Below are 57,671 nucleotides of genomic sequence, written 5' to 3'. Positions count from 1 at the left end.
CGACCGGGGCGGCGGCGCGCGACGCCCACCTCGTCGCCCTGGTGTGCCTGACCGCGTTCCTGCTCAACATCCCGCTGTCGCTCATCGCCCGCGTCCAGTACGCGTATCAGCAGGTGGCGGCCAGCAATGTCTGGCAGGCGACGGCGAGCGCACTCTCCCTCCCACTCGCGCTCGGCGCGGTGTACGCGAAGCTGCCCCCGATCGCGGTGATCGCCAGCATCGCGATCGGCCCGTTGCTCGTCAACATCGTCAACACGGTGTGGACGTTCGGCTGGCGCCTGCCGCAGCTGAGGCCCCGGCCGAGATACGTCGACGGCCGGGGGGTCCGGGAGCTGTTCGGCCTGGGCGGCCTCTTCTTCCTGGTCACGCTGATCATGGTCCTGGCGGACAACGCCGACCCACTGCTCATCGCACACGTGCTGGGTCTCGCCAGCGTCACCGCGTACGCGGTGCCGGCCCGACTGTTCAACCAGCTCGGCGCGCTCGTGACACTTGTCAACCAACCCTTGTGGCCGATGCACGGTGAGGCCCTGGCGCGTGGCGACCTCGACTGGATCCGCCGAACCGTGCGTCGGATGACGATCGTGTCGACGCTCATCGCCGTCGGGCCGTCGACGATCCTGGTGCTGTTCGGCGAGCAACTCCTCGCCGCCTGGCTGCCGATCTCGATCGGAAACCGGTCACTCCTGCTGGGCCTCGCCTGCTGGTGGATCGTGCTGGCCGCGATCTCGCCCCGGTTCATGGTGCAGAACGCGGCCGGAGTCGTCCGCCCCCAGTTGTGCGGCTATCTGCTGTACCTACCACTGTCGATCGTCGGAAAACTGCTCGGAGTGCACTGGTGGGGAGTGGCCGCGGCGCCCTACGTCGCCGTTGTCGTCTACACCGTGACTGTTGTCCCGGCGGCCATCGTCGGCTACCGGCGGGCGCTGAGAATACGGACCACGTGAGAGAGGTGGACGCACCGATGGTGTTGGACGAGGAATTCCCGCGGGTGCTGGTGGTGAGCCACACGCCCTTCAGCCGGGTCAGCGGCACCGCCATGACCCTGTCGAACCTCTTCTCCGGCTGGCCCAAGGACCGCCTCGCCCAGGTGCACACCGGAAACATTCCGCCGACCACGGAGGTGTGCGAGAACTTCTTCCACTTCCCGCCGCGAGACCACTACCTGCCGATCCAGTACTACGCCATGCGGATGTCGGGCTGGAACGGTCGCACGCCCCTGCAACAGAGCCGGCCGATCGCCGCCGTACACGCCGCGGCGGAGAGCCGTCCCACCATGGCCAAGATCTACGCACAACTGCGCGCGACGGCCGATCTCAGCCCGATCCGCGTTCCCCCGACGCTGATCGAGTGGATGCGCGGTTTCCGGCCGGACGTCGTCTACTCGATGCTCGGCAGCGTGCGGCTGACGAGGATCACGGCGCTCGCGGCGCGTACCTGCGGCGTCCCGGTCGTGCCGCACTTCACCGACGACTGGCCGGCGACCCTGTACGACAACGGTGAGCTGTTCGGCCGGGCCGACCGCTCCGTCCAGGAGACGATCGCGAGGCTCATCCGCCTGGCCCCGCTGGGCATGGTCATCAGTCAGCCGATGGCCCAGGAGTACGCCCGGCGATACGGCGTCCCGTTCAGCCCGTTCGCCAACTGCGTCGACGAGACCTTCTTCGCCCCGCCCCGCGGCGAGGCGGAGCAGCGGGAGACGACCGAGCTGGTCTACGTCGGCGCCCTGCACCTCAACCGCTGGGAGTCGCTGCGCGACATCGGCGCCGCGCTGGAGGGCCTGGCCGCGGCCGGTCTGCCCGTCCGGCTGACCATCCACGCACCGGAGCAGGACCTCACCCGGTACGCGCGCCACTTCGCCCCCCTGGCGCGGGTGCGGCTCGGGCCGTCGCTGAGCAGCGACGAGGTGCCCGCCGCGCTGCACGGCGCGGACGTCCTCGTCCACATCGAGTCCTTCGACGAGGAGATCCGCCGCTACACCCGCTACTCGGTCTCGACGAAGATCCCCCAGTACCTCGCCTCGGGCCGTCCGATCCTCGGCTACGGGCCGGCCGAGGTGGCGTCGATGCACCACATCCAGGAGGCCGACGCGGGCGTGATCATCGGCACCGACGACACCGCGGCGCTGGTCCGGGGCCTGACCGACCTCTGCCGGGACGCGGCCCTGCGGGAGCGGCTCGCCCGCAACGGGACCGCCTTCGCACGGCGGGAGCACGCCAAGGAGAACGTGGCCGCGCGGTTCGCCGCCACGCTGGGCTCGGCGGCGCGCACCGGATCCTCCACGGCCGGGGCCGCCGGCCGCCAACTGACCTAGGAGCGAGTCGAGGTGCTGCGATGAGACGTACCGGATGGGTCGCCTGTGTGGGTCCGTTCCTGTTCCCGTGGGGTGAGGCGGGGTCCCGACGGGTCTACGGCCTGGTGGCGTCGTTGGCCGCCGCCGGCTACGACGTGGTGGTCGCCAGCGGTGGTCCGGAGCCGCTCAGCCGCACGGCGCTGCCGGGCGTCGACGGACCGGGCTCGGTCTCCCACCTCGGTCTCGCGGAGCGGCCGTCGCCGGAGGCGGGGCCGCTGGGCAGTTCGGTGCAGACGCTGGTGCGCTGGGGTCAGCGGACGGCCCGGTGGCTCGACGCCCAGCCGACCAAGCCGTCCCACGTGCTGGTGCACGGCGGCCAGGCCCAGTACATGTTCCACCTCCAGCGCTGGTGTCGCCGGCACCGGGTGCCGCTGATCGTCGACGTCGTCGACTGGTTCAACGGCCGCCACGTCCGCGGCGGCTACCTCGGCCCCCTGCATGTCAGCATGAAGCTGGCCCTGCGCCACTACTACCCGCGGTGCGACGGCATCATCGTGATCAGCTCCTACCTGGAAGACCACTACCGTGGCAGCGGTAGACCCATCCTGCGGGTGCCGCCCACTCTCGACGTCAAGAGCCTGACGCCGGAGGCCCGACAGACCGCGGGCGACTCGCCTCCGCTCACGCTCGCCTACGCGGGCAATCCGCACGGGAACAAGAAGGATCTCCTGGGTACCGTCATCGAGGCGGTGGGCAACGTCCAGCGCGACGGCGCGAGTGTCGAGCTACGCGTCTACGGCCCGACGCGGGACGAGGTGGGCCGCCTCTTCGGCGGTCGGCCGCTGCCGGACGGTGTGCGGTGCCTGGGTCGGCTACCGCAGGCCGAGGTGTCGAACGCCCTCCAGGGCGCGGATTTCACAGTCCTCGTCCGCAGGCCGGAGCGGGCGGCGGACGCGGGCTTCTCGACGAAGTTCTGCGAGAGTCTCGCCAGCGGCACACCGGTGATCGCCAACCTCACCAGCGACCTGGGCAGATATCTGCGCCCCCACCGTGAGGGCCTGGTCTGCCGGGACCACTCGGTCGCCGAGGTCACCGGGGCGTTCCGCGCTGCGGCGGGGCTCAGCCCCGCGCAGCGCAGCGACATGCGCCAGGCCGCGCGCAGCCAGGCGCTCGAATCGTTCGACTACCGGGCGTACGCGGAGCCGCTCGGCAGGTTCTTCCGGCAGTGGGGCTGACGGCCCGCCCGTGCCGGCGGCATCCGCAGCAGGAAGGAACCACCCGGTGGGGTGCTCGGGTGCGCACAGATTCGCCACGGCACCTCGGCGTCCATGCTCGTGACTCAGCGCCGGCCGGAGATCGTCTTCTTCAGGTCCCACACCGCTACGCTGGAGCGGCCAGCGGTGACGAGTAGGCGGCTGTCGGCGCTGAACGCAAGATCGCCGATGGGGTGCATCTCCCGCGGCAGGACGGCGAGGCGGCGTCCCGTGGCCGTCGACCACAGCCGCACCAGGTCGGGACGGTCGTCGTACCGGTTCTGGGTGACAACTGTTCGACCGTCCGGGCTCAGCCGCGCGGTCCCCCCGTCCCCAGGCGCGGCTGGGATGGTGTGGCTTGCGCCCCCGGCGAGATCCCACACCCGGTAGCTGCGGTCGTGGCGGCCGGCGCTGAGAACGGTCCGGCCGTCCAGGCTGATCTCCAGAGCGTCGACCGGACCTTCGTGGCCGGCGAGCGCGCTGACCGCGCCGGTGCCCATGTTTCGCACCATGAGCTGGCCGGACCTGTCGCCGGTGACGACGATGGTCTGGGTGTTGGCGCTCACCGCCACAGTCGAGACGTCAGCGACCTCGTCGGCGACGATGACCGGCGGGGCATCCGGGTGCAGTGGCCACAGCCGTAGGGTGTCGTCGAAGCCAACGGTGGCCAGGGCTCGACCGTCCGGGTCGAATGCCAAGGCCCGCACCGGGGCGCCGGGCAGTGGGCTGACGGTGCCGCTTGCCACATCCAGCAGGCTGCCGTGGCGAGGGCCGTTGGAAAGAGGCCGACATGTCGCGACCCTCGAGCCGTCCCGGCTCAGGGTCAGGCAGAACCCGTCGGACTCGGGCATGGACCAAACCCGGCGCGGACGGTTGGGCGATAGATAGGTTCCGCGAGTCCCGAGGCGGTAGCGGTCCACGGCAAGACGCCCCAGGTCGTCGACATTCGCCGTCGTGATGACAGTGCCGCCTGAACTGATCGCCACTGCCGCAACCTCATAGGCTAGATAGGCTGTCCGCACTGGCCCGATGGACAACTCGATGCGGCTGACCACAGTCAGTGCGAGGGCGATGGCAAGTACCACACCAACGAGGCGCAGTTGCCTGCGGCGGCTGGTGAGGCGCGCCGGTAGTGGCCCAGCCGGTGCTCTGCGCAGTCCGCGCGTCTGCCTCGGCACGTCGGCCGACAGTCGCCAGGTGTCGGCAAGGTAACCCCGTAGCAGGTCGTGGCGGAACTGATAGGCAGGCCCTGCCTGTCGCAGCACACCGGCCGCGTGTGCCTGCTTGAGGAAGCCGGTCAGTCGCCAGGGCAACCGGCACCGGAGCGTGAGCCACAGTCGAGCGAGGGTGTAGGGCAGCCAGGGTGCGCCGGATCCGAACAGGACCAGGACTGCGGAGAGTGCCATGAACACCACCGCGACGCTAATCGTGGCGATGACGGAGGTGCTCTCGATGAGGGTGAGGGCAGCACCGAGGCCGGCCATGGTCGCACCGGCACCGCCCACCGCAACGAGGAGAGTCGTACGGTCACCTCGCAGCAGCGCCTCGGGTGAGGCCGCCGCGTCATGCTGTGCCGGGGTGCCCAGCCATCGCCCAAGCGCGATGGGAATGCCCGCGAGCACGGTAACCAGTAGGCCAACGAAGACCACATACGGCACATCGTCACCGCCGAGCCTGGTCAGTACGGCGGTGCCAATGCCGAGTATCAGCGCGATGCCGAAACCGACAGCGAGGTTCGATGGAAGATCCCGCAGCCGGGGTGCGCTGAGCCGGGGTGCGCTCGCCCGCCCGGCCGCCTGCGCGTTGGCGATTGCCAGCAGCGCGACACCCGCCGCAACCGACGGCACCGTCTTGCGATCAGCTTCTGACAGCAGCGTGCCACTGTCATCCCGGAATTGGGTGACCAGGTCCAGCAGGAGGTTGTTCAGTTCGATCGCGGCCGGTCGGTAGGTCATCTCGGCGCACATCAAGATCAGGCCGACGAGGGCTAGCGGTGGGACAACGACAGTCAGCACGGGGACGGCGATTGCCCTCAGGTCCAGCAACACGCCGGCCACCACCGTCGCGCCCGTGTTCCGCTTCGACGTAGGCGGGGGCACATGCGCGATTCGGGCACCATGAACGCCCAGCACGAGGCCGACGGCGGTCGCGACGAACACTCCTTCCGCGACAGTCTCGCCGGCCATCACCAGCGCTATCGCCATGGGGAACCCCACAAGCACCCCGAAGAGGGCCACGGTCAGCGTGACCAGCGCGGCGCGGGGTACCGCTCGGGCCAACCGCCACCACTCCAGGTTCGGGTCCCGCATCCGGTCCCGGGAGTGATGTGCGAGGAACGCGAGCCAGCGGCTGGCCCGCTCGGCCGCTGGCGGGTCGGGATAGACCGAGGGTAGGAAACCTTCGAGGAGGTGCCGCTCGACAGCCTTCGCTGTCGGTAGCGTGACCAGTTCTTGTGGTTGGGATTGTGGGGCCTGGTAGACGCGGCGAGCGAGGCCGATCATCAGCGGCGTGGAGAGCGCCGTGGCCAGTGGGCCGTCCGGGTCCCGCCGCATTGCCTCCAGTACGGGTTGCCATCGCTGACTGCCGCTCAACTCGCGCTGGGTCAGGTACACCTCGGCATCGACGATCCGTACCGGCTCGACGTCGATCACCGCTGCCAAGGAGAGGGCACCCGCCTCGTCAACCGTGTGTTCGAATTCATCGCTGCGGCAGGTGAGCACCATGCGCAGACCGGTAGCGGCAGCGCGCTCCAGTTCCCGCAGCGCTTGTGGACGGCGCGGGCCGGGCATCTCGTCCAAGCCGTCCAGCACCGGTACTACGAGCCGGTCGGCCAGGAGTGTTGCCAACTCGTCGGACCGCCCCGCCAGTTGCGGGTAGTCGAGCATGATCCGGTTGGTGAGCCACGATTGCAGCGGCTCAACCGGGTCCCATCCGGCTACCGACAGCAGGACCGGCACCGGGCCGTCCGGCCCACTGTCGTCGATCGCGGCCAACGTGTAGAGGATCGCCAGTGTGGTCTTTCCGGCGCCTGGCTCACCCAGAATCACCAGCTGCCGCTGCGGGTGGTCGTGAAAGGCCGCCGCCAACGCCGTGGCCGGCGGTCGGGTGTCGCAAGGGTCCTGCAGGAGCTGACCCTCGATTTCGGTGGCGCTACCGGCGCTGGTAGCTGTCGCCACCTGAACCGCACGGCCGGTCGGGCGCCAACGCAGCCGCAACGGACGGGGCTGATGCAACTGCCGGGCCGCGACCTCCGCTGACCACTGCACGGATACGGCCCGCCGCAGCCGCCGCAGAATCGGCTCCGATGGCTGCGACGGCATGGAAAACCCTCGGCGGACCAGCCAGCCGATCAGCGGGACCGCCATTGCCGCACACGCCAGCAAGAACGAGAGAACCTCGGCCGAATCGCTGGCCTGCCCTGGCTCCTGGTCGCCCAGGAAGGCCACGAGAGCCCAGAGCCCGGCCAGGGCTGCCATCGCCGCCGCCGCCGCAGCGAGCCACCACCCAACCCTCTTCTTGTTACGCACCGATCGCACAGAGTAATCATGGGGTATTGCCGCGACAACCTCGACTACCGTGCGGGACCGAAACAGTCCCCTTTCCGACCATGGTCAGTCAGCGCGTTGGCTGCCGGCCGGCCGCGCGGCGAAGCGCGGTCCCGCAACGGTCGGCCGGCGTTCACCGAAGAGCGACTGCATGACGTGCAGGGCCAGGAGCGTGGCCATCCCCACGATGGATTCCGGCGCCATCCCGAGCTGGTTGTTCGCCGGCACGTAGATGACGAGAATGCACAGCTGCGCGAAGATCAACGACGGGACCACCCGGCGGGACGACGCCGCCGCGCGCCACGAGCCGGCGAAGAGCCACCCGACCAACCCCATGAACAGCGCCGCACCGGGGAAGGTGAGGTCCGAGGCGAGCCAGGGATAGATGGTGGCCCAGTACATCCGCGCCGGCCATCCCGTCTCGTTCTCCGTCCGGTCGGGGAAGCTGGGATGTTCGCTGAGGTCCACGTCGAGGGTCTGCTCGGCGAAGATCGCCGCGGACGGCGCGCTGCCGAGACCACGGGACCACTCGAAGGGCACCTGGAGGTTGTAGGACAACCCGAGGTAGCCGTGCGTCGGATAGCCGATCATCGCGGCGATGCCCTCGGCCATCGTTTTACCCAGGACACGTTCCACCGAGGGGTTCACGTGGACCACGTCACCCGTGGTGCCGAACTCGGCCGCCCGCGTCGCGTGATTGTGGATCATGTAGGTGGCCAGGAGCACGAACGCCCCGACGACGAGCAGGAGCGCCCGACGCCGGCGCGAGTAGGTCCGCGGCCGGTGCCGGACCGACGCCCACGCGATCAACATCCCGGCCGCGAGCATGATGACGACGTCGCCGAGCCCCTTCATCGTGCCGATGAACAGGTAGAACGCGATGTGCGTCGACGTCGCGGCCACGCCGGCGAGGCGCAGCCAGCCGGGCAGAGCGCGCCAGTGCACCACGAGCAACGGTACGAGGGCCACGCTGAGGACGCCGAGGGGAAACAGGGCGGTCATCCACGGGCTCGTGCTGCCGACCCCCTGCTGATAGACGTCGAACTTGTTCACGTAGCCGGTGGCGGGGGCCTGGATGTTCGCCCACACGCTGCTGGGGCCGGTGGCACCGAACTGGCTCAGCCGCGTCAGGCTCACGACGACGTAGTAGACCGCGCTGGCCAGGACCAGTTGACGCACCAGCCGGACGCGGGCGACGGAGTGTGTCGCGGCGGATATCGTGGGCGGACGACGGGCCATCTGCGCCACGTATCCGCCGGCGAACAGCGCCGTCGCCACGAGCACGAAGGCGGAGAGCTGGTAGGGGTTCCTGACGTCGTGGGCAAGTCTCGTCGTCCAGAACACGCCGAACGTGCCGAGCATCCACGCCAGCGCCAGCGCCAACGGCAGCCAGGTGACCGTGTGCCCGGCAGGTGCCGGGCGGGCCACCGGCGGGCGTACGCGCTGCTCGGGTCGCGGTGCGGCGGCCGGGAGCTGCCAGCCGCCGACCGGCGAGCGGTGTCGGCCGTCACTGACTCTGTCGACGGCGGTCACCGAGGACCACTCCCGGCGCAACGGCCGACCCTGGGTGGCCGCGAGTCGACCCGGACGGGATTCCGAGATGGCACTCGCCGGCCCTCCACACTGTTGAGCACCCGCCGACCCGCGGTACGAAGGGCGCGGCACGGCACGCTCCGTCGGCGCGGACGGCGCTCCGCCACGCTGCGGGCCAATCGGTTGGCTGTCAGTAGTCACTGAACGAGCCAACGACCGGGTAGTCACCGGGTGATGGGCGCGCCCCAGTCCAGGGCTGTCGGCCGGGCCGGGGGTGCGGTGGCGCGAGCCCGGACCGGACCGGGCGGGCCGGTCGCGCGTCGTCCCGGGTCGTCCGCCTTCTGCCGGCCGGAGGCGTGGACCGGCAGCATCGACAGCAGGGCGAGGGCCAGCCACGACCCCCGCTCGAACTCCCACACCCCGGTCAGCCAGAGCGGAAAGCCGCCCACCAGGAAGAGCCCGGCGACCCGGAGCCCGACCGGGCACCGCGCCGCCCGCCGGGCGAGCACCGCCCCGAACAGGACGGCCACGCCCACCAAGCCCACCAGCCCCAGGTCCACGGCGACGGCGAGCACGGCGTTGTGCGCTCGGATGCCCAACGGGTTCCACAGCTCGAAGGTTCCCGCGCCGCCGCCCACCCAGAGGGAGTCCCACCAGTACGAGGACGCGTACCGCCACAGCTCGATACGGCTCAGCACGTCGCCGGTCGCCGCCGAGCCGATGACGTCGTCGGCCCACACCAACACGCTCTGCCCCAGACCGAGCGGCACCGTCACCAGCAGCGTCGGCACCACGGCGACCGCGGCCACCCAGGTCACCCGGGGGTTGAGTTCGCTGAGCAGCGCGTACGCCACCACGAGCAGCAGGGCGACCAGGGCGCCCTTGGTCCGGTTCAGGAAGATCCCGGACGCCAGCACCGGCAACGCGGTGGTCAGCGCGATGGTGACGAGCCGCCGTTGACCGCGGATCTTCAACAGGCCCAACGCCAGGACGAACGCGGTGACGCTGGAGTAGGCCGTGAAGTTGATGTTGGTGCCCTCGATGCCGAAGCGCACCGCCATGTCCATCGCGCCGGTCGATCCGCCGACCCCGCGCGCCTCGATGATCAGGCGCCACGCGGCGATGGCACACCCCACGATGTACGAACCCCCGACCGCGAGCAGGTGCCACGGCGTGGTGGCGACGTGGCGGACCGCGACGAACAGAAGAGCGGCCGAGGTGTACGCGAAGGCCACGCTCCGCGTCTGCGCGACGTCGCTGGACCAGAGGACGGTGAGCTGCGCCCACGCCGCGACCGCGACCGCCAGCACATCGGGCAGTCGAGGGCGCGGAAGGCGGCAACGGAGCAGGATCGCCCCGGCGGAGGCCTGCAGGACCGTCAGCCAGGCGTTCGCCGTGGACGCCTGGAAAGCCGCGACACACAGCAGCGCGACGGCGAGAGTCGTCATCATCGTCCGCCAGCCGCCCGGTCCGGCGCCGGCCACGGCACCACCCCCGGTACCGGCCGCGCCTCGGAAGCCGGATCCGGCACCGACACCGGCCGGGGGCGGCATCGGCGAGCGGAATCCGAGCGGCACCCGGGTTTGCGCTGTCACGACCACTCCTCCTCGTCCCCGCGGTGGCACCCGCCGTGTCGCGAGTGGCCATGTCGTCACCGGTGATGTCGCCACCGGCCATGTCGTCACCGGTGATGTCGCCACCGGCCGTGTCGTCACTGAAGCGGCACCGGCGGCGTTGGACAGACGTCAGACCGACGACCCGCCCCGACCGGCGCGCGCCCACGCGGCTCGCGCACCACCGAACGCGTCCTAAATGCCCGATTTGATGCGCTTGCAGCTTCCTACACCCACGGTCCTGGTCGGGACGAAACGACGGAATCGCCATTGCCCAGGGGGAAGTCGAAGGTGAAACCCGATCTCCGCGCGATCGCCGTGGACATGCGCGCGCTGGGCCTGTCGGCGCCGCTGCGCGCGGCGTACGAGGCGTCCAAGCGCAGCGGATTCCACGCCGTCCTGTTCCGCGGGCAGGCGCACCGGCACCACGCGTCCGCGCCGGTGCCGCTGACACGCGTGCTGCCGATCGGCGACGGAGCGCGGCAGCGGTGCCTGGACGACGCCGGCCGCGTGCTGAACGACGGGCTCCGGGTCTTCGGCGCCCGGGTCGCGACGGGCGTGTCGGCACCGTGGGGCACCGACCCGCTGACCGGGCGGCAGTGGCCGGCCGACGACCCGTGGTGGCGCATCGACATCCGCTCCGAGGCTCGGCTGTCGGACGTGAAGCACACCTGGGAGGCGGCACGCCACCGCGACCTGGTCGTCCTGGCCCGCGCGGCCCGCCTCGACCCGACCGGCCCGTGGCAGGGCGGCCTCGACGAGCTGCTGCGGGCCTGGTGTACGCAGTCCCCGCCGGAACGGGGCGTCAACTGGTACTCCAGCCTCGAACTCGCCCTGCGCGCCATCGCCTGGAACCAGATCCTCGCGCTCGTCGGCGACCGACTACCCGGCGACGTAGCGACCGCCATGGAGCGGCTGCTGCTGGCCAGCGCCCGGCACCTGATGGTCGAGCTGCCCTACACGTTGAGCAGCATGCGCAACAACCACCTGCTCGGCGACGCGCTCGGGCTGCTGCTGCTCGCCCGGATGTTCCCCACGGCCCGGCGGGCCCGCTGGTGGGCGCGTACCGGCGAGAGGATGTTCGCGGCTCAGCACCGCCGACACTTCGGCGCCGACGGCCGGATGATCGAGGATTCGGTGTCGTACCACAGGTTCGTCCTCGAAATGCTCATCGTGCGGGTGCTGCTCGGCGGCGCGCCGCCGCGCGTCCGCCGTGACCTGCACGCCGCGAGCCTGCACCTGGCCCGGCTCGGGGTGTTCGACGGGGACGTCCCGCAGTACGGCGACTGGGACGAGGGACGGGTGCTCGCGTCCTCCGGTGACCCGCTCGACGTGGCCGGCTCCGCCGCGCTCGGGCTCGCGTTGTGCGGCGAACGGCTGCCCGCGCGGTGGTACGCCGACTTCGACGAGTTGGCGTGGTACGCGCCCCCGCCCGACCCGGCGGCCACCTCGGAGACGTTCGCCGCGACGACGCGTCCCCGGTCGGCGGCGACGACCTCCGGGGGCATCGCGCGTGTCGACCGGGGGCCGTGGCGCGTGTGGTTCAAGGTGGACGGCGGCCCCTCGCACGGCCACGCGGACCTGACCTCGGTCTGGATCACGCACGACGACAGGTGGCTGATCGCCGACCCCGGCACGGGCACCTACAACGGCCCGCTGGAGGTCCGCAACGGGTTGCGCACCTCCGCCGCCCACCCGGTACGCCGTCCGAATGGGCAGGACCAGCTCCTCCCGCACCGGGCGTTCCGCTGGCTCAACACCGGCCGTGGCCACCTGGGCGCACCGCTCGTCCTGCCGGATCGCACGATCGTCTTCGGGTGGCACGACGCGTACGCGCGCGGCGACCACCCGGTGCGCGTCGGCCGCGCGGTCGTGGTGGCGGAGCAGTACGTGGCGATCGTCGAGTTCGCCGACCCGCCGGCGACCGCCCGGTCCTGGTCGCTGACCGTGCCGCTGCACCCCGACGTCGTCGTGGACGCCGACACGCTCGTCGTCGGCGGGACCAAGCTCGGCCTCGTCGGGCTGGACGGACACCAGGCGGTCCGCGGACGGTCGGCGCCCTTCGCGGGCTGGCACAGCCGGACGTACGGGCGCTGGGAGCCGGCGACGTGGCTGACGGCCGAGAGCCGGGCCGACACCACGGTGTGGGGGCTCGGCGCGATCCCCGGGCCGCCACCCGAGCCGGACGCGTTCGACGGCTTCAGCTATCAGGTGACCTGGAGCGACGCGGGCGCCTCCCTCACCGTCACCCACCTCGGATCAGGGGACGTCCACCACGTGCGAGCACCACGATGACCCCACGCAGAGTCCTCGTCCTCAACCACTTCGCCGTACCGCCGGGCCATCCGGGCGGCACCCGGCACGTCGAGTTGTTCAGCCGGCTGCCCGGCTGGACGCACGTGATCATCGCGGGCCGCCGCAACATGATCACCGGTCGACGGCAACGCGCGGAGCCGGGCTTCCACCTGGTCGCCGTCACGCCGTACCGGGGCAACGGCCTGGGCCGGGTGGTCAACTGGGCCAGCTACGCGGTGACGGCCACGGTGGCCAGCCTGCGGCAGCCCCGACCGGACGTGGTCTACGCCTCGTCGCCACACCTCCTGGCCGGCCTCTCCGGCTGTGTCGTGGCCACACTGCGGCGCACGCCGTTCGTCCTGGAGGTCCGGGACCTGTGGCCCCGCGTGCTCGTCGAGATGGGCACGCTGTCGGAGACGTCGGTGGCGTACCGGGCGTTGGAGCGCCTCGAACGATTCCTGTACCAGCGCGCCGACCGCGTGGTGATCATGGCGCCCGGCGTACGGGCCGCGATCGAGGGCAAGGGCGTGGCGCCCGAGAAGATCGCCTTCATTCCCAACGCGGCGGACCCCGAGGACTTCGTACCCAGCCGGCCCCGTGCCGAGTTGCGGCGGCGTTACCGGTTCACCCGCCGGACCGCCGTCTACGCCGGCGCGCACGGCCCGGCCAACGGGCTCGACCTGCTGCTGGCCGCCGCCGAGGCGGTACCCGAGATCGACGTCGTGCTGGTGGGCGCGGGGGTGGAGAAGTCACGCCTGCAGGCCAGGGCCCTCGGCGTGCCCAACGTCCGCTTCCTCGACCCGGTGCCGAAGTCGGAGATCCCCGATCTCCTGCACGCCGCGGACGTCGGCGTGCACGTGCTCGCCGACGTCGAGCTGTTCCGGGCCGGGGTCAGCCCCAACAAGGTGTTCGACTACATGGCCGCCGGGCTGCCGATCGTCACCAACAGCCCGGGGACCGTCGGTGACCTCGTGCTGGGCGCGGACTCGGGGTACGTGACCCCGCCGGGCCACCTCGCCCACGGCCTCGCCCAGATCACCCAGGCGAGCCCGGACGAGCTGGCCAAGATGGGCGCGGCCGGCCGGAGTTGGATCCGGGCGAACCAGTCACGTACGGCGATGGCCCACGCCCTCGGGCGGCTGCTCGCCCCGCTCGTCGACGACGACACACCCCGCTGACCGGCGCTCCCGGCGCTCCCGGCGTTCTCGGCAGCGCCGGGTTCTCGGCAGCGCCGGCGACGGGCGCGGCGCGCGGACGCCGACGCGGCGCGTCACGAGGTGGCGCGGCGCGTCACGAGGTGGCGCCGGCTCGCACGCTCTCCACGTCGGCCTGGGCGGGCAGCCGCGACGGGTGATCCTCCTGGATGCCCGCCAGGGCGGCGATCGCGGACAGGGCGGCCCTCGTCGTGCCGAAGGACGCGTCCAGCTCCCGGTCGTCGGGCGCGTTGCCGGCGATCACCGCTCGGGTGTGGGCGAGCAGCTCCTGGTGTCCCTTGCCACCGGGTACGCGCTTCACCTCCCGGCCGTCGATCTCCAGGCGTCGGAAGTCGTCGATCACCACGGTGTGCCCGCGACCGAGGACCTCCAGGCGCTCCTTCGGCGTACGCCGGTGCCCCCGGGTGGAGTAGGTGATCGTCGCCGTGGACCCGTCCGGGTATCCGAGCAGGACACTCACGTCCTCCTCCAGGCCCGGCTCGCCGCGACCGCTGCCGTACGCGTGCACGACCCGCGGCTGGTCGCCCACCAGCCACGACGCGAGGTCCATGAAGTGGCACACCTCGCCCCGGATCCGGCCACCCTGGCGTCGGTCGTGGTACCAGTGGGCGGCGGGCAGTTGCCCGGCGTTGACCCGGTAGGCGACGGTTATCGGCCCGGACCCGGCCGCCAGGGCCTGCTTGGCGTGCACGACCATGGGCGCGTGCCGACGGTTGAACCCGACGAACAGGTGACCGGAGTTGCGGTCGTAGGCGGCCCGAACCTCGTCGAGCTCGTCCTGGGTCAGCGCGAGCGGCTTCTCCACGAAGACGTGTTTGCCGGCGTCGAGCGCCTGCGCCACCAGGCGGGCGTGCGAGTCGTGGCGGCTGAGGATGAACACCACGTCGATGTCGTCGCGGACCAGGAGGTCCTCGACTGTCGGCGCCACCACGGCGATGCCGTTGCGCTCGGCCGCGTGCCGCGCGGACAGGCCCTTGGCCGACGTGATGGCGACGAGGTCGTCTCCCCAGCCCGCCGCCTTGAGCGCGGGCAGGAACGTCGCCTTGGCGTAGGTGCCGGCGCCGATCAGGCCACCCCGTGGCGACGTCGAGGTGCGGCGCGGCCGCATGGTGATCGTCTGTCGGGACGGCTGCGCGGGCGCCGAGTAGCTGAGCTGCACCGCGAGCGAGCGCGGGTCGGAGGCCAGCACCTCGTAGGCCGCCGTCGCGCGCTCCACCTCGTAGACATGCGTCACCAGGTCGTCGACCGCGACCCGGCCGCTGGCCACCAGGTCGAGGTAGGCCTCGACGTTGCGCCGCGCCGTCCAGCGCACGTGCCCGATCGGATAGTCGATGCCCCACTCCTCGTAGGACCGATCGTGGCGGCCGGGGCCGTAGCTGCGCGCGAACCGGAGATCCAGCTCCCGCTCGTAGAAGCGTCGACGGTCGAGGTCCAGGCCGACGTCGCCGACCACGACCAGTCGGGCACGGTCGCGGGCGATCTCGGTGCTGCGCGCGACCGGCTCCGACGAGGTCGTCGCCGCCGTGATCAGGACCGCGTCGACGCCTCGGCCACGGGTCAGCTCCATGATCTGCTCGGTGGTCGCCGCACCCGCCTCGACCAGGCCGACCGCACCGCACTCGCCGGCCAACTGCGCGGTCCAGTCGCGCAGGTCGATGCCGATGACGTGCAGCCCCGAGGCGAGCGCCAGTCGTACCGTCAGTTGCCCGACCAGGCCGAGACCGACGACCGCGACCGAACCGCCGAGGCCCACCTCGGCCTGCCGCAGGCCCTGCATGGCGATCGCCGCCACCGCGCCGAAGGCGGCCGCCTGGTCGGACACCGACTCCGGTACGGGTACCGCGAGCAGACCCGGCACCGCCTGGTACTCGGCGTGCCCCACCGACGCGGTGGCCACCCGCATCCCGGGTCGGATGCCGTCCGTGGCGGCGCCGGCGGTGACGACGACACCCGCGGCGCTGTAGCCGAGCGGCATGTCCTCGTCGAGCCGGCTGCGCACCGCGGCGATCGTGGAGCGGACTCCCCCGGTGCGTGCCCGGTTGACGACCTGGCGGACCAGATCCGGGCGGGCTCGTGCCTTGCGCAGCAGGCTCGCCGACGCCAGTTCGCGCACGGCCCGCTCGGTTCCCGCGGAGAGCAGGGATCTGCGCGTGGCGACGAGCACCTCGGTGGCGCCGGGCTCCGGTTGGGGAACGTCGACGACGCGCAGTTCTCCGCCGGACACCGATTGGACGATCTGCTTCACGCGGGTCTGCCTGCCTTCGGGAAGTAGGAACATCGTTCGCGGGGGTCGCCGGTTCGGCAACACAGACCGCAACGCATCCGTCATTCGACATTCTATGACGATTAGATGCCCTAAACTGGATAACTTGTACTATTGGCGCGCCGCCGTTGATTCGTACCGAATTTTCGAGGAGATCCATGCCAGCCGACGCCGTTCTGCACGTCGCGGGTGCACGTCCCAACTTCCCCAAGGCAGCACCGGTGATCCGTGCGCTGGAGCGGCACGGCGTGGCGCAGCGCCTCGTCCACACCGGACAGCACTACGACGAACGGATGTCCGAGGTCTTCTTCCGGCAACTGGGCCTGCCCGAGCCGGACCTCAACCTGGGGGTCGGTTCGGGCAGCCACGCGCGCCAGACCGCGAGCGTCATGACCGGCCTGGAAGAGCTGATGATCGCCGACCGACCGGCCCTCACCGTCGTCTACGGCGACGTCAACTCCGCGCTCGCCGCCGCCCTCGTCGCGTCGAAGCTGGGCATTCCGGTCGCGCACGTGGAGGCGGGGCTGCGCAGCTTCGACCGGTCCATGCCCGAGGAGATCAACCGGGTCGTCGTCGACCACGTGTCCGACCTGCTGTTCGCCACCAGCCCCGACGCCGTGTCGCACCTCGCGACCGAGGGCGTCGCTGCGGAGAAGGTCCACCTGGTCGGCAACCCGATGATCGACACCCTGCTGGCCAATCTCGACCGCTTCGACGTCGCCGGCATCCGGGCGGCGCTCTCGCTCCCCGAGCGGTACGTGGTGGCCACGCTGCACCGACCGGGCAATGTCGACGATCCGACGGACGTCGTCGACCTGGTCAAGGCGATGCACGCGGTCGCCGACCAACTGCCCGTCATCCTGCCGCTGCACCCGCGCGGCCGGCAGCACCTGGAAAGCGCGGGCCTGCTCTCGCACCGCGCGCTGCGGGTCGTCGCCCCGCTGGGTTACCTCGAGTTCGTCAGCCTGGTCCGCGGCGCGGCGGTCGTCGTCACCGACTCCGGCGGGGTGCAGGAGGAGACCACGATGCTCGGCGTGCCCTGCCTGACACTGCGACCCAACACCGAACGCCCGATCACGATCACGCACGGCACCAACCGCCTCGTCACCCGATCCACGCTCGCCGAGACCGTGGCGAGCACGGTGGCCGCGCCGCGACCCGCCGTCTGGCCCACGCCTCCGCTGTGGGACGGCGCGGCGGGTACGCGCATCGCGGACGTCATCTCGTCGACGCTCCGGTAGCCGGTCCCACTCGATCACTAGCGGCACCCGCACCGACACGGTCAGCCACCTCGCACTCATCGAACTATTGACATCGATAGGGCCAGACCGAAGGCTCGCGCCTACAGGTCCTTGACCCAAGGAGGCGCGATGAGACCGAGACGACTGGCGATCGCCGGCGTGCTCACCCTGCTCGGCGCACTGGCACTGGCCCCACCCGCCAGCGCGCGGCCGTCGTCCGATCCGGGCACCCGCGACGGCCTGGAGGTGTACGTCGGCACCGTCGACGCGAAACAGCGCGACACACTGCGCGCGGCGGGGGTCGACCTCGGCCACGACGCGAAGACCGACTCCACCGGACAGAGCACCGTCGAGACGGTGCTCAGCCGTCGGCAGGCCAAGCGACTCACCGACCAGGGCGTCCCCCTGTCGGTCAAGAAGGTGCGCGGCAAGGACGCCTCGCAGGCGCTGCGGGAGCAGGCCGCGGCCGGCTGGACGGCGTTCCGCCCCTACGGGGAGCCGGGCGGCCTCCGGGACGAGCTGAACGCCACCGCCGCCCGGTTCCCCCGACTGACGAAGGTGGAGACGCTCGGCCGCACCCAGCAGGGCCAGCCGATCCTCGCCCTCAAGGTCACCAAGAACGCGCGGACCGTCCCGGACGGGCGGCGGCCGGCGGTGCTCTACGCCGGCGCGCAGCACGCCCGCGAGTGGATCACGCCGGAGATGACCCGCCGGCTGATGCACCACGTGCTGGACAGCTACGGCACCGACCGGGAGATCACCCGCCTGTTGGACACCACCGAGTTGTGGTTCCTGCCGGTCGCCAACCCGGACGGCTACGACCACACATTCACCCCCGGCAACCGCCTGTGGCGCAAGAACCTGCGGGACAACAACGGCGACGGGCAGATCACCGCGGGCGACGGCGTCGACCTCAACCGCAACTTCAGCTACAAGTGGGGGTACGACAACGAGGGCTCGTCACCGGAGCCCAACAGCGAGACCTACCGGGGCCCGAGCCCCAACTCGGAGCCGGAGACCACGGCCCTGGACCGGCTGTTCAAGCGGGTCGGGTTCGAGTTCTTCGTCAACTACCACTCGGCGGCCCAGTTGCTGCTCTACGGCGTCGGCTGGCAGGTGAGCACCCCCACCCCGGACGACGTGATCTACGAGGCGATGGCCGGTGACGACGCGCACCCGGCGGTGCCCGGCTACGACCCGGACATCTCCGCCGAGCTGTACACCACGAACGGTGACACCGACAGCCACGCCACCGTCAAGTACGGCACGTTGGGCTTCACGCCGGAGATGTCCACCTGCGAGGCCGCGTCGGCTGTCGACCCGGACGACGAGTGGCGCCCGGAGGACTGCGCGAGCGAATTCATCTTCCCCGACGACGAGGCCCTCATCGCCGGTGAGGTGCGCAAGAACCTGCCGTTCGCACTGGCCGTGGCCCGATCCGCGGCGGACCCGGACGACCCGGTGTCGGTGGTCGGCCGCAGCACCCCGGACTTCGTGGTGGACGCGTTCGACACCTCGTACGGGCGCACCCAGCAGGTCGCCTCGATCACCCGTCGGGCGCTGAAGAACGTCCGGATGCACTACACGGTCAACGGCGGGCGACCGAAGACGGTCGCGGTCCGCGAGTGGCGCGGCGGCGAGCGGTACGGCGACACGCACGACGACTACTACGCCGAGCTGCGCGGCACGGTCACCGGCGCGAAGCCCGGTGACCGGGTGGAGGTCTGGTTCACCGGGAGCAAACCGCGTGCCGGGGTGGTCGCCAGTCAACACTTCACCTACCAGGTGCACAGCGACATCGGCGGCGACGTGCTGGTCCTCGCGATGGAGGACGTCACGGGCCTCAGCCCGACGCAGACCGGCACCACGGCGAAGTACGCCGACGAGGTCGCGGCATCGCTACGCGCCGCCGGGCGCAGCAGCGACGTGTACGACTTCGACACGATGGGACGCACGGCGCCCCACCCGCTGGGCGTGCTGTCGCACTACAAGACCGTGGTCTGGGAGACCGGCGACGACGTCATCCTGCGGGCCCCCGGGCAGGTGCCCGGCACCACGGCCAAGGCGGCGCTCAACACCGAACTGGCCGTCCGGGACTACCTCAACGAGGGCGGCAAGCTCCTGATCAGCGGCCAGTACGCGCTCTACGCCCAGGGCGCCAACGGGTCGTACGTCTATCACCCGGACGCGCCGCCCGAGTGCACCGACGCCGAGTCCGACACCTGTCTGCCGTTGTTGAACGACTTCCAGCAGTACTGGCTGGGCGCGTACACCTACGTCAGCGACGGTGGCACCTCCCCGGAGGGGGGACCGTACCCGGTCGCCGGGACCGACGGGGCGTTCGCCGGCTTCAGCGGGCAGCTCAACGCGCCCGGGTCGGCGCAGAACCAGGAGCACGGCGCGTCGTTCCTGACCACGTCGGGCTTCCTGCCGCCGGACGAGTTCCCCCAGTTCGCCAGCTCCGCGCCGGTGGGCTGGACCCGGCCGGGCGCCGCGCCGTTCGACCCGCGTACCGGTGAGTGGTACCTGCACAGCGGGCAGAGCGACGAGTCGTACAAGCGGCTCACCCGCACGGTTGACCTGACCGGGGCGAGCAGTGGTGAGTTGCGCTTCTTCACCTCCTACGACACCGAGCAGGACTGGGACTTCCTCTTCGTCGAGGCCCACGAGGTGGGCACCGACAACTGGACGACCCTGCCGGACGCCAACGGCAAGACCAGCACGGCCACCGGGGAGAGTTGCCTCGGCAACTGGGACGATCTGCACCCGTTCCTCGCCCACTACCAGGGTGCGGACTGCTCGCCCACCGGGACCACCGGCAGCTGGAACGCGGCGTCCGGCGCCTCCGGCGGCTGGAAGGAGTGGGTGGCGGACCTGTCCGGTTACGCCGGTAAGCAGGTCGAGGTGTCGATCACGTACGCCTCAGACTGGGCCACGCAGGGTCTCGGCGTCTTCGTGGACGACGCCCGGGTGCTCGTGGGCGGGGCGACCGTGGCGGAGACCTCGTTCGAGTCGGCCGACCTGGGCGGCTGGACGGTGGCCGGACCACCGGCCGGGTCCGGTGGCAACGCCACCGACTGGTCGCGCAGCCAGCGGGCGTTCGAGGAGGGCTCGGTGGTGGTCACCGGCGACACGGTCTACCTGGGCTTCGGGTTGGAGGGTCTGCCTCCGGCGGCCCGCGACGACCTGGTCGCCCGCTCGCTGAGGCACCTCACCGGTCGACCCCGACCCTGACGGCGGCGAGGTGCGCCGGCGGTCGGGCGACCGCCGGCGCACCTTCGCGGTACGCGGGGTGCGGCCACCGCGAATGTGGTGAGCTGTACGGGTGTCGGGGCTGGGACTTGTGCTGCACCCCACCCGGGATGTCACCGAGGTGGTCGGGATCATCGAACGGTGGGCGACGCGCCACCACAAGACGCTGATGGTGCGCGAGGAGGACCAGCACCGCGTACCGTCCTGCGTCGAACCGGTGCCGGCCGACGAGGTCGCCATCCGCGCCAACGCGCTGATCAGCATCGGCGGCGACGGCACCATGCTGGGCGCGCTGCGCTCCGCCATCCGCGACCCGAAGCCGGTGCTCGGCGTACACCTGGGTCATCTGGGGTTCCTCGTCGAGATCGAGCCGCCGGAGCTGCCCGACGCGCTGAGTCGGCTGCTGTCGAAGGACTTCACCGTCGAGTCGCACGCCTGCCTCGCGTGCGACGTGTGCGGTGACGACGTCGTGGCGTTCAACGACATCGCGCTGGTCCGCCAGCCCGGCTCCGGTTTCGTCAGCGTCACCCTCGGCATCGACGGCCAGCAGTACGGCTACTACCGCAGCGACGCCGTGGTGGTCAGCACCCCGATCGGCTCGACGGCGTACAGCTACGCGGCCGGCGGCCCACTGATCTCCCCCGCCGCGGACTCGGTGGTGATCACGCCGTCGGCGCCGATGGCCGGCATCTCCCGGTCGGTGGTGCTCTCGCCGGACGAGAAGATCCGGTTGGAACTCCGGCCCGACTCGTCGCCGGTCGTGGTGGAGATGGACGGGCTGGTGTTCCGCGACGCGGCCACGGAGGGGACCGTGGACATCACGTACCGCCGCAACGCCGGCCTGGTGGTCCGCTTCGACCCGCTGCGCTACCAGGAACGCAACCAGCTGAAGATGACCCTGCTCGACCTGCCGTTCCTGCCGGAGCAACTCCGCGAGCTACTCCCCGAAGAACTCCGCCGAAGAGCCCAACAACAAATCCCCCCACCCTGCTAACCCCACCCCACCCCACCCCCACCCCCGTTGACCCACCCCGTTGATCATGGAGTTATAGCTGCGACACGCCGAGGTGCGGGGCTATAACTCCATGATCAACGCGGGCGGGCGGGGGCAGGAGGGAGGGGGCAGGGCGGGGTTAGGGGGTTAGGGCTTGGTCTACCAGGTTCTTGGCTTCTTCTTGGATCTGCTTGAGGTGGTCGGGGCCCTGGAAGGACTCGGCGTAGATCTTGTAGACGTCCTCGGTGCCGGAGGGCCTCGCGGCGAACCAGCCGGACCTCGTGCTGACCTTGAGGCCGCCGATCGGGGCATTGTTGCCGGGGGCGGTGGTTAACGTCGCGGTGATCGGCTCACCCGCGAGTTCGGTGGCGGTCACCTGCTCCGGGGAGAGCTTGGCGAGCACGGCCTTCTGCTCCCGGGTCGCCGGGGCGTCGATCCGGGCGTACGAGGGCGCGCCGAACCGCTCGGCCAACTCCGCCCAGTGCTCGCTCGGGCTGCGCCCGGTGGTGGCCAGGATCTCGGCGGCGAGCAGGCAGAGCAGCAGGCCGTCCTTGTCGGTGGTCCAGGTCGATCCGTCGCGGCGCAGGAACGACGCCCCCGCGCTCTCCTCACCGCCGAAGCCGACGGACCCGTCGAGCAGGCCGGGCACGAACCACTTGAAGCCGACCGGCACCTCCAGCAGCGGCCGGCCCAGGTCGGCGGCGACCCGGTCGATCATCGACGAGGAGACGAGCGTCTTGCCCACCGCGGCGGCCGGACCCCACTCGGTGCGGGTCTGGAACAGGTGGCCGATCGCCACCGCCAGGTAGTGGTTGGGGTTCATCAGGCCCGCGTCCGGGGTGACGATGCCGTGCCGGTCGGCGTCCGCGTCGTTGCCCGTGGAGATCTGGTAGTCGGCGCGGGCCGCGATCAGCGACGCCATCGCGTTGGGCGAGGAACAGTCCATCCGGATCTTGCCGTCGCCGTCGAGGGTCATGAACCGCCAGGTCGGGTCGACAGTCGGGTTGACCACCGTCAGGTCCAACCCGTGCCGCTCGGCGATCTCACCCCAGTACGCCACGCTCGCCCCGCCCAGCGGGTCCGCGCCGATGCGGATCCCGGCGTCGCGGATGGCGTCGATGTCGATCGCCGCCGGCAGGTCGTCGACGTAGTGCGCGAGGAAGTCGTACTCCCCGGTGGTGTCGGCGGCCCGCGCCCGCGCGTGGGTGATCCGGCGGACCTCCTTGAGCCCGGCGGCCAGGATCGCGTTGGCGCGGTCCTGGATCCACCGGGTCACGTCGGTGTCGGCCGGCCCGCCGTTCGTGGGGTTGTACTTGAAACCGCCGTCGTCCGGCGGGTTGTGCGACGGGGTGATGACGATGCCGTCGGCGAGCCCGCTGGTACGACCCCGGTTGTGGGTGAGGATCGCGTGCGACAGCGCCGGGGTGGGGGTGTAGCCGTCGCGGCTGTCGACGAGCACGGTGACGTCGTTGGCAGCGAGCACCTCCAGGGCGTCCACGGCGGCCGGCGCGGACAGGGCGTGGGTGTCCCGGGCGAGGAAGAGCGGCCCGTCCAGCCCCTGCTCCCGCCGGTAGTCGCAGAGCGCCTGGGTGACCGCCAGGATGTGGTCGGAGTTGAACGCGTTGCGCAGGCTGGAGCCGCGGTGGCCGGAGGTGCCGAAGGAGACCTGCTGGGCCGGGTCCGCGGGGTCCGGATGCTCGGCGTAGTAGGCGGTCACCAGGCGCGGCACGTCGACCAGGTCGGCGGGCTCGGCGGGCTGGCCGGCACGGGGGTGGGTCACTGCGGGATCCTCCTCGGGGAGTGCCTGTCGCTCACGGCTCGACCTTCTGGCCCTTGCCGATCACCACGATGCCATTGTCGGAGACGGTGTAGCGCTGCCGGTCCTTTTCCAGGTCGACGCCGATCTCGACGCCCTCCGGGACGAACACGTTCTTGTCCAGGATCGCCCGCCGGACCACCGCGTGCCGGCCGATCTCCACACCCTCCATCAGCACCGAGCCCTCGACGTGCGCCCAGGAGTGCACCCGCACCTTCGGCGAGACGATCGAGTTCTCCACCAGCGAGCCGGAGATCACCACACCCGGGGAGACCATCGAGCCGACGGCCCGGCCGACCCGCTCACCCCACTGGTGGACGAACTTCGCCGGCGGCCACGGCGGCTGCTCGGTGTAGATCGGCCACTCGAAGTTGTAGAGGTTGAAGACGGGGTGCACGTTTATCAGGTCCATGTGCGCGTCGTAGAACGAGTCGAGCGTCCCCACGTCACGCCAGTAGCCGCGGTCCCGGTCGTTGCTGCCCGGCACCTCGTTGTCGCGGAAGTCGTAGACGTTCGCCTCGCCCCGGTCGACGAGCATCGGGATGATGCTGCCGCCCATGTCGTGCTTGCTGGACTTGTCCGCGGCGTCGCGCTCGACCGCCTCGCAGAGGGCACGGGTCGTGAAGACGTAGTTGCCCATCGAGGCGTAGATCTCGTCCGGCGCGTCCGGCAGGCCCACCGCGTCGGTGGGCTTCTCGCGGAACGCCCGGATCCGCTTGCCGTCCTCACCGACCTCGATGACGCCGAACTGGTCGGCCATCGACAGCGGCTGGCGGATGCCGGCGACGGTGACCGCGGCGCCGGAGGCGATGTGGTCCTCCACCATCTGCCGCGGGTCCATCCGGTAGATGTGGTCGGCGCCGAAGACGATCACGTAGTCGGGCTGCTCGTCGTTTATCAGGTTGAAGCTCTGGTAGATGGCGTCGGCCGAGCCGGCGAACCACCACGGGCCACGACGCTGCTGCGCGGGCACCGGGGTGACGTAGTTGCCGAGCAGCGTGGACATCCGCCAGGTCTTGGTGATGTGTCGGTCGAGGGAATGGGACTTGTACTGGGTCAGCACGACAATCTTGAGATAGCCGGCGTTGGCCAGGTTGGAGAGGACGAAGTCGACCATGCGGTACATCCCGCCGAACGGGACGGCCGGCTTGGCCCGGTCCGTGGTGAGTGGCATCAGGCGCTTGCCCTCCCCACCCGCCAGGACGATCGCGAGCACCTTGGCAGCCATGCCCCGACGCTATCCACCCGCGTCGGACTTCACCACTCGTACGGGGACTCTTCTGCATTAGGGTGCGGGGTCATGACGGAACCCACCCCGCTGCGCGTCGACCTGCTCACCCGCGAGTACCCGCCGGAGGTCTACGGCGGCGCCGGGGTACACGTCGAGTACCTGGCCCGGGAGTTGCGCCGCCGCGCCGACGTCCGGGTGCACTGCTTCGGTCTGCCGCGCACCGAGCCGGGCGTCACCGCGTACCCCGAACCGCCCGGCCTGACCGGCGCGAACGCCGCGCTGCGCACGATGGGTGTGGACCTGGAGATGGCCGCCGGCGCGGCCGGCGCCGACGTGGTGCACAGCCACACCTGGTACGCGAACCTGGCCGGCCACACCGCGAAGCTGCTGCACGGGGTGCCGCACGTGGTGACCGCGCACAGCCTGGAGCCGCTGCGGCCGTGGAAGGCCGAGCAGCTCGGCGGCGGCTACGCGCTCTCCTCCTGGATCGAGCGCACCGCGATGGAGGCCGCCGACGCGGTGATCGCGGTCAGTGGCGGGATGCGCAACGACGTGCTCACCGCCTACCCGCAGATCGACCCGGACCGGGTCCGGGTGGTCTACAACGGCATCGACACCATTCAGTACGCGCCGGATCAGGCGACAGATGTGCTCGACCGGCTCGGCGTCGACCCGTCCCGTCCCAGCGTGGTCTACGTGGGAAGGATCACTCGACAGAAGGGCCTGCCCTACCTGTTGCGGGCCGCGCGGGAGCTGCCGGCGGACACCCAGCTCGTGCTGCTCGCCGGCGCACCGGACACCGCCGAGATCGCCGCCGAGGTGGAGGAGCTGGTCGCCGAGTTGCGGGCCAACCGTTCCGGCGTGGTCTGGGTCGCCGAGATGCTGCCCAAGCCCGAGGTGATCCAGGTGCTCACCCACGCCACCGTCTTCGTCTGCCCGTCGGTGTACGAGCCGATGGGCATCGTCAACCTGGAGGCGATGGCCTGCGAGACGGCGGTGGTGGCGACCGCGACCGGCGGCATCCCCGAGGTGGTGGCCGACGGTGAGACGGGCCTGCTGGTGCCCATCGAGCAGGCCACCGACGGGTCCGGCCGACCGCTGGCCCCGGAGACGTTCGTGGCCGACCTGGCGGCGGCGATCAACACGCTGCTCGCCGATCCGGCGCGGACCGGGCGGTTCGGCCTGGCCGGTCGCCAGCGCGCAGTGGACCACTTCTCCTGGGACGCCATCGCCGGTCAGACCCTCGACGTGTACCGCTCCGTCGGCGCGGGCTCCGCTGGCTTCACGGGCTCCGCTGGCTTCACGGGCTCCGCGGGCTGAGGCGGCCGGCGACATGCGGTACGACGAACTCGAAGCGGCGATCCTCCGTCTGGTAGTCGCGGCCGGTGAGGACGAGCTGCGTGCCTTCGGCCTCGACACGGTCACCCGGCTGGTCCGCAGCGACCTGCTCGACACCGCCGCGGGCGACGAGTTGGACGAGGACGCGTGGGCGGCACTGGCCACCGCCCGGGAAAATGTCCGCACGGCCAGCGCGACGGAGCTACGCGCACAGCTGGAGCGGATCGACGCGGGCGTCCTCGCCGACGGCGACCTGGATCAGGGGCTTCTGATCGTCATCACCGCGCTCGAACACTGGACCACCTACCTGGAGGAGGACCAGCGTGGGGAGCTGTACGAGCTGGCCATCCGCTCCGTCGAGGAGGTCGACTTCCAGATCTCGGCCGATCTCGACGACTTCCTCGCCACCCCGGAGATGACCGCCGAGTACGCCCGGATCGAACGCCTGCTCACCACCGGCCTCAGATCGCCGTCCCCGGCGGGGACTTGAGTGACGGAGTCGCCTCGGCGGAGTGACCGCCGCGCCCGTTGCGGAGCGCGCTCGCCGCGATGCGGATCAGGTCGATGTTGACCCCGGCCGCGCCGCTCGGATCATGCACCTTCAGCTTCACGTCGAGGCTCACCGCCGTCTCACCCCAGCCCTGCGCCTCGATGTTCAGGTGCGCCACCTTCTGCGACGCGAGGTGCGGTAAGTAGCCGAGCGGAGCGACCTCGACCGTGCCGGCGGCGTGGCTTTCCGACAGGGCGTTGAGCTTGGACTGCTTCTTGGTGTTGGGGTTGTCGACCAGGTTGCGGAAGTCCTCGGTGCCGCCCAGATTGACCTGGTAGGAGCTGACCAGGGTGAGGCCCCGCTCCTGAAGGAGCCGCAGCAGCGCGTTGTGCAGCACCGAGGTGCCGAACTGGCTGGCCAGGTCGTCGCCCAGCAGCGGCACGCCCGCCTCCTCGAAGCTGTGCAGCACGTCCGGATCACGGGCGACCGGGTCGGACGTGGTGTTGATGAAGGCGACACCCGCTGTGCGCGCTGCTTCCGCGTACGCCCGTGCCGTGTGCGGCCGCCCGCTCGGCGCCGAGTAGAGCAGCACCTCCGCGCCGGCCAGCGCCGCCGCTACCCGTTCCACCTCCGCCGCGTCGACAAGGCCCTTCGTGACGGGCACGCCCGCTCGGGGTAGGTCGCAGTCCAGCCGAGGAAAATTGTTGGGCAGTAGGAAGATCGCCTCGGTCAGGTCCCGACCGATCTTCTCCGCGGAGGTGGCGAAGGCCGCCACGACGTCGATGTCGCCCACCCCGAGCCCGTCGATCATCGGCCTGCGGATGCCGACCAGACTGCCGCTCTGGCGGTAGAGAGCAAGCCCCTGCACCAATGCCGACGTGTTGTTACCGACGCCAACGACCGCGACCCGCACCCGTTCGACCATGGCCGGAGGCTACGTCACCTCCGGTTCGGTGATCCACTGCGACCGCATCATCAGCGGCGCCAGAAGTGTCGTACACCTGTTCTAGTCTTTGCTCGTGATCGATGCGTTGGAGCAGGCCGAGGCCGCGGTGGTGGCTTGCTTCGACACGCCCGTCTGGGCTGCGGCCGAGCACGACCTCGTGGCGGCGTTGGACGCCACACACCGCATCGAGCAACGGCTGGCCGCGGTCAAGCTGGGCCTCGTGCGTGAGTTGGACGGTCGCGGCACCGCGACGGCGCAGGGCGCGTCCTCGACGGCGGTGTGGCTCCGCGACCGGTTACACCTCGGCGTTGGTGTCGCCCGCCGCCTGGTCGAGCTGGCCGCGACGCTCGACGCCGCGCCGCCCGGCGTGCGGGACGCGTTGGCCGGTGGGACGGTCGACGTGGAGCAGGTCCGGGTCATCGCCACCACGGTCGAGACCGTCCACGCCAGCGCCGGCCCGGAGGCCGCCGACAAGGCCGTCGGCGCCCTCGTCGACTGGGCAACACAGTTCGATGCCACCCTGCTGCGCAAACTCGGCACCCGCATCCTCGACCACGTCGCCCCGGAGGTCGCCGACGCCGCCGCCGAGGCCGCGCTGCGGGCACAGGAGTCACGGGCCGCGCGCGATCGGCACGTCACCATCAGCGAGCAGCCCGACGGCCGACTACGCCTCACCGGCATCCTCGACACCGAAGCCGCCGCCGCCCTGCGGGCCGCCATCGACCCGCTGACCACGCCCACCGGCCCCGACGACACCCGCGCCCCCGGCCAACGCCGCCACGACGCCCTCGCCGACGTCTGCCGGCTGGCCCTGCGCACCGGCGAGCTACCCGACAACGGCGGAGACCCCACCCAGATCGTCGTCACCACGAGCTACGACGGGCTGACCCGGCAGTTGGGCACCGCTGCCCTGGACACCGGCCTACACCTCAGCGCCGAGGCCGTGCGTCGGCTCGCCTGCGACGCGAGCATCCTGCCCGCCGTGCTCGGCGGCGGCAGCCAGATCCTCGACGTCGGCCGGCAACGCCGCCTCATCACCGGACCACTCCGCCGCGCCCTCGTCCTCCGCGACCGGGGCTGCGCCTTCCCCGGCTGCGACCGCCCGCCCCGCTGGTGCGACGGCCACCACATCCGGCACTGGGCCGACGGCGGCGTCACCAGCCTCGCCAACGCCGTCCTGCTCTGCGGCCACCACCACCGCCACGTTCACCACGGCGACTGGATGGTACGGCTCGGCGGCGACGGCCACCCCGAATTCGTGCCACCCGCCTGGCTCGACCCCAACCAGATCCCCCGCCGCAACCACTACCACCGGCGCAACTAGCCAGACAGCCGACCGAGCTGCGCCAGGACCGCCCCAGCCCCGACGCCCCCACCCCGTCGGGCCCCGGACATCTCCGCTCCGTTCCCGGATCTGGCGGTGTCAGCCAGAGCGGTCGGCGCGCAGGCGGTCCCGACAGAAGTCCCGGAAGGATCGTGGCGTACGACCTGTCACATCTGCGACGGTCGACGTCGTCCGGTCCTCCGCGCCGGCCGCGATCGCCGTGTCCAGGCTCGCGAGGAAGCGGGCGAAGTCCGGCGGTATGCCGTTCGCGCTGTGGCGTTCGGCCAGTTCCGCCGCGTCGATCGCACGGTGCCGGACCGGCCGGCCACCGACCTCGGTGAGGACGGCGGCGACAGCGTCATAGCTCAGCGCCTCTGGGCCGGTGATGATGTGGTCGGTGTTGTGCGGCGTCGGGTCCGTGAGAGCCCGCACCGCCACCTCGGCAATGTCGGCAGGATCGACGAAGCCGACCCGGGCGGTGCCGGTGGCGCTGACGATCTCGCCATGGTCGCGGGCGCTCACGGCGTACGGCTGCTCACCCACGAAGTTCTCCATGAACCAGGACGGCCGCAGTACCGCCCATTCCGCGAACAGCTCACCGAGGCGTGCGTGTACCAGGCCCAGTCCGTGCTCGGCGGGCGGGACGGCCGAGGAGCTGAGCAGGACCACCCGGCGGACACCGGCGTCGCGTGCCCGCTCAAGGAAGGGCAGCATGATCGGTGCCGGGTCGACCTCGCCGACCGGGGGGATGGCGTAGATCGCGCGCACGCCACCCACAGCGTCCGGGTGGGTGGTCGGGTCGCGCCAGTCGAAGCGGACCCCTCCGACGGCGGGGCGTCGGCTGGCGATCCGGGTGGGGTGACCGCGCTCGGCAAGCGTGGCGGCGACGATACGGCCGGTGGTCCCGGTGCCACCGATGACCAGGATCATGAGCGCACCAGGCCGCCACCGAGCAGCTGCTGTGCGGCGATCGGATCCCAGTAGTCGCGATAGTGCAAAAGTTGCCCGTGACGGATGGTCAGGACGGCGATGTAGCGCACCTCGTACGGTCGACCCGTCGCGACGACGAAGCCGGCGGCGACGAACTCGACGACGATGACCTCCGGTTCCCTGGTCTCGTGCACGGTTCGATCGCGGATCTCGCGGACGTCCAGCAGTGCGGGGTAATTGATCAGGTACTCGTGCAGCTCGGCGCGCCCGGCTACCCGACGCGGCTGGCCGGGCGGTGCGAACGGAAGCTCCAGCACCGCATCCTCGGCAAACAGCGCGATGAACCCGGCCATGTCCTTGGCGAGCAGCAGCTCCATGCCGCGATGGAACACGGCGGTGGGGTGGTCCGACATGATCGTCCTTTCGTCGTCCGGGACGGTCGCGATAAGATTCGGACCGCCGGTCCGCTTCGACTATACGGACCAGCAGTCCGTTTGGCGAGAGGGGTGTCCGGTGCGGGCCGATGCGCTACGCAACAGGGAGTCGGTGCTGGCCGCCGCCGGGCGTCTCTTCGACGCCGCAGCCGACCCCGATCAGGTGTCGATGGACGACATCGCCACCGCAGCCGGCGTCGGCAAGGGCACCCTGTTCCGGCGCTTCGGCGACCGCATCGGGCTTGTCCGCGCCCTCTACGAGCAACGGGGACTGCGGTTGCAGGCCGCGCTCGCGGTGTCAGCCACCCGGCCGGCGGCGGAGCAGGCCGTCGAACTGCTGCGGGCCATGCTGCGCTTCAAGCTCGACAACCGGGTGCTCACGCTGGCGCTGGAGAGCGCCGGGGGCGGCAGTCCGTACCGCAATGAGGCGTACGACTACTGGCACGCCCTGCTCGCCGGCCTCGTCGCGGAGGCCCGCGGCCCGCAGTCGGCGGACTATCTGGCCCACGCCCTGCTCGCCGCCGTCCGCAGCGACCTGGTCGAGCACCTACGCGACTGGCCCGAAGCGCGGTGGCACGAGGGACTGAACGCACTTGTCGACTCCGTACTCGGTCACGACGGCCATCCGGCCTCCCCGCAGGCCCACCGCGCTGACTGACTCCCCCGGGGGCCGGTGACGGGCGTCAGGCGACCCCGCCCGCCTGACTCCGTTCGACCCCTCGCCCGGCCTAGATCCACTCGGGTTGCAGGAAACCGTCGTATCCGGGTCGCCTCGATGCCGCGGTTTCAAGGAACGCGTGTGGATCTTGACGCGCGTTCCCGGCGGAGGGACGGACCGGCGGGCTTGGCCGCGCGCGAACTGATCTCGCGCAGTAGGTTGGCGGGGTGACTGGACGGTTCCCGATCGAAGACGTCTCCCCTGTCGTCTCGTGCGGGCGATACCCGGCCAAGGCGGTGGTCGACGAACCGGTCCCGGTGTCGGCCCGCGCCTACCGGGAGGGGCACGACGCGCTCGGCTGCAACGTGGTCTGGATGGGTCCGGACGGCGTCACCAGGCCGTTCACCCGGATGCGCCCCGGCGAGCCCGGTCAGGACCGGTGGCACGCCACCATCCGACCCGACGCCGTCGGCTCCTGGGCCTTCGCCGTGGAGGCGTTCCAGGATCCGTACCTGACCTGGCAGAACGCGGTGACGAAGAAGATCGCCGCCGGGCAGGGTCCGGAGGACCTGGCCAACGACCTGGCCGAGGGCGCGCGGGTGCTCGCCGCCGCCCGGGACCTCGTCCCGACCGCCGACCGGCCCCGGGTCGCCGACGCGCTCACCGCGCTCGTCGAGACCGACAGGCCGTTGCCGCAGCGGGTCGACCCGGCGCTCGCCCTGGCCGACCTGCTCTGGGAGCACCCGGTGCGGGAGTTCGTCACCTCCGGTGACACGTACTCGATCTGGGTGGACCGCAAGCGGGCCCTCTACTCGGCCTGGTACGAGTTCTTCCCCCGCTCCGAGGGGGCGACGCAGGACCGGTCCGGCACCTTCGCCACCGCCACCGACCGGCTGCCGGGCGTGGCCGCGATGGGCTTCGACGTGCTCTACCTGCCGCCGATCCACCCGATCGGCCGGATCAACCGCAAGGGCCGCAACAACGCGCTCACCGCCGGGCCGACCGACGTGGGCTCGCCGTGGGCGATCGGCGCCGCCGAGGGCGGCCACGACACGATCCACCCCGACCTGGGTACGCCCGCGGACTTCCGGGCCTTCATCGAGGCGGCGGCGGCGCAGGGCCTTGAGGTGGCGATGGACCTGGCGTTGCAGTGCGCGCCGGACCACCCGTGGGTCACCGAGCACCCGGAGTGGTTCACCACACGGGCCGACGGCAGCATCGCGTACGCGGAGAACCCACCGAAGAAGTACCAGGACATCTACCCGGTCAACTTCGACAACGACCCGGAGGGCATCCGGGCCGAGGTGCTGCGGGTGGTGCTGCACTGGGTGGGCGAGGGCATCCGGATCTTCCGGGTGGACAACCCGCACACCAAGCCGTTCGACTTCTGGCACTGGCTGATCGCCGAGGTCAAGAAGATCGACCCGGACGTGCTGTTCCTGGCCGAGGCGTTCACCCGGCCAGCCATCATGCACGGCCTCGGCAAGATCGGCTTCACCCAGTCGTACACCTACTTCACCTGGCGCACGACGGCCGCGCAGATGCGGGAGTACTGCGAGGAGCTGGTCGAGTCGGCCGACCACATGCGGCCGAACTTCTGGCCGAACACCCCCGACATCCTGCACGAGTCGTTGCAGCACGGCGGCCCGCCGATGTTCAAGATCCGGGCGGTGCTGGCCGCGCTGCTCTCCCCGTCCTGGGGCATGTACGCCGGCTTCGAGCTGTTCGAGCACGTGGCCCGGCCGGGGGCGGAGGAATACCTGGACAACGAGAAGTACGAGCTGCGCCCCCGCGACTGGGCGGGCGCCGAGGCGCAGGGCCGCTCGCTGGCACCGTTCCTGACCACCCTCAACCGGGTACGCCGCGACAACCCGGCCCTGCACCAGCTCCGCAACCTGGTCTTCCACGAGATCGACAACCCGGCGTTGCTCTGCTGGTCCAAGCACGACCCGGACACCGGCAACACCGTCATCGTGATCTGCTCGTTCGACCCGCGCATCGTGCAGTGGGGCAACACCACGCTCGACATGCCGGCGCTCGGCTTCGACTGGCACGAGCGGTTCACCGTGCACGACGAGCTGACCGGCACCAGCTACGACTGGGGTCAGCGCAACGCGGTGCGGCTCGATCCGTACCTGCAACCGGCGCACGTGTTGACCGTGCGCCGCCCGACCCCACCCGCCACGCCGGAGCCCACCGGCGTCGTACCGGCGGACCTCACCGTCACCGACGTGCCCACCGAACTGTCCGGCGGTACCGCGCCGACCGCCCCCGCCCCGAAGGACGCCCGATGGACCAGCTGATCTCCGGAGCGACGCACGACCCGCACGCGCTGCTCGGCGCGCACCCCTCCGAGGGCTCGACGACGATCCGCACGCTGCGCCGGGGCGCCGGTGACGTGGTGCTGCTCGTCGGCGACGAGCGGCATCCGATGAAGCGGGTACACGACGTGGGTGTCTTCGAGGCCCAGGTCGACGGCACCGTGCTCGACTACCGGGTGGAGGTCGACGGCACCGCCCACGACGACCCGTACCGCTATCCGCCGACGCTCGGTGAGCTGGACCTGCACCTGATCCGCGAGGGCCGGCACGAGCGGCTGTGGGACGCGCTGGGCGCCCGGGTCTTCGACGAGGGCGTCGCGTTCGGCGTGTGGGCGCCCAACGCCCGCGGCGTGCGGGTGGTCGGCGACTTCACCGGCTGGGCCCCGGACGACGGCTGGCCGATGCGCTCACTCGGCTCCAGCGGCGTGTGGGAGCTGTTCGTCCCCAACGCCCGGGTCGGCGCCCGCTACAAGTACCGGGTGCTGGGCGCCGACGGGCAGTGGCGGGACAAGGCCGACCCGCTGGCCGCGTACGCGGAGGTACCGCCGGCCACCGCCTCGGTGGTGCACCACTCGACGTACCTGTGGAACGACGCGGACTGGCTGGCCCGGCGGGCCGAGCGGCAGCCGCACCAGGAGCCGATGAGCGTCTACGAGGTGCACCTCGGTTCGTGGCGCCCCGGGTTGGGCTACCGCGAGCTGGCCGACCAGCTCACCGCGTACGTCACCGAGTTGGGCTTCACGCACGTGGAGTTCCTGCCGGTGATGGAACACCCGTTCGGCGGTTCCTGGGGCTACCAGGTGACCGGCTACTACGCGCCGACCTCACGCTTCGGTGACCCGGACGACTTCCGGCACCTGGTCGACCGGCTGCACGCCGCCGGCATCGGCGTGATCCTGGACTGGGTGCCCGCGCACTTCCCCAAGGACGAGTGGGCCCTCGCGCGCTTCGACGGCACCCCGCTCTACGAGCACCCCGACCCGCGCCGGGGCGAGCACCCCGACTGGGGCACGTACGTCTTCGACTTCGGCCGCAACGAGGTCCGCAACTTCCTGGTCGCCAACGCGCTCTACTGGTGCGACCAGTTCCACGTCGACGGGCTGCGGGTGGACGCCGTCGCCTCGATGCTCTACCTGGACTACTCCCGGGAGCACGGGCAGTGGGCCCCGAACCAGTACGGCGGTCGGGAGAACCTGGAGGCCATCGCGCTCATGCAGGAGGTGAACGCGACCGTCTACAAGCACCACGCCGGGGTCGTCATGATCGCCGAGGAGTCCACCGCCTGGCCGGGTGTCACCCAGGCCACCGCCGAGGGCGGGCTGGGCTTCGGGTTCAAGTGGAACATGGGCTGGATGCACGACACCCTGCTCTACACCTCGAAGGACCCGATCTACCGCCAGCACCACCACCACCAGCTCACCTTCTCCCTGGCGTACGCCTGGAGCGAGAACTACGTGCTGCCGATCAGCCACGACGAGGTGGTGCACGGCAAGGGCTCACTGGCCGGCAAGATGCCCGGCGACACCTGGCAGCGGCTGGCGAACGTCCGGGCTCTGCTGGCGTACATGTGGGCGCACCCGGGCAAGCAACTGCTCTTCATGGGCTCCGAGCTGGCCGACGACCGGGAGTGGAGCGAGGAGCGCGGCCTGGACTGGTACCTGCTGCACGACCCGGCCCGCGCCGGAGTGCAGCGCCTCGTCGCCGACCTCAACCGGGTCTACCGGGACACCCCGGCGCTCTGGGCACAGGACACCGAACCGGCCGGGTTCCGGTGGATCGCCGGCGACGACGTCGCCAACAACACCGTGTCGTTCGTCCGGATCGCCCCGGACGGCTCGACCCTGGTGTGCGTGGCGAACTTCTCCGCCCAGCCGCTGCACGACTACCGGGTCGGCCTGCCGGCCGGCGGCACGTGGACCGAGGTGCTCAACACCGACGCCCACCACTACGGTGGCTCCGGAGTGGGCAACCTGGGCCAGGTACGCGCCGAGGACGTGCCCTGGCACGGGATGGTCGCCTCGGCGGCCCTCCAGGTCCCGCCGCTGGGCGCCGTCTGGCTCCGCCAGGGCTAACCCGCGCCTCGTCGATCATGGAATTGTGGTGGGTGACAAAGCGCCTACATAGCGCCGAATCAGGCACCACAACTCCATGATCGACATGGTTGTCCGCGATCTTGCTCTTCTACGAATGGTCGGACCTCACCTTTCACCGGCGCCTTGATGCGCGCGCGACGAGGCAAGACGCCGCATAGCCTGGAAGACAGACTCATCCTCGTCCTCATCATCTTGGTCGTCGTCTTCCAGAGGCTGGAGGATTAGCTCCAACTCCTCTGTCCTGCCAGCCTCGGCAAGCAACCAGGCCTTGACCTGCCATGTCGCGTAGCCCAGTCCGAATTCCTGGTCGGCGATGTCCTGCAGGTGACCGCGGTCGAGCAGTCGGACAAGGACAGGAATCTCCCGGTGGAGGACGTGCTCCAATTCATCGACGACGACGGTGAGCGTCGCCTCGGAGTCGATCACCCAACGCTCGTACGTGTCGCCGCGCTGAGGAACGAACCGGGTACTCCAGAGGCAGTCCGTCACATCCGGCATCTCACACCCCCTTGCCATCGCACTCCGACTCCAATCCCATCTGTGATTCATCGTGAATCCGGCATTGATGTAGAAGAGACGCCTCGATCGCGTCGATGCGTCCGATGTCTGCACATCGACGACGACCCAGTCACCAAGCGGCGACCGGAGCCGGAACTGCCGACCAGAGGACGAGAAACCATATGCGGCAAGGATTCGGCCTATTTCCGTGACAACAACGTCGATCGGTGACCGAGATTTCACAGACCCAACTCCCTCGTCAAAAGCTCACCAGCACCGGACCCACAGATGACGCCGTCCTCATGATCACTTGATGCTGAGTAGTTCTGTGGATCTCCTGGCAACTACTCAGCATCACGTGATCGAGCGGCATCCGCTCGTCGAGCCGCGAAGCGACGGCGCTGGCCACGGCGGTTGACCCAGGCGTAGTACCTCGGGACGCCCACCACGGTTCTCAGCAGATAGACCCCGATACCCATGAGCAGCACGAGAACCAGGCCGGTCCGCAGGATGCCCAGCAACGCCAGGGCAAAGGCCCAGATTCGCCACGCCGGACGACCGTACCGGCAGTCGGTGTTGCCCTTGCCGTGGCAGACCTCGCGGAACTCGACCGGCCCGCCCCGGTCGGCGGGGGTGACGGTCGAGTGCCGGACCACGGTCCGCACCTCGCGACCGTCGCGGGTCCGCACCGTCACCGCGCAGTGCCACCAGTAGCCGAACCCGTCGCCGCTCACCGGACCGACCCGGCGGCACTCGTGGACCGTCGCCTCCACCGGCTGCTGGGCAGGGGTGGACTTGAACACTCCCACGCCCGGGTAGAAGCTCGACACGGTGTCCACCGCCAGCGTCGAGGCGACGAGGCCGGCCGCGAGGGCAACCACCGCCGCGAACTGCCTCAGCCGCCCCCAGAACGGCCCGCGCCGCTCGTACGCGGCGGTCTGTTCACCCTGCAGGCGCGCGGTCTCGTCACTGTCGCCTTCGGGCAGCTCGGCCGTACCTGCCACGCCATTCACCGTCACTCCCCACCCCACCCCACCTACCGCCCAGGCCGGTCGGATGGGACCGTAGCCCAGCACGGCAACCCCGGCGGCGGCCAGACCGGGCCGGCGTCGGCCGGCTGGCCGTCGAGCTCTGCGGCCTGCCCGTCGCTGGGGTGCCGTCTGGCTTCGCCAGGCTGAGACGGTCCGCTCAACCGGGGCCTCATGGCTGCTCCGGTTCCCGGAGCCTTCAGAGGACTGTTCAGCGTCAGGTGGTCAAGCCGCAGGCCACGGACGACGGCCTGCGGCACGGGATCGCCGGGCAGCCCTGGCTATCGCCCGGCGGCGACGCCAGAGGGAGATCAGCCCCGGCTCCCTGCGATACGGCGGCGGGACCAGGAAACGTGGCTGGTTGAACCAGATGATTGCCGGCATGGACAGCATGAGAAAGAAGAGCGCGCCAGCTTCCACCCGAATCACCACGGTGGCGAGATCGGACGACACCTCCCCCGACGGGATCAGCATCACCACCATCAGGAGTAGCGTGAGAAACGCGGCCGGAGTGGCGCGCCAGAGCGCGTTCTTGGCGGAACGTGAGATCGGCAAGAACCAGTAACCCCGCATCGTCACCGCCTTCCCGATGCCTCGCCAGCAGCGCCTGACCGCCACGGCGGCGGCAATCAGGAACAGCGCCACGAGCAGTGGCATGAGGATGCCTTCAACCCTGTCCGACATGCCACCAGCGCCCATCCATACGAGTATCGGCCCTTCCCTCGGAATTTGTGACTGTCAGAGTCCTTCGCGAACAGCCTGCCTGATCCGGCGAACTGTCTCGTCCCGATACGGAACAGCGTCGCGCGCCTGCCAGACGAAGCCCGGACCCGTGGGGAGGATGGCGCAGAAGGAGACGGTGTCGCCGTACCGGGAACTGATCGTCAACCGCGCGCCGGACGCGGGTTCGACGGCCGTCACGTCCGGAAGGCTCATCGACCTGGCGCGGACCCAGGCCTCCCCAGGGTTGGGGATTTTCCAGATCCGAGCCGGCGCGAAGAGCAGGCGCCTGGTGGTGAGGACGAGGAGAGCACCGTAGGCGCTGAACACCGTGCCACCAAAGGGAAAGTATCCCCGCTGGGTGAACAGGACCGGTTCGTCGGACGCCAACTGCGGCTGCACGTATCGCACCATCGACCCCCGCTCCGGCCACCCGCGGCGGCCGGCTCGGATGGCACCGTAGCGCAGCGCGGCAACCCCGCCGGCGGTCAGACCAGGCCGGCGTCGCGCAGCAGTTGCCACAGGCCGGCGCCGTCCGGGGCGGACAGCCACTTCTGCCCCACCGGCCCCGACGACGGGCGACCCGCCGGGGCGGGCAGGGTGCCGGCCAGCACGGACTGCGTCGGGGAGAGCCGGCGGATCGCCACCGCGGCGACGTTCTCCGGGTGGGCGGCGGCGAACTCCCGGTAGATCTCCTGGTCGTGCTGGCCGTCGTCGCCGACCAGCAGCCAGCGCACGTCGGGGAACTCGCGGGCCAGCCGGGCCAGGGTGACCCGCTTGTGTTCCATTCCGCTGCGGAACCAGCGGTCGGCGGTCGGCCCCCAGTCGGTGAGCAGCAGCGGCCCCGCCGGGTAGAGGTGCCGGGACAGGAAGCGGGTAAGCGTGGGCGCCACGTTCCACGCGCCCGTGGAGAGGTAGAAGACCGGCGCGCCGGGGTGCGCGGTGACCAGCCGCTCGTAGAGCACCGCCATGCCGGGCACCGCGTTGCGGGCGTGCTCGTCGAGCACGAACGTGTTCCACGCGGCGAGCAGCGGCCGGGGCAGCGCGGTGACCATCACCGTGTCGTCGATGTCGGAGATGATGCCGAACTTGACCTCCGGGTCGAGGATGCGCACCGGCGCGTCGACCGGCTCGGCGTCCGGGACGCTGAGGCGGACCGTGCCCCAGCCGGGTGGCAGATCGGCCTCGACGAGCGTGTCCACGAAGCCGCTGCGGTCGGCCTGCGTCTCGTGCCGTACCCCGCCGGCCTCGATGGTCACGGTGACGTGCTTGTTGGGCAGGGTGGTGAAGCTGCGCCAGCCGCGGACCTTGTCGAGGCGGCCCCGCTGGCGGGTGTCCGGTCGGCCCAGCAACACCCGACACATCACCCGTACCCAGCCCGGGGCGCCGTAACCGGTGTACGCGACGATGTTGACCCGCCAGCCGGTGCGCCGCAGCCGGCGCTGGACGAGTTGGTGTACGGCGTCCTCGATCCGCGCAGCCCGGTGCAGGTTCGGAACGGCCAGTTGACCGGCGGGAGTGGGTGGCACGCGCCAACCCTGCCACACGTCGACGGCAGCGGCCACGCGAGCCGACTCCGGCTGCGCCGAACCTCCCCGGTCCGCCCGCCGTCCGTGAAACACTCCGGTCGGGACGACGACGGGGGCGTTGGTCGTGTCGCATCCAGAGCAGCACGGTGGGCGGTGGCGTCCACGACTCGACCGGCCGGCGCTCGTCGCGCTGCTGTTCGGGCTGGCCGGCGTCGTCTACCGGCTGGTCCTGACGTTGTACACGGTGCCGGTGTCGAACAGCGACGAGGCCACCTTCGGCCTCGCCGCGCTGCACATCGGGCAGGGCCGGGAACGCCCGGTCTTCCTGTACGGCCAGCACTACATGGGGATGTTGGAGTCGTACCTGGCCGCGCCACTGGTGGCGGTGGCCGGGCCGAGCTGGCCGGTGCTGCGGCTGCCGATGCTCGCGCTGTACGCGCTGTTCCTCTACCTGATCCACCGGCTGACCCGCCGACTCTGCGCGCCCTGGTTCGCCACCTTCGTGGTGGGCCTGCTCGCGCTCGGCGGCGAGCGGGTGGTCCGCGACCAGCTCACCGTCGTCGGAGGGCGGCCGGAGGTGAAGCCGGCGGTGCTGCTAATGCTGCTGATCACGGTGGGGTTGGCGGTCGGCACCGTGCGGCGTCGGCGGCTCGCCGTCGCGCTCTTCGGTCTGCTCGTCGGGCTGGCCGCCTGGTCGGACTGGCTGATCCTGCCGTACCTGGCGGTGGCCGGGCTGGCGCTGGTGTGGGCGCTGCGGCGCGACCTTCTCGGCTGGTCCGGTCTGCTGCTGGTGGCGGGCGTCGTGGTCGGGGTCGCGCCGATGGTCCTGGACAACCTGCGCGCCGGGCCGGGTGAGGACTCGCTGACCGTGTTCCGGGAGGTCAGCACCAAGGCGGGGCCGTCGCCGCCGTGGTCCGAGCGGCTCCGGGGCGGCCTGCTGGAGGGGGTGCCGCTGGCGCACGGGCTCTGCCCGGTGGACGGCTGCGGGCGCTGGCAACAGTGGTTCGGGGTGGTGTATCCGCTGCTGCTGGTGGTCGCCGCGGTGCTCGCGGTGCTCGCGTACCGCCGGGCCGCCGCGACCCCGCGCGGAGAGCGGGTCGGGCCGGTCGTGCAGCTCGCGCTTGTCGCGGGCGCCGCGTTGACCCTGGTGTCGTACGTCCGCACTCCGCTCGCCGCGACCAGCCCACTCGACAACGCCCGCTACCTGTCGGTGCTGCAACTGTCGCTGCCGGCGGTGCTCTGGCCGCTCTGGGTGGCGGCGCTGACCGCCTGGCGGGGCACCAGCAGCGTGCTGGGGCGGTTCGCCGGCGCGCTGTCCGCCGCCCTGCTCGTCGCCCTGACCGCGACCACGCTCGTGGTCACCGTGCTCTTCGCGGCCACCGGCACCGCCGCGTCGCGGACCGAGGAGCGCCAGGCCCGGGAGTTGGCCGCCGCGCTGCGCGCCGACGGCCCCCACGAGGTGTACGGGGACTACTGGACCTGCAACCGACTGATCTTCAACACGGACGAGACGGTGGTCTGCGGGGTGCTCGACGGCGACCTGTCCCCCGGGCAGAACCGCTACCGCCCGTACTGGCGGCAGGTCGGGAGGGCCGCCCGGCCGGGCTATGTGGTGGAGGTCGGCTCCCCGATGGATCGGCGGCTGCGCCGACTGCTCGCCGACCGGGCCGACACCACACCGGTACGCGAGGTGGGCGGCTATCGCGTGTACCACCCCGCGACCCCGGTGCGGCCCTGGCGCTGAGGGCGGGTCGTACGCTGGCCGGGCCGCCGTCCCGCCCGTCGAGGAGACCCGATGCTCATCCTGCTGCCGCCCTCGGAGGGCAAGGCCGACGCCGGCACCGGGCGGCGCTGGGCCCCGGACCGGCTCTCGCTGCCCGAGCTGAACCCGGCCCGGGAGCGGGTGCTGGACGCGCTCGTGGCGTTGAGCGCCGGGCCGGACGAGGCGACGGCGCGGGCGGCGCTCGGCCTCAGCGAGGGCCAGCGGGGCGAACTGCGCCGTAACGCCCGGCTGCGGGAGGCGGCCACCGCGCCGGCCGAACGGCTCTACACGGGTGTGCTCTACGAGGCGCTGGAGCTGACCTCGTTGCCGGTCGCGGCGCAGCGGGCGGCCCGCCGGTCGATCCTGATCAGCTCCGGGCTGTGGGGCGCGGTCCGGTTGGCGGACCGGATCCCCCCGTACCGCTGCCCGATCGGCGCCCGCCTGCCGGGCGTCGGGGCGTTGTCGACGTACTGGCGCGGGGAGCTGACGCCGGCGGTGGACGCCGCCGCCGGCCGGGGGCCGGTGCTGGACCTGCGCTCCGGCGCGTACGCGGCCACCTGGACGCCGCGGGGAGAGCTGGCCGAGCGGACCGTCAGCGTGCGGGTGCTGCACGAGCGGGAGGTCGACGGCGTGCCGGTCCGCTCGGTGGTCAGCCACTTCAACAAGGCGACAAAGGGTCGGCTGGTCCGTGACCTGCTCGTCGCCGGCGCCCGACCGCGCACCGCCGCGGAGCTGCTCGGCACGCTGCGGGAGTTGAAGCACACGGTCGAGGAGCAGGCCGCCGCGCCCGGCCGGGTGCGGCAGGTGGACCTGGTGGTCACCGACCTGTAGCGGTGGGAGCAGACGCAAGATTTGCTCAAGGCTGGGCCGGAGGAGTTCCGTAACGGCGAGGCAGGGGCCACGGTAGGGGAACCCAGACTCCGACGAGGGAGCCTTCGTTGACCCGCGAACCCGCCCTGCTCGACCGGCCGCGCTCGCCGACGCCGCCGCCCCCGCTGGACTGGCTGACGCTGAGCGACGCGTTCGAGGCCGCCTGCCTGCTGCGCTGCACGCCGTCGGCGACCGCCGCCCGACCGAGCGCGGCACGCCTGGCGCACGCGCCCGGTGTGGAGTTCAACCGGGAGGACGCCGCCCAACGGGCCCGGCAACTGCTCGCCCGGCTGGACATCCCGGTGACCCACGAGGTGGTCGTCGGCGGTCTGCGCCGCCGCTACGAGCTGCACCGGCTCTGGGTGCCGCAGGAGCACCGGGAGGCGTACACCCGGGTGGTGGACGCGGGCTGGTGGCAGGGGCGGCGCGAGCTGCTCGGCGGGCCGTTGCCCGGTGCCTCGCCGGCGCGCCGGCGGATGGTGGGCCGGCTCGCGGCGGCGGCCTGGCGCTCGGCGCTGCTGGCCGCCGGACGACACGTCCGCCGGCACATCCTCGGCGTGCGGCTCGCCGACCGGGAGTTGGCCGCCGTGCTGATTCGCAGCGCTGCCGTGCTCGACGTGCCGGCCCGGCTGAGTCCCGGCACCGGCTGCTTCCTGGTCAGCGTCGCCGACGGCCCGGACCGGGCCCGGATCCTGAGCAGCGCGGCGTTGGCACCGGCGCGCGGACCGGCGGCGACGCGGGGCGGGGTCGTGGCGCCGGCACGTCGCCCGGCCTGCTGATCGAGGTTCCGGCCACACCCACCCGGCAGCGGTACGGCAGCGGGCTTGCGCGCACCAGTCCGACGGCGCACAGTGCACCGCGTGAGACGTACCTCCTCCCGCCGGCCCGGGCGTCCGCGCGCGGGGACGGCAGCCCTGTTGACGGTGCTGCTGACCGCGGCACTGAGCGCCGCCGGTTGCCAGGACGCCCCCACCGAGCCGGTGCTGATCCGGATCGCCACCGGCAGCCCCACCGCCGTCTACTACGCGTTCGGGCAGTCGCTGGCGGCCATCCTCAACCGGGAGCTGCCCGACGTCGACGCCCGCGTGGTGGTCACCGCCGCCTCCGCGGAGAACGTCCAACTTGTCGAGTCCGGCCGGGCGGAGCTGGGTTTCACCCAGGCTGACGTCCTGCCCACCAGCACCGCGGGAAGCTCCTCGGTCGAGGCGATCGCCCGGGTGTACGACGACCAGCTCCATCTGGTCACCACGGCCGGAGGGCCGGTACGCACGCTCGACGACCTGCGCGGCCGGCGGGTCTCCGTCGGCGCACCCCGGTCGGGCACCGAGATCACCACGACCCGGCTGCTGGAGGTGGCCCGCCTCGGCGGCGACGCGATACGCCGTACGCGGCTCGGGCTGGACGACTCGGTGGAAGCGCTGCGCTCCGGGCGGATCGACGCGTTCTTCTTCTCCGGTGGGCTGCCCGTGTGGGGCATCGAGAACCTGGCCCGGCAGCATGCCACCCGAATCGTGGACCTCAGCGAATGGACCGAGCGGCTGCGCTCGCGCTACGGCCAGGTGTACGTCTCCCGGGACATCCCCCGCTCCGTCTACGGAGTGGACGCGGTGACCACGGTGGCCGACCCGAACTATCTGATCGTCAGCGCCAGCCTGCCGGAGCCGTTGGTCCGGGAGGTGACCCGCCTGCTGATGGACGGGCGGGCCGAGCTGGCCGCCGCACATCCCGCGGCGGGGCGGATGAGCCCCCGCTCGGCGATCGTCACCGCGCCGCTCACGCTGCACCCCGGCGCCGCCGCCTGGTACCGGGAGGACAAACCCTGATGGCGCGGCCCTACCGGGTCAGGGTGGGCCGCCGGTCGGTGGCCAACTCGCCGTCCGCCGGCTCCGTCGACGGCTCCGGGTCCGGCTCGGGCTCGGGCTCCGGCTCCGGCTCGGGCTCGGGAAACCACAGGGCGGCCACCAGCCCGCGCGTCTCCCCCGGGCGCATGGTGAGCCGGCCGTCGGACGCGTCCACAAGCACGGCGGCGATGGTCAGGCCGAGCCCCGCGCCGTCCACGTTCTGCGCGTCCGGCGCCCGCCAGAACCGCTCGGTCGCCTGGCCGAGCTGACTCTCGGTCATCCCCGGTCCGGAGTCGCGCACCTCCAGGACCACCCCGTCGTCGCGGCGGGCCACGGTCACCGTCACCGCCCCGCCGGCACCGCTGAACTTGACCGCGTTGTCGATGAGCGCGTCGAGCGCCTGGTCGACGGCGGTCGGCACGGTCTGCGCGTACGCCGGGGCGTCGGACGTGGCCAGCAGCAACGCGACCGAACGGTGCCGGGCCAGCGGCGCCCAGGCAGCCACCCGGGACGCGGCCACCGCGGCGGCGTCCACGGTGACCCGCTCGTTCTCCTCCCGTTCGGCGCGGGCGAGGGTGAGCAGCGCGTCAAGCACCAGCGCCAACCTGTCGGTCTCCTCCAGGGCCAGCCGGTGCTCGGACCGGCCGTCCGGGTCGGTGAGGCTGGGGCCCAACTCCTCCACCCGCAGCCGCAGCGCGGTGAGCGGGTTGCGCAGTTGGTGGCTGGCGTGCGCGACGAAGGCGCGTTGCCGGTCCATCACGTCGGAGACCACGTCGGCCATGTGGTTGAAGCTGGCCGCGAGGCGCCGTAGCTCCGGGGGGCCCAGCCGGTGCTGCACCCGGGCGCCCCGGTCACCCTCGGCGATCTCGTGGGTGACCGCGTCCAGCTCGGTGACCGGGCGCAGCACCCAACCGGCCAGCCCGAACGCGGTGAGCACGCAGGCCAGCACGGCGAGCAGGCCGGCCAGGGCGAGCAGCGACCACCACACGGCGACCGCCCGGCGGATCGGGTCGGCCGGAGTCACGATCACCACCGCGCCGAGCACCTCACCACCGTCGTTGATCGGCACGGCCACCACCACCGGGCCGGTCGTCCACGGCCAGACCGACTCGGGGGCGCTGGTCTGCTGCCCGGACAGCGCCATGTCCAGCACCGACGCGGTCCCCGGGGTGGGCCGCCACCGCGGCGACGCCACAGGTGTGCTCCGTTCCCGGTCGACGATCGCGGCACCGATCCCGTACAGGTCGTCGTAACTGCTCAGCTCCGACGCGATCGGACCCGGCTCGGCGTCGCGCAGCGCGGGCCCGGCCAGCGAGGCGAACCGGGTCGCGTCGGCGAGCCGGTCGGCCCGGACCCGGTCGGTTTCGCGGCTGGCCATGGTGACCGCCAGCGGGGTCTCCAACGCGATGAGGACGAGCACCATCAACAGCAGGTAACTGATCACCAGTCGACGGCGCACGTCAGCCCCTCACGCGGCGCGCAGCCGGTAGCCGACGCCACGGACGGTCTCCACCAGCCGGGCGTCGCCGAGTTTGCCGCGCAGGGACCCGACGTGCACCTCGACGGTGTGCCGGTCGGCCCAGGTGGTGCCCCAGGCGTCCAGCAGGATGCGGTCGCGGGGCACCGCCACCCCGGGTTGGCGGGCCAGCGAGAGCAGCACGTCGAACTCCTTGCGGGTCAACGTGACGGCGCGGCCGTCGACGGTGACCGTCCGCGCGGCCACGTCGATGTGCACCGACCCGGCCTGGATGAGGTGGCGCTCCGGCGCGGCGTTCGCGGCCCGGCGCAGCACCGCCTCGATCCGGGCCTGCAACTCCACCATCGAGAACGGCTTGACGACGTAGTCGTCCGCGCCGAGACGCAGGCCCAGCACCCGATCGCGTTCCTCACCCCGCGCGGTCACCGCGATGATGCCGAGCTGGCTGCTGCGCCGGCGCAGCTCCCGGCACAGGTCGGTGCCGTCCCCGTCGGGCAGGGTCAGGTCGAGCAGCACCAGGTCGCACGGGGCGGCGGAGAGCGCGGCGGCGACGGTGGCGGCGTGCTCGACCTCGTAGCCCCTGCGGGTGAGCGCGGAGGAGAGGGCGGCGGCCACCCGGCGGTCGTCCTCCACCAGCAGGATCCGCACCCGTGCCCCCGTTTCGTCGCAGCGCTGTTCTGCGAATGGTGGCAGAAGCGCGCGCCCGGCGGGAAGCCGAGTGTCGGGTCGGACCTACAAGCCGAAGACGTCGTCGGCGGTGGCGTCCCGGACGCCGTCGGTGAAGCCGCGGAAACCCGGGTCCTCGTGGCTGGCCGGCACGCTGGTGACGGTGACCCCGCTGGCCTGGGTGACCGCGTCGACAAGGGGCGGGTAGTCGATCTCCGCGTCGTTGAAGGCGTCGTCGTCCGCCTCGGCCAGGTTGATCACGTGCTGTACGTCATCGGACGGAGTGTCCGGGTCCTCGGCCCACTCGCCGCCCGCCCGGTAGCACTCGTCGTACAGCGCGCGCTGACTGTCGGTCCAGTCGTCGTCGTAGCTCTGCATCGCCCATCCCTCCGCGGCCCTTGACCTGAGCATGCCCGGCCCGGGGCGACGGGCGCGGCGGTACCGGCGAAAACCGGGCGAGCGCGCCGACGGCGCACCCGTAGGCTGCGGTGGTGATCTACAAACTGTTGTCGGCCACGGAATGGGACGACGCCCTCGCCGCCGGATCCTTCACCGGCTCCGCCGTGGACCGGCAGGACGGCTTCATCCACCTCTCCGGCGCCGACCAGGTGGTCGAGACGGCCCGCCGGCACTTCGCCGGCGCGACCGGCCTGACCCTGCTCAGCGTGGCCGAGGAGCGGCTGGGTGACACGCTGCGGTGGGAGCCGTCGCGCGGTGGGCACCTCTTTCCGCACGTGTACGGCCCGCTGCCGGTCGCGGCGGTCGTCGCGGCGCGGGCATTGCCGGCGGACACTCCGGCCGCCGACGCGGTGGCCGCCCTGCTGGGCTGAAACCGGTCGCGCCCGACCCGAACGGTGTCGGGCCGGGCGCGCGGCGTCATCCGTGCGCCGGTCGCGCGGCGCGGTGGGTGCCGCTCAGCGGCAGAGGCGGTCGATCTCCTCCTGGAACCGGTCCATCGGGTTCGCCTCGGCCGGGCCGAGCAGGTAGGTCTTCAGCTCCCGGCGGGCCTCGGTCATCGGGTCGTCGCCGGCCCGGGTGACCGCCACGATCTTCTCCAGCTCGCCGCAGTCCTTGGAGAGCAGGTACGCGGCCCGAGCCGTCGGGTACTCCCGGCGGAACTCGTCCTCGGACAGGCCGGACGGGTTGGCCACCACGTACGGCCGCTGGCTCTGCACGAAGTCGGAGACCACACTGGACACGTCGCTGATCAGCAGGTCGGTCTGGTTGAAGCAGTCGAACAGCGCCGGCGTACGGCCGGTGACCACCAGGTGCGCGGTGCCGTCCAGCGAGGACGCGTTCGGGTCGCCGCCGGCGGCGCGGATGGCCGACACGATCCGGTCGTGCGCCGCGCGGGCCGCCCGGGACCGCGACCCGGTGAGCGGGTGTGGCTTGTAGACCAGCCGCAGCCGGGGCGTCGTGGCGAGCAGCCCCTTGACGATCCGCTCGCCCATCAGCACCAGCGAGGTGTGGTACGGGTCGTCGTCGAGCCAGCCCTCCCAGGTGGGGGCGTAGAGCACGGTGAACTGCCGGTCCACCGACTCGGCGCCGAAGGTGTGCACCCCGGCGAGCTGCGGGCGGCCGATCTCGACGATGTCCGAGTCGAGGACCCCCACACCGGCTCGGGCGTAGCGCTCCCGGCCGGCCAGGCCGGCGACCCAGACCTCGTCGTACACCTTGCTGTACGGGTTGACGCTTGCCTGCTTGTCGCTGTCGCCGTGTCCGACGAAGACGTGTTTGGTGCTCGGCTCACGCAGCATGTGGATGTTCGCGCCGACGTTCGCGGAGTAGAGCGCCGCGCGGATGCTGCGCAGGTCGAGGTTCATGAAGTCGACCCCGGTCGGTACGCAGATCACCGGCAGCCGGGTGTCGGCCAACTCCAGGAACGCGTCCCGGCTGCGCAGCAGGACCACCGCGCGCTGCTGGAGCGCCTCGGTCGGGGCGAGCCACATGTTCGCCTGGTAGACGTCCTTGGCCGGACCGGCGAAGTAGAGCGCCACCTCGGGCCGGTGGTTGTCCAGCCAGCGCTGCACGGCGGGCAGCAGCGGGCCCTCCCCCGTGCTCCGGCCCCGGCCGCGCAACCAGGTCAGCGCGGTGATGGCGCCCACCAGACCGGTCGCCACGACCGCCACCGCGGCGGCGGCGAAGAACGGCGTCGCATCGTGCTGGACCGCCGCGGCCACGGCGGCCGGCACCAGCAGCAGGTTGAGCAGGGGCATCCGGTCACCGGCCACCGCCGCCACCCAGCCGGGCAGTTGGGGAGCCGAGCGCAGCTCGCCCAGCTCGATGTTGCGCACCATGGCGGAGAGGGGGTTACGACGCTCGATCATGATGGAGAGCGCGCCGGCGAAGACCGACACGACCCACACCGCGGCCGGCAGCGCCAGCAGCAGGGTCAGCTCGCCGCCGCTGAGCCGCACCTCGGCGGCGACGAGCAACACGGCCGCGAGGTCCCGGGTCAGCTGCCGGTACGACCAGTGCAGGCCCACCTTCTCCAGCAGTAGCTGCGACGGGGGTGACCAGCGGGCGACGGCGAACTCGCCGATGATGGCGGCGAGCCCGGCGACGGCGAACAGGCCGACCCAGCCGAACAGACCACCGACGAGCATGACCAGGTAGGCCAACACCAGTAGCGCGCTGTGGGCGGCCACTCCGAGGCGTCCTGTGAACGTGCCGAACAAAACGAGTTCGCTCCCTACGAGAATGCGTTGCGGGCTGCGCCCGTGCTGGGCCGACGTCATTCCCCCGTTGGCGCGGCGGGTCAACCGTGGCCGGCCGCGCCTGACTGCGACCTTAACGCGAAGGGACAGCTCGGTGTCGCTCGGGTATCCCGCACCATTTCGGGCAAAGTCGCGCGCTCGGCGCAGCCCGACCCCGCCCCGGCGTCGGGTGCCCGGCGACGGGTGGAGCGCTCAGCCGGCCCGCCCGAAGCAGGTCATCGCCCCGGGGGCCTTGCGCGTGGCGAACTCCCGGTAGCCGAGCTGGGGCGCGGTGTCGCGGGCGTACTGGTTGCCGTTGTAGACGCAGATGGTGCCGACGTCCAGGCGGTCGAGTGCCGGCGTCAACTCGGCCGGCGACGGGCTGGCCGTGCCGTCGGCGAACCCGGCCAGCAGCAGCCGGTCCTTGGCGAACTGGGAGGTGAGGTCGTACTCGACGAGGTAGAAGTCCCGCGGCAGGACGACCCGGACCTCGCTGGTGACGATCGGCACCGTCCGCATGATCGTCTTCGGCGCGAGCAGCATGCCCTGCGGGCGGTCCAGGCCCTTGATCCAGAAGGCGATGGCCTGACGCTGCTGGGGAATCTTCCAGGTCGGGCGCTTGTGCACGTCGACCCAGCTCTTCGCCGACCACATCGGGGTGGCGAACAGCGCGAACGAGGCGACCAGCAGCACCGCGATCCCGCCGACCGCCGTGCGGTACAGGGCCGGTCGCGACGTCGGCACGCGCACGGTGCTGAGCAGAGCGATGAGCGTCGGCAGGGCGAGCAGCCACGGCACGCGCCAGAGCACCACCGAGATCCCGCTCAACGCGCTCATCAGCTCGAGCACGCCGGGCACCAACATCACGCTCAGCGCGAGGGTCGCGCCGGCGGCGAGCAGCGCGGGCGTACGCCGACGGGCGAGCAGGGGGCCACACCACAGCGCCAGACCACTGATCACGCCCACCACCCCGAACAGCAGGGTCCGCCGGTAGGTGTACGCCGCGTCGAAGAAGGCGTCGTCCGCGCCCTCGGCGGACATCCCGCCGAGCAGCAGACGGGAGACCACGAGCGAGCCGATCGGGTACGCGAGGGCGGCGACCGCCGCGATGGCGGCGTCCTTCCACCGGCCGACGAGCAGCATGGCGAAGCCGGCGGCGCCGACAAGCAGCGGCAGGATGATCGCCGCGGTGTTGGTGAGGCCGATCGCGGTGATCGAGAGCGCCACGATGAGCACCAGGCTGCGCCGCGACCGGGTGTCGAACCACTCGGTCAGGTAGAGCCACATCAGCGGAATGACCGCCGAGACGAACATGCCCTTGCCCTCGTGCAGCCGCAGGAGGTGGAACGTGCCCAGCGCGGCGTCCGCGCCGGCGACGAGGTACAGGTACGCGAGCGCCACGGTGAAGGCGAGCACCGGACGGCGCGGAGCCCACCGGTGCGTCAGCCGCCAGAGCGCCAGCGCCGCGATCATCGCCATGATCGGCAGCAGCACGTACCAGAGGGCCGAGCTGGCGTGGATGCCGACGACGTTGGCGAACGCGCCGTCGAAGACCTCGATCGACGGGATCGGCGGCTGCGAGCCCATGGCCGGCAGCACGTTCTCGGAGAACAGGAAGTCGTTGAGCGGGATCAGGTCGCGCTCGGCGATCCAGACCGACTTGCCGACGTAGTAGACGTCGTCCGGGGTGTTGCGGGCCATGAAGAACGAGGAGATGCCGACAAGCGCCGAGACGACGAGCGCGTACGCCGACTGGGCCGCGGTGGGCGCCGGGGCGACGGTGGTGGACACCGGGCCGCGCAGCCAGATCTGGCGTACCAGCAGCAGCCCGCCGATCGCGGCGAGCAGGCCGGCCACCGCCGGAATCCACCACGCGACGCCGGCGCTGGTCCCGGCGGTGACACCGGCGGAGACGGCGGCCACGCCGGCGGCGACGAGCACCCCGATCAGCAGGCGGCGGTCGACGGCGGGCCGAATGCCGCCCGGCTCGGCCGGCGCGCCGTCGGCGGCCGCCGTCCCCTCGGTGTCGGCCGGGGAGGCGACGAGCCGACGGCGGGCGCGCAGCAGGACCACGGCCGCGAGCAGCACGCAGGCCACCAGCCAGATCCGGAAGGTCACCGACGGACGCAGGTCACCCAGGAAGGCCAGGTGGTAGATCACGGTGAAGAGCGCGAACGCGAGCACGGCGCCGTCAGTGAGCACGGCCGGGGCGACGGCCACCAGCGCGCGTACCCGGGACTGGGCCGGACGACGACCGACCGGACGGGGCGCGGGCGGTGTCGGGTCCGGGTCGGCGGGCGCTACGGCGATGCTGTCGACGTTGGCCACGGTCGTCCTTACTCGTCAGACGGATTAGGGTTTCGGCGCGCTGCCGGCCGGGTGTCCGGGGGCAGCGTAGCGGAATCGGACAGGGCGACCGCCGCTGCGGGCGGCGGTGTGTCGGGCGCCTGGTCAGCCCGAGATCGGGGCGGGCCGAGGACGGGGCAGAACAGTGTCGGCGCCGAGCCCGGCGGCCACGGACTCGACCAGGTTGTCGAGATAGCCGTCGGTGAGCGGGAGACGGGCGATGGCCAGCCGCCAGTAGAGCGGGCCCACGATGAGGTCGATCGCCGCGTCCGGATCGGTGTCGGCGGGCAGCTCGCCGCGCTGCACGGCACGGGTGACCAGGCGACCGCCGATCTCCTGCTGACGGGCGTGCAGCACCTGACGCAGGGTCGCGTCGATGCTGGGGTTGCGCGCCGCCTCGGCCAGCAGGTCCGGGATGATCTGCGACGCCAGCGGGTGGCGCAGCGCACGTGCCACCGCCTGGAACAGCAGGGCGAGGTCGCCGCGCAGGGTGCCGGTGTCCAGGGCCGGTAGCTTGCCCTGGGCCACCGCGGCGACGATCTCCAACACCAGGTCGAGCTTGGAGTTCCAGCGCCGGTAGATCGCCGTCTTGCTGACACCGGCGCGCCGCGCCACCGCCTCGATGGAGAGCCGGCCGTAGCCGACCGCGGCCAGCTCCTGCGTCAGGGCACGCCGAATGGCCGTGGTGATCTCCCCACGGAGCACTGCCGCACCGGCCGGGGCACGCCTCTTCTCGGTCGTCACCAGGGACTCTTATCGCAGGTCACGGTGCCCAGGGTAGCGCAACGACGGTACGGTTGCGTCCCGACGTGTTTCGGACTACTGTCCACGCAGCGACGAGGCGGCGCCCCGCGCACATCTCCCACTAGGATTCCATCGTCGCGAGCTACCCCGTCTGCACGAAAGATCGGAGCGCCATTTCCATGGCCACCACCGCGCTGGTCGACCCCGACACGGGCCTGACCCAGGCGCAGCTGGCCGCTCGGCACGGGTTACGGGTCGCCGGTGAGCGACCGACCCTCGTCGAGTACAGCCGCCAATTGTGGGCCTACCGGCACTTCATCGCCGCGTACGCCAACGCCAAGCTGGTCGCCTCCTACAGCAACGCCAAGCTGGGCCAGCTCTGGCAGGTGCTCACCCCGCTGACCAACGCGGCGGTCTACTACCTGATCTTCGGGGTGGTGCTGGCACAGAACGACATGCCGAACTACATCGCCTACCTCACCACCGGGCTGTTCATCTTCAACTTCACCCAGAGCGCCGTCCTGGCCGGCACCCAGGCGATCAGCAGCAACCTGGGGCTGATCCGGGCGCTGCACTTCCCCCGGGCCAGCCTGCCGCTGTCCACGACGTTGACGCAGTTCCAGCAACTGCTGGCGTCGATGGTGGTGCTGATCGGCATCGTGCTCGTCACCGGCGAGCCGATCACGCTGAAGTGGCTGCTGCTGGTGCCGGCCCTGTTCCTCCAGGCGGTGTTCAACGCCGGCGTCGTCCTCGTGGTGGCGCGGCTGGGCAGCAAGTCGAGCGACCTCAAGCAGGTCATGCCGTTCATCATGCGCACCTGGATGTACGGCTCCGGCGTCCTCTACAACGTCAGCCTCTTCGAGCGGCTGCCGAGCTGGGCGACGACGCTCGTGCAGTACAACCCGCTGCTCGTCTACATCGAGCTTGCGCGGTACACGCTGCTGGAGGAGGCACCGCTGCTCAACGAGTCGCTGGCCCAGCTCTGGCTGGTCGGCGGCGGGTGGGCGCTGCTCGCCGGCTTGGGCGGTTTCATCTACTTCTGGCGCGGCGAACAGGAGTACGGCCGTGGTTGAGCACTTCGAGGCCCCCACCGAGGCGACCGCGACGATGACCGCGGCCCAGGAGCGCATCCCGACCGTGGTGGTCGACGACGCGCACATCATCTACCGGGTGCACCAGGGCGCCGGCGGTGGCACCACCCCGGTGGCCGCGCTGCGCCGGTTGGTCAAGCGCACCCACGCCCCGAACATCCGGGAGGTGCACGCCGTCAAGGGCGTCTCCTTCACCGCGTACCGGGGCGAGGCGATCGGGCTGATCGGCAGCAACGGCTCCGGCAAGTCCACCATCCTGCGGGCCATCGCCGGCCTGCTGCCGGTCAACCGGGGCGCGATCCACACCCAGGGGCAACCGTCGCTGCTGGGCGTGAACGCCGCCCTGCTCAACGACCTCTCCGGCGAGCGCAACGTCACCCTCGGCTGCCTGGCCATGGGCATGCACCCGGACGACGTGGCCCAACAGGCCGCCGGGATCATCGAGTTCTCCGGGATCAACGAGCGGGGCGACTTCGCCAGCCTGCCGATGCGGACGTACTCCTCGGGCATGGCGGCGCGGCTGCGGTTCTCCATCGCCGCCGCGAAGAAGCACGACGTGCTGCTCATCGACGAGGCGCTCGCCACCGGCGACAAGGGCTTCCGCAAGCGCAGTGAGCAGCGGGTACGGGAGCTGCGGGAGGGCGCGGGCACGGTGTTCCTCGTCAGCCACCAACTCTCCTCCGTACGCGACACCTGCGAACGAACGATCTGGTTGGAATCGGGCGTCCTGCGGATGGACGGGCCCACCGACGAGGTCATCCGGGCCTACGAGGCGTACGCGAACAGCAAGTAGACAGCCTGCATCGACACGACGCCATGGACCGCGTCGCCCGCGTTGGGGCGGCGCGGTCCGCGCGTTAAGGTTCATTCCGTCGCCGCTCGGGCGGAACCTTCCGTTAACGCATCCGAAGAGAGTGAGGATCCGGCAATGACGCAGGACCAGACCACTGGCCCGGACGCCGCAGCGGGGACCCCGACGCCGTGGCGGCCCTCGCGGACGGTGGCCGTGGTTCTGGCCGGAGGCACCGGGACCCGACTGGGCCTCGGCATCCCCAAGCAGCTCCTCAAGATCGCCGGCAAGCCGATCATCGAGCACACCCTGGCGGTCTTCGAGGCGGCGCCGGAGATCGACGAGATCATCGTGCTGATGGCGACCGGCCACGTCGACGACGCCCAGCAGATCGTCGAGAAGGCCGGCCTGCGCAAGGTCAGCAAGGTGATCGAGGGCGGCGACACCCGCAACGCCACCACTCGGATCGCGCTGGACGCGGTCGGCCCGGAGGACTGCAACATCCTCTTCCACGACGCGGTCCGCCCACTGCTCAGCGGCCGGATCGTGCGCGAGTGCGTCAACGCGCTGTGGACCTACGACGCCGTGGACGTGGCCATCCCGTCCGCGGACACGATCATCCAGGTGGACGACAACGACTGCATCACCGACATCCCGGTGCGCTCCCGGCTGCGCCGTGGGCAGACCCCGCAGGCGTTCCGCTCCCCCACCATCCGCGAGGCGTACCGGATCGCCGAGGACGACAGGGACTTCGCCGCCACCGACGACTGCGGCGTGGTGCTGCGCTACCTGCCCGGCACCCCGATCAAGGTGATCGACGGCTCGGACGAGAACATCAAGGTCACCCACCCGGTCGACGTGCACCTGGCGGACAAGCTCTTCCAGCTCGCCGCGGCGCAGGCACCCCGGCTGACCGACCACCGCAGCTACAGCGAGGAGCTGACCGGCCGCACCATCGTGGTGTTCGGCGGCAGCTACGGCATCGGCCACGAGCTGACCGAGCTGGCCCGGCGCTACGGCGCCCAGGTCTTCCCGTTCAGCCGTTCCAGCACCGGCACCCACGTGGAGCGGGCCGCCGACGTCGAGGCCGCGCTGACGACCGCCTTCGAGGCCACCGGCCGGATCGACCACGTGGTGGTCACCGCCGGCATCCTGGAGAAGGGCGCCCTCGCCGAGATGGACGAGGAGACGATGGACCGGCTGCTCCAGGTCAACTTCGTCGGCCCGGTGACAATCGCCCGCCAGGCGCTGCCCTACCTCCAGCAGACCAAGGGTCAGCTGCTGCTCTACACGTCCAGCTCCTACACCCGGGGGCGGGCCCGCTACGCGCTCTACTCGGCCACCAAGGCGGCCCTGGTCAACCTCACCCAGGCGCTCGCCGACGAGTGGGCCGACGTCGGCGTACGCGTCAACTGCATCAACCCGGAGCGGACCGCGACGCCGATGCGGACGCGGGCCTTCGGCGAGGAGCCGGAGCACACCCTGCTCGCCGCCGAGGCCGTCGCCCAGTCGTCGCTCGACGTGCTGATCTCCGACCTGACCGGCCAGGTCATCGACGTACGCCGGGCGCCCGGCGACGGGCCCACGCCGAGCGTGCCGGCCCAGACCGGGCCGAGTCTCCTCCAGGCGCCGGCCGGCGCGGCGTCGACGAGCTGACACCTACCGGCGGCGGAACCACGAACGGAGCGACATGCGCGGCGACCTGGTCCGAAAGCTGGCCGCCCGGTGCCTGAGCACCGGGTTGGCCGTGCTGGCCTTTGTCGTGCTGGCGCTCACCGGCGCCACCGGCTGGGGGCTGGCGCTGGCCGTCGCCGCGCTCGTCGCCTCGGCGGCCGAGCAGCGGATCCGGCCCGGCGCCGACCTCGTCGCGGAGACGACTCTTGTCGCCGCCGCGATCCTGGTCGGATACTCCCGGCGGCTCGACGACGGGCTCAACCTCACGCTCGTCGCCACCGCCCTGGTCCTGCTGGGGCTGGTGCTGCTGGTGGGGCCGCTGCGTACCGCCGGCAACCTGGAGATCCGCGCGGCCAACCTGCCGGTCCGCGCCTGGACGCCGCTGGTCGCCGACCGGCTCGGCACCGTACTGCTCGGGCTGCTCGCCGTCCTGGCGCTCGCCGCCGCGCTCACCCTGCCGGCCGGCGTGGCGTTGGCCGCGAGCCTGCTGGTCGGCGCGGGCACCGGGGCTGTCGCCCTGGACCTGGCCCGGCGGCGGTTCCGGCCGGGAGCCGGTGGCGGGCCGGTGGCCCGCGCGCTGCGCCGCCACCAGCCGGAGTTCCTGCTCTACTTCTCCGCGCCGCCCGGCTCGGAATACCAGGTCACCATGTGGCTGCCGTATCTGCGGCGGATCGGCCGACCGTTCCTCGTCGTGCTGCGCGAGCCGGAGTTCCTGGCCCCGATCGCCGCGGCCACCGACGCGCCGGTGGTCTACTGCCCCACCCTGCGGGCGATGGACGAGGCGCTGGTGCCGAGCCTGCGGGCCGCGTTCTACGTCAACCACGGGGCGAAGAACAGCCACTGCATCCGCTTCACCCAGCTCACCCACGTCCAACTGCACCACGGCGACAGCGACAAGGCGCCGAGCGCCAACCCGGTGTCCGGGATCTTCGACCGGATCTTCGTGGCCGGCCCGGCCGCGATCGACAGGTACGCCCGCGCCGGCGTGCGGATCCCGGCGGACAAGTTCGTGGTGGTGGGCCGCCCGCAGGTGGAGTCGATCGACGTACGCCCCGAGCCGGCCCGGGGGTTGGCCAACCCGACGGTGCTCTACACCCCGACCTGGACCGGGCACCACGCCGACGCCGACTACTGCTCGTTGCCGGTGGCCGAGGGGCTGCTGCGTCGGCTCCTGGAGCGCGGCGCGACGGTGATCCTGCGGGCCCACCCGTACACGACGCAGAACCCGGCGTCGGCACGCCAGTTGGGCCGGCTGACCGAGTTGCTCGTCGCCGACCGGGCCCGCAGCGGACGCCCGCACGTCGTCGGCGCGGCGGCCCGCGAGCTGAGCCTGACCGAGTGCGTGAACGCCTCGGACGCGCTGATCTCCGACGTGTCCGGGGTGATCTCGGACTACCTCTACTCCAGCAAGCCGTACGCGGTCACCGACATGGGTGACGAGGGCGACAGGTTCGCCGAGCGGTTCCCGTTGGCGGCGTCGGGTTACGTGCTGCGTCGGGACCTGTCCAACGTGGACGAGGTGCTGACCGCGCTGCTGGACACCGATCCGCTGGCGGCGGAGCGCTGGGCCACCCGCCGGCGCTACCTGGGTGACTTCCCCGCCGAGTCGTACGCCGAGGCGTTCCTGACCGCCGCCCGCCGGGAGCTGGCGGCGACGGAGGACCCCGCGGCCGAGCGTGCGCCGCAGCTCTCCCCCCTCGCCTGACCCCGCCTGCCGGACCCGGCGAGAGGGCTAGGGCACGCGGCTAGCGCAGGCCGAGCCGATCCCCCGCGTTCAGCTCGATCCGGACGATCCCGGACGTGCCGGCCGGCGCGTGCCACTCGGCTGTCGCGATGCCGTCGGCCGACTCGGGGAGCGACAACTCCCACGGCTGGAGTGCGGAGGAGGCGACGACAAACCGCAGCACCTCCTCGGCGCCCATCAGCGTGGCCCCGAGGTGTGCCACGATTCTCCGCCGCCCGTCGGCGAGGGTCTCGCTACCGACCGACTCGATGTCCTCCTCGTCCAACCCGACGACGTCCCGGACGACGGCCGTGGCGTCCGCGACCGGGCCGACGACGTCGACGGTCAGCACGACCCGTACGGCGTCCCGCAACGCCTCCTCGATCGCGCTGATCAACTCGGCCTCGTCCGGACCGTCCTCACTCCGGCCTCGCAGCACCATCTCCCGGGTCTCCACCGGCCGGTCGACCGGCCCCGGGTCGAACGGGTCGATGCCGGTCCGCACGTACAGCGCCTCGACCGTCGGACCTTCGGTGAGTGGTCGGTCCGCCTCCATCGCCGCCACCATCCAGACGCCGAGCGGTGACCTGCGCAGGCGCCCCGTCAGGAGTCCGAACTCGGCGGCGAGGGCGTCCACCCCGGTCCCGAAGGGAGCCTGCGGTGACACGTCGACCAGGGGCAGCACCAGGAGCAGGGCCAGACCCCACACGCCGCCCCCGTCGACCGCCACCGGGTGGAGGTCGACGGACCACACGTCCGCCCGTCCGAGCAGTGGAAGGCAGCGGACCAGGGCGGTGTCGAGATCCGGGGCCGTCAGCCGGGCGTGCACCCGGGCCACCACGTCGTCGTCGGACGCCGCTGCCGGCAGTCGCCTGACCCGTCGCCGGACGGACCGGACGGACGTGTCGGCGGGCAGCCACTCCGGCGGATCCCACCACTCCTCCGGAGTGTCACCGACCGCGCCGACGGACACGCTCAACGGCGTCACGCCGTCGGTCGTCCGCTCGGGACCGGCGGCGAAACCCCACGGATGGCCGGCAGCCGTGTCGGAGATGTCGAGGTCGCCACGGCCCCACCGGAAGCGCTCCAGCAGCGGTGCGACGACCTGGCGTACCGCCTCCCCGCCGGACGCCGACGGG

At 71.5% G+C, this 57,671-nt stretch carries 44 protein-coding genes (2 of these 44 only partly in view); 23 read left to right on the top strand and 21 right to left on the bottom strand.

Annotated elements, in window-relative coordinates:
• The 3 genes in view from ACGFH8_RS15585 to ACGFH8_RS15575 are tightly spaced (at most 20 nt apart) and all read left to right on the top strand, a layout consistent with a single transcriptional unit that may run on beyond the window.
• Nucleotides 1–947, top strand: the 3' portion of a protein-coding gene (locus ACGFH8_RS15585) for a lipopolysaccharide biosynthesis protein (RefSeq protein WP_393367467.1). 472 nt of this gene lie to the left of the window's left edge; only the last 947 of its 1,419 coding nucleotides appear in the window; the start codon falls outside the window, past its left edge; the stop codon is at nucleotides 945–947.
• Nucleotides 944–2,314, top strand: a complete 1,371-nt coding sequence (locus ACGFH8_RS15580; RefSeq protein WP_393367465.1) for a glycosyl transferase family 1 — start codon at nucleotides 944–946, stop codon at nucleotides 2,312–2,314. The genes ACGFH8_RS15585 and ACGFH8_RS15580 overlap by 4 nt, the downstream gene beginning before the upstream one ends.
• 20 nt (nucleotides 2,315–2,334) lie before the next feature.
• On the top strand, nucleotides 2,335–3,528 hold the full coding sequence (locus ACGFH8_RS15575; RefSeq protein WP_393367463.1) for a glycosyltransferase: 1,194 nt from the start codon (nucleotides 2,335–2,337) through the stop codon (nucleotides 3,526–3,528).
• 104 nt (nucleotides 3,529–3,632) lie between these two features.
• Here ACGFH8_RS15575 and ACGFH8_RS15570 read toward each other — a convergent pair whose 3' ends face one another.
• From ACGFH8_RS15570 to ACGFH8_RS15560, 3 genes are all read right to left on the bottom strand, one after another.
• Complete coding sequence (locus ACGFH8_RS15570; protein WP_393367461.1) at nucleotides 3,633–7,022, bottom strand: NACHT domain-containing protein; 3,390 nt, start codon at nucleotides 7,020–7,022, stop codon at nucleotides 3,633–3,635.
• 135 nt (nucleotides 7,023–7,157) lie between these two features.
• Nucleotides 7,158–8,624 carry a hypothetical protein gene (locus ACGFH8_RS15565; protein ID WP_393367460.1) on the bottom strand — a complete coding sequence of 489 codons (1,467 nt, stop codon included), beginning with the start codon at nucleotides 8,622–8,624 and terminating at the stop codon, nucleotides 7,158–7,160.
• Between the two features lie 224 nt (nucleotides 8,625–8,848).
• Entirely contained in the window at nucleotides 8,849–10,219 is a 1,371-nt protein-coding gene (locus ACGFH8_RS15560; RefSeq protein WP_393367458.1) for an O-antigen ligase family protein, read from the bottom strand.
• 309 nt (nucleotides 10,220–10,528) lie between these two features.
• Here ACGFH8_RS15560 and ACGFH8_RS15555 point away from each other — a divergent pair, with 309 nt between their 5' ends.
• Together ACGFH8_RS15555 and ACGFH8_RS15550 are read left to right on the top strand one after the other, a co-directional pair.
• Complete coding sequence (locus tag ACGFH8_RS15555) at nucleotides 10,529–12,532, top strand: heparinase II/III family protein (protein ID WP_393367456.1); 2,004 nt, start codon at nucleotides 10,529–10,531, stop codon at nucleotides 12,530–12,532.
• A complete protein-coding gene (locus ACGFH8_RS15550) occupies nucleotides 12,529–13,710 on the top strand; it encodes a glycosyltransferase family 4 protein (RefSeq protein ID WP_393367454.1) in 1,182 nt (393 codons plus the stop codon). Before ACGFH8_RS15555 ends, ACGFH8_RS15550 begins: the two co-directional genes overlap by 4 nt.
• Nucleotides 13,711–13,822: 112 nt before the next feature.
• On the opposite strand, the gene ACGFH8_RS15545 is transcribed toward ACGFH8_RS15550, so the two are convergent.
• Nucleotides 13,823–15,991, bottom strand: a complete 2,169-nt coding sequence (locus ACGFH8_RS15545) for a bi-domain-containing oxidoreductase (RefSeq protein ID WP_393367452.1) — start codon at nucleotides 15,989–15,991, stop codon at nucleotides 13,823–13,825.
• A 176-nt stretch (nucleotides 15,992–16,167) separates the two neighbouring features.
• On the opposite strand from ACGFH8_RS15545, the gene wecB reads away from it, so the two are divergent.
• From wecB to ACGFH8_RS15530, 3 genes are all read left to right on the top strand, one after another.
• A complete protein-coding gene (gene wecB, locus ACGFH8_RS15540) occupies nucleotides 16,168–17,250 on the top strand; it encodes a non-hydrolyzing UDP-N-acetylglucosamine 2-epimerase (RefSeq protein WP_393367451.1) in 1,083 nt (360 codons plus the stop codon).
• A 129-nt stretch (nucleotides 17,251–17,379) separates the two neighbouring features.
• Nucleotides 17,380–20,484, top strand: a complete 3,105-nt coding sequence (locus tag ACGFH8_RS15535; protein ID WP_393367449.1) for a M14 family zinc carboxypeptidase — start codon at nucleotides 17,380–17,382, stop codon at nucleotides 20,482–20,484.
• Between the two features lie 100 nt (nucleotides 20,485–20,584).
• Entirely contained in the window at nucleotides 20,585–21,496 is a 912-nt protein-coding gene (locus tag ACGFH8_RS15530; RefSeq protein WP_393367959.1) for an NAD(+)/NADH kinase, read from the top strand.
• Between the two features lie 139 nt (nucleotides 21,497–21,635).
• On the opposite strand, the gene pgm is transcribed toward ACGFH8_RS15530, so the two are convergent.
• Nucleotides 21,636–23,276 carry a phosphoglucomutase (alpha-D-glucose-1,6-bisphosphate-dependent) gene (pgm, locus tag ACGFH8_RS15525; RefSeq protein WP_393367448.1) on the bottom strand — a complete coding sequence of 547 codons (1,641 nt, stop codon included), beginning with the start codon at nucleotides 23,274–23,276 and terminating at the stop codon, nucleotides 21,636–21,638.
• A 31-nt stretch (nucleotides 23,277–23,307) separates the two neighbouring features.
• The gene (glgC, locus tag ACGFH8_RS15520) at nucleotides 23,308–24,540 is read right to left on the bottom strand and encodes a glucose-1-phosphate adenylyltransferase (protein WP_393367446.1); all 1,233 of its coding nucleotides are present in this window, start codon (nucleotides 24,538–24,540) and stop codon (nucleotides 23,308–23,310) included.
• Between the two features lie 90 nt (nucleotides 24,541–24,630).
• Between glgC and glgA the strand changes: the two genes are divergently transcribed.
• Together glgA and ACGFH8_RS15510 are read left to right on the top strand one after the other, a co-directional pair.
• Nucleotides 24,631–25,863, top strand: coding sequence for a glycogen synthase (glgA, locus tag ACGFH8_RS15515; protein ID WP_393367957.1), 1,233 nt, complete (start codon nucleotides 24,631–24,633; stop codon nucleotides 25,861–25,863).
• Between the two features lie 13 nt (nucleotides 25,864–25,876).
• Nucleotides 25,877–26,371, top strand: coding sequence for a hypothetical protein (locus tag ACGFH8_RS15510; protein ID WP_393367444.1), 495 nt, complete (start codon nucleotides 25,877–25,879; stop codon nucleotides 26,369–26,371).
• Here the strand turns inward: ACGFH8_RS15510 and ACGFH8_RS15505 are convergent.
• Complete coding sequence (locus tag ACGFH8_RS15505) at nucleotides 26,343–27,296, bottom strand: inositol-3-phosphate synthase (protein ID WP_393367443.1); 954 nt, start codon at nucleotides 27,294–27,296, stop codon at nucleotides 26,343–26,345. The two genes, ACGFH8_RS15510 and ACGFH8_RS15505, sit on opposite strands and share 29 nt — an antisense overlap.
• Before the next feature lie 94 nt (nucleotides 27,297–27,390).
• Here ACGFH8_RS15505 and ACGFH8_RS15500 point away from each other — a divergent pair, with 94 nt between their 5' ends.
• Nucleotides 27,391–28,641 carry a DUF222 domain-containing protein gene (locus ACGFH8_RS15500; protein WP_393367441.1) on the top strand — a complete coding sequence of 417 codons (1,251 nt, stop codon included), beginning with the start codon at nucleotides 27,391–27,393 and terminating at the stop codon, nucleotides 28,639–28,641.
• A 99-nt stretch (nucleotides 28,642–28,740) separates the two neighbouring features.
• On the opposite strand, the gene ACGFH8_RS15495 is transcribed toward ACGFH8_RS15500, so the two are convergent.
• Both ACGFH8_RS15495 and ACGFH8_RS15490 read right to left on the bottom strand, forming a co-directional pair.
• Complete coding sequence (locus ACGFH8_RS15495; RefSeq protein ID WP_393367439.1) at nucleotides 28,741–29,571, bottom strand: NAD-dependent epimerase/dehydratase family protein; 831 nt, start codon at nucleotides 29,569–29,571, stop codon at nucleotides 28,741–28,743.
• Complete coding sequence (locus ACGFH8_RS15490; protein WP_393367437.1) at nucleotides 29,568–29,948, bottom strand: nuclear transport factor 2 family protein; 381 nt, start codon at nucleotides 29,946–29,948, stop codon at nucleotides 29,568–29,570. The genes ACGFH8_RS15495 and ACGFH8_RS15490 overlap by 4 nt, the downstream gene beginning before the upstream one ends.
• A 136-nt stretch (nucleotides 29,949–30,084) precedes the next feature.
• Here ACGFH8_RS15490 and ACGFH8_RS15485 point away from each other — a divergent pair, with 136 nt between their 5' ends.
• From ACGFH8_RS15485 to glgB, 3 genes are all read left to right on the top strand, one after another.
• Complete coding sequence (locus tag ACGFH8_RS15485; RefSeq protein ID WP_393367436.1) at nucleotides 30,085–30,663, top strand: TetR/AcrR family transcriptional regulator; 579 nt, start codon at nucleotides 30,085–30,087, stop codon at nucleotides 30,661–30,663.
• Between the two features lie 227 nt (nucleotides 30,664–30,890).
• Nucleotides 30,891–32,966, top strand: coding sequence for a maltotransferase domain-containing protein (locus tag ACGFH8_RS15480; protein WP_393367434.1), 2,076 nt, complete (start codon nucleotides 30,891–30,893; stop codon nucleotides 32,964–32,966).
• Nucleotides 32,954–35,056, top strand: coding sequence for a 1,4-alpha-glucan branching protein GlgB (glgB, locus tag ACGFH8_RS15475; RefSeq protein ID WP_393367433.1), 2,103 nt, complete (start codon nucleotides 32,954–32,956; stop codon nucleotides 35,054–35,056). The genes ACGFH8_RS15480 and glgB overlap by 13 nt, the downstream gene beginning before the upstream one ends.
• Nucleotides 35,057–35,182: 126 nt before the next feature.
• Here the strand turns inward: glgB and ACGFH8_RS15470 are convergent, their stop codons facing one another.
• From ACGFH8_RS15470 to ACGFH8_RS15450, 5 genes are all read right to left on the bottom strand, one after another.
• On the bottom strand, nucleotides 35,183–35,818 hold the full coding sequence (locus ACGFH8_RS15470; RefSeq protein ID WP_393367431.1) for a DUF4304 domain-containing protein: 636 nt from the start codon (nucleotides 35,816–35,818) through the stop codon (nucleotides 35,183–35,185).
• Between the two features lie 101 nt (nucleotides 35,819–35,919).
• A complete protein-coding gene (locus ACGFH8_RS15465; protein ID WP_393367429.1) occupies nucleotides 35,920–36,579 on the bottom strand; it encodes a DUF6346 domain-containing protein in 660 nt (219 codons plus the stop codon).
• 249 nt (nucleotides 36,580–36,828) lie between these two features.
• The gene (locus ACGFH8_RS15460) at nucleotides 36,829–37,302 is read right to left on the bottom strand and encodes a hypothetical protein (protein WP_393367428.1); all 474 of its coding nucleotides are present in this window, start codon (nucleotides 37,300–37,302) and stop codon (nucleotides 36,829–36,831) included.
• A gap of 39 nt (nucleotides 37,303–37,341) precedes the next feature.
• Entirely contained in the window at nucleotides 37,342–37,725 is a 384-nt protein-coding gene (locus ACGFH8_RS15455; RefSeq protein WP_393367426.1) for a hypothetical protein, read from the bottom strand.
• 86 nt (nucleotides 37,726–37,811) lie between these two features.
• Nucleotides 37,812–38,852 carry an App1 family protein gene (locus ACGFH8_RS15450; protein WP_393367424.1) on the bottom strand — a complete coding sequence of 347 codons (1,041 nt, stop codon included), beginning with the start codon at nucleotides 38,850–38,852 and terminating at the stop codon, nucleotides 37,812–37,814.
• 124 nt (nucleotides 38,853–38,976) lie between these two features.
• On the opposite strand from ACGFH8_RS15450, the gene ACGFH8_RS15445 reads away from it, so the two are divergent.
• The 4 genes from ACGFH8_RS15445 (at nucleotide 38,977) to ACGFH8_RS15430 (ending at nucleotide 43,307) form a co-directional block, all read left to right on the top strand.
• Nucleotides 38,977–40,596 (top strand): hypothetical protein, encoded by a 1,620-nt coding sequence (locus tag ACGFH8_RS15445; RefSeq protein WP_393367423.1) that lies wholly within the window; start codon nucleotides 38,977–38,979, stop codon nucleotides 40,594–40,596.
• Between the two features lie 51 nt (nucleotides 40,597–40,647).
• On the top strand, nucleotides 40,648–41,445 hold the full coding sequence (gene yaaA, locus ACGFH8_RS15440) for a peroxide stress protein YaaA (protein ID WP_393367422.1): 798 nt from the start codon (nucleotides 40,648–40,650) through the stop codon (nucleotides 41,443–41,445).
• A 107-nt stretch (nucleotides 41,446–41,552) separates the two neighbouring features.
• Nucleotides 41,553–42,263, top strand: coding sequence for a hypothetical protein (locus tag ACGFH8_RS15435; protein WP_393367421.1), 711 nt, complete (start codon nucleotides 41,553–41,555; stop codon nucleotides 42,261–42,263).
• An 81-nt stretch (nucleotides 42,264–42,344) separates the two neighbouring features.
• The gene (locus tag ACGFH8_RS15430) at nucleotides 42,345–43,307 is read left to right on the top strand and encodes a TAXI family TRAP transporter solute-binding subunit (protein WP_393367420.1); all 963 of its coding nucleotides are present in this window, start codon (nucleotides 42,345–42,347) and stop codon (nucleotides 43,305–43,307) included.
• A gap of 10 nt (nucleotides 43,308–43,317) precedes the next feature.
• Here ACGFH8_RS15430 and ACGFH8_RS15425 read toward each other — a convergent pair whose 3' ends face one another.
• The 3 genes from ACGFH8_RS15425 to ACGFH8_RS15415 all read right to left on the bottom strand — a co-directional run bounded on the left by ACGFH8_RS15425 (nucleotide 43,318) and on the right by ACGFH8_RS15415 (nucleotide 45,846).
• Nucleotides 43,318–44,784 (bottom strand): ATP-binding protein, encoded by a 1,467-nt coding sequence (locus ACGFH8_RS15425; protein ID WP_393367419.1) that lies wholly within the window; start codon nucleotides 44,782–44,784, stop codon nucleotides 43,318–43,320.
• A 9-nt stretch (nucleotides 44,785–44,793) separates the two neighbouring features.
• Nucleotides 44,794–45,450, bottom strand: a complete 657-nt coding sequence (locus tag ACGFH8_RS15420; RefSeq protein WP_393367418.1) for a response regulator transcription factor — start codon at nucleotides 45,448–45,450, stop codon at nucleotides 44,794–44,796.
• Between the two features lie 84 nt (nucleotides 45,451–45,534).
• The gene (locus ACGFH8_RS15415) at nucleotides 45,535–45,846 is read right to left on the bottom strand and encodes a hypothetical protein (RefSeq protein WP_355031047.1); all 312 of its coding nucleotides are present in this window, start codon (nucleotides 45,844–45,846) and stop codon (nucleotides 45,535–45,537) included.
• A 113-nt stretch (nucleotides 45,847–45,959) separates the two neighbouring features.
• Here ACGFH8_RS15415 and ACGFH8_RS15410 point away from each other — a divergent pair, with 113 nt between their 5' ends.
• Nucleotides 45,960–46,298, top strand: a complete 339-nt coding sequence (locus tag ACGFH8_RS15410) for a DUF952 domain-containing protein (RefSeq protein ID WP_393367417.1) — start codon at nucleotides 45,960–45,962, stop codon at nucleotides 46,296–46,298.
• An 84-nt stretch (nucleotides 46,299–46,382) separates the two neighbouring features.
• Here ACGFH8_RS15410 and ACGFH8_RS15405 read toward each other — a convergent pair whose 3' ends face one another.
• From ACGFH8_RS15405 to ACGFH8_RS15395, 3 genes are all read right to left on the bottom strand, one after another.
• Nucleotides 46,383–48,146, bottom strand: a complete 1,764-nt coding sequence (locus ACGFH8_RS15405) for a CDP-glycerol glycerophosphotransferase family protein (protein ID WP_393367416.1) — start codon at nucleotides 48,144–48,146, stop codon at nucleotides 46,383–46,385.
• 231 nt (nucleotides 48,147–48,377) lie between these two features.
• Nucleotides 48,378–50,492, bottom strand: coding sequence for a DUF6077 domain-containing protein (locus ACGFH8_RS15400; protein ID WP_393367415.1), 2,115 nt, complete (start codon nucleotides 50,490–50,492; stop codon nucleotides 48,378–48,380).
• 123 nt (nucleotides 50,493–50,615) lie between these two features.
• Nucleotides 50,616–51,254, bottom strand: coding sequence for a TetR/AcrR family transcriptional regulator (locus ACGFH8_RS15395; RefSeq protein WP_393367414.1), 639 nt, complete (start codon nucleotides 51,252–51,254; stop codon nucleotides 50,616–50,618).
• Nucleotides 51,255–51,433: 179 nt separating this feature from the next.
• Between ACGFH8_RS15395 and ACGFH8_RS15390 the strand changes: the two genes are divergently transcribed.
• From ACGFH8_RS15390 to ACGFH8_RS15375, 4 genes are all read left to right on the top strand, one after another.
• A complete protein-coding gene (locus ACGFH8_RS15390; protein WP_393367413.1) occupies nucleotides 51,434–52,327 on the top strand; it encodes an ABC transporter permease in 894 nt (297 codons plus the stop codon).
• 34 nt (nucleotides 52,328–52,361) lie between these two features.
• On the top strand, nucleotides 52,362–53,138 hold the full coding sequence (locus tag ACGFH8_RS15385) for an ABC transporter ATP-binding protein (RefSeq protein ID WP_393367955.1): 777 nt from the start codon (nucleotides 52,362–52,364) through the stop codon (nucleotides 53,136–53,138).
• A gap of 135 nt (nucleotides 53,139–53,273) precedes the next feature.
• Nucleotides 53,274–54,791 (top strand): D-ribitol-5-phosphate cytidylyltransferase, encoded by a 1,518-nt coding sequence (locus ACGFH8_RS15380; protein WP_393367412.1) that lies wholly within the window; start codon nucleotides 53,274–53,276, stop codon nucleotides 54,789–54,791.
• A gap of 34 nt (nucleotides 54,792–54,825) precedes the next feature.
• On the top strand, nucleotides 54,826–56,514 hold the full coding sequence (locus tag ACGFH8_RS15375) for a CDP-glycerol glycerophosphotransferase family protein (protein ID WP_393367411.1): 1,689 nt from the start codon (nucleotides 54,826–54,828) through the stop codon (nucleotides 56,512–56,514).
• A 40-nt stretch (nucleotides 56,515–56,554) separates the two neighbouring features.
• Here the strand turns inward: ACGFH8_RS15375 and ACGFH8_RS15370 are convergent, their stop codons facing one another.
• Nucleotides 56,555–57,671 carry the 3' portion of a hypothetical protein gene (locus tag ACGFH8_RS15370; protein WP_393367410.1) on the bottom strand. The gene runs 194 nt beyond the window's last position, so 1,117 of the gene's 1,311 nt are visible here — the last part of the coding sequence; its start codon lies off the right edge, out of view; it ends in the stop codon at nucleotides 56,555–56,557.

The sequence above is a fragment of the Micromonospora sp. NPDC049175 genome, from assembly GCF_043197345.1.
In the GTDB taxonomy this organism is placed as follows: Bacteria; Actinomycetota; Actinomycetes; order Mycobacteriales; family Micromonosporaceae; genus Micromonospora.
Note: the sequence above shows the minus strand (reverse complement) of the source record. Positions and strands in the feature narration are given on the sequence as shown.

Coding starts and splice junctions, on each gene's coding strand:
- ACGFH8_RS15390 (WP_393367413.1), top strand. CDS start 51,434: ATGGCCACCACCGCGCTGGTCGACCCCGACACGGGCCTGACCCAGGCG.
- ACGFH8_RS15385 (WP_393367955.1), top strand. CDS start 52,362: ATGACCGCGGCCCAGGAGCGCATCCCGACCGTGGTGGTCGACGACGCG.
- ACGFH8_RS15490 (WP_393367437.1), bottom strand. CDS start 29,948: ATGGAGCTGCTGCTCGCCAAGGACATGGCCGGGTTCATCGCGCTGTTT.
- yaaA (WP_393367422.1), top strand. CDS start 40,648: ATGCTCATCCTGCTGCCGCCCTCGGAGGGCAAGGCCGACGCCGGCACC.
- ACGFH8_RS15415 (WP_355031047.1), bottom strand. CDS start 45,846: ATGCAGAGCTACGACGACGACTGGACCGACAGTCAGCGCGCGCTGTAC.
- ACGFH8_RS15550 (WP_393367454.1), top strand. CDS start 12,529: ATGACCCCACGCAGAGTCCTCGTCCTCAACCACTTCGCCGTACCGCCG.
- ACGFH8_RS15570 (WP_393367461.1), bottom strand. CDS start 7,022: ATGGCAGCCCTGGCCGGGCTCTGGGCTCTCGTGGCCTTCCTGGGCGAC.
- ACGFH8_RS15510 (WP_393367444.1), top strand. CDS start 25,877: ATGCGGTACGACGAACTCGAAGCGGCGATCCTCCGTCTGGTAGTCGCG.
- glgC (WP_393367446.1), bottom strand. CDS start 24,540: ATGGCTGCCAAGGTGCTCGCGATCGTCCTGGCGGGTGGGGAGGGCAAG.
- ACGFH8_RS15505 (WP_393367443.1), bottom strand. CDS start 27,296: ATGGTCGAACGGGTGCGGGTCGCGGTCGTTGGCGTCGGTAACAACACG.
- glgB (WP_393367433.1), top strand. CDS start 32,954: ATGGACCAGCTGATCTCCGGAGCGACGCACGACCCGCACGCGCTGCTC.
- ACGFH8_RS15535 (WP_393367449.1), top strand. CDS start 17,380: ATGAGACCGAGACGACTGGCGATCGCCGGCGTGCTCACCCTGCTCGGC.
- wecB (WP_393367451.1), top strand. CDS start 16,168: ATGCCAGCCGACGCCGTTCTGCACGTCGCGGGTGCACGTCCCAACTTC.
- ACGFH8_RS15575 (WP_393367463.1), top strand. CDS start 2,335: ATGAGACGTACCGGATGGGTCGCCTGTGTGGGTCCGTTCCTGTTCCCG.
- ACGFH8_RS15380 (WP_393367412.1), top strand. CDS start 53,274: ATGACGCAGGACCAGACCACTGGCCCGGACGCCGCAGCGGGGACCCCG.
- ACGFH8_RS15495 (WP_393367439.1), bottom strand. CDS start 29,571: ATGATCCTGGTCATCGGTGGCACCGGGACCACCGGCCGTATCGTCGCC.
- ACGFH8_RS15375 (WP_393367411.1), top strand. CDS start 54,826: ATGCGCGGCGACCTGGTCCGAAAGCTGGCCGCCCGGTGCCTGAGCACC.
- ACGFH8_RS15460 (WP_393367428.1), bottom strand. CDS start 37,302: ATGGGCGCTGGTGGCATGTCGGACAGGGTTGAAGGCATCCTCATGCCA.